Below are 56,803 nucleotides of genomic sequence, written 5' to 3'. Positions count from 1 at the left end.
GCCGCGAGGAATCGCAGGCGGGAACGCCTACAGCGAACAGGGCGGAAGTCAGTGCTCCGCGCCGTGCAGCGGGAAGCCGGCGATGCCGCGCCAGGCCAGTGAGGTCAGCAGCTGCACGGCCTGGTCGCGGGGGACCGGGCTGCTGCTGGCGAGCCAGTAGCGGGCGACGACCTGCGACACGCCGCCGAGGCCGACGGCCAGCAGCATGGACTGGTCCCGGGAGAGCCCGGTGTCCTCGGCGATGACGTCGCTGATGGCCTCGGCGCACTGGAGGGAGACCTTCTCGACCCGGTCGCGTACGGCGGGCTCGTTGGTGAGGTCGGACTCGAAGACCAGCCGGAAGGCGCCGCCCTCGTCCTCGACGTAGGCGAAGTAGGCGTCCATCGTGGCGTAGACGCGCAGCTTGTTGTCGGTGGTCGAGGCGAGCGCGGTCCGCACGGACTCCAGCAGCGATTCGCAGTGCTGGTCCAGCAGGGCCAGGTACAGGTCGAGCTTTCCGGGGAAGTGCTGGTAGAGCACGGGTTTGCTGACGCCGGCGCGCTCCGCGATGTCATCCATCGCGGCGGCGTGGTAACCCTGGGCGACGAAGACTTCCTGGGCCGCGCCCAGCAGCTGGTTCCTGCGGGCTCGGCGCGGAAGCCGCGTGCCACGCGGGCGCGCTGCCTCTGTCTGCTCGATGGCTGTCACGCCGCCTCCCAAAGTGTTTCGTTCAGTGCATGCGGTGGCCATCGTACTTTTCAGTAGCCGTACCGTGCGCAGTGCGAACGCACATTCTCACTGGCTGGTACTTCAGCGGTAGTCGTCCTCGTCCAGCTCCACGACGCGGGCCTGCTCGGCGGCGTCCGCCGGGTCGGCGTCGAGGGGGCGCTCGGTGATCGGGACGTCCCGGTGCTGGAGCAGGTCGATGTGCTGTTCGACCGCGTCGGCCTCAGGGGCCTCCAGGTCAAGCTCGGTGTCGGCTTCGTCGGCCTCGTGGGCCTCACTGTCAAAGGCGTTCTCGAATGTCTCGATGTCATCGGACACGGCTCGTCCTCTCATTGCCTTTCCTACCTGCGAGCGTAGGAGAGAGTGCCCGGCGGTGCAGAGTGGCAACCAAAGGCTGTGAGGGCGAACACGCGATCGCACGCGTGATCGTCTCGTAATATTGCGCGCATGTCGTCGACGGAGTCCCCTGAAGCCGTACTCGCCGCCGTGCCCGTGCCGCCCTCCGGACCCAGAGCGGGGCAGGGCGAGGCGGTGCGCGAGGTGAAGCTGCCCGGTCTGACGCTGACCGTGCGTTCGCGGCCGGCCTCAGGACCGGACGGACTGGCGCCCGCGCTGTTCGTGCACGGCCTGGGCGGTTCGTCGACGAACTGGTCGGCGCTCATGAGCCGCCTCGACGACCGGTTGGCCTGCGAGGCGCTGGACCTGCCCGGCTTCGGCTACTCGCCGCCGCCGGACGACGGGAACTACTCCTTCGCCGGGCACGCGCGGGCGGTCGTACGGCTCCTGGAGGCCGGCGGGCGCGGGCCTGTGCACCTGTTCGGCAATTCGCTGGGCGGGGCGGTGGCCACCAAGGTGGCGGCGGCCCGGCCCGATCTCGTACGTACGCTGACGCTGGTCTCGCCGGCGCTGCCGGAGCTGCCCCCGCAGCGCAGCGCCCTGCCGACCGGGCTGCTCGGGGTGCCGGGTATCCCCGCCCTGCTGATCCGGGCGACGAAGGACTGGGCGCCGGAGCGGCGCACCCGGGAGCTGCTGGCGCTGTGTTACGGGGAGCCGGACCGGGTCAGTGACGACGCCTTCACCGAGCACGCGTCGGAGTACGAGCGGCGGGTCGAGCTGCCGTACTTCTGGGACGCGCTGTCCCGCTCGGCGCGCGGGGTCCTGGACGCCTACACGCTGGGCGGCCAGCACTCGCTGTGGCGGCAGGCGGAGCGGGTGCTGGCCCCGACGCTGCTGGTCTACGGCGGCCGGGACAAGCTGGTGTCCTTCCGGATGGCGAGGCGGGCCGGGCGGACGTTCCGGGACTCGCGGCTGCTGGCCCTGCCGAACAGCGGGCATGTGGCGATGATGGAGCACCCTGATCTGGTGGCGCGGGCCGTGCGCGAGCTTCTGGACGAGACTGACGGGAGCCGGAAGTAGCCGATGGGCAGGCACAGCGCACCGGGCGGCCGCGAGGGCCGCAGCGACGACATACCCGGCATACCCGGCGTTCCGCCGTCGGCCCCCGCCGATCCCGGCTCGGGCCGGCGGCGCCGCATCGCCGGGTGGCGGCAGGCTCCGCCGCAGGCCCCTGGCCGTGGCCCGGGCCCGGCTCCCGCCCCGGCGCGGGGCCCTCGCCCCGAGTGGGCCTACGCGCACCCCGAGCACCGGGAGCACGCGGCCTGGGGTGACGCGGAGTCGTGGGACACCGGCTCCGGGCCGGCGGTGCGCGGTCTGCGGGCGCCCGAGCTGCCTGACCCGGAGGTGGCCGAGCTACTGGGCAGCCCCGAGGCCGCCGGCCTGGCCTTCGGTGCGCCCCCTGCGCCGAGGCTGCCGCAGCAGCGGAGGGCGGCCGCACGGGTCCCGGGGCCTCGCAAGGAGTTCGTCGAGGCCTTCGAGACCCCGCACACCGCGCCGCAGGAGACCGCCCCGGACAGCGAGGAACCCCCGAAGGGCGGCGGCAAGGGCCGCACCTTCGGCGGCGCGGCGGCGGCCGCCGTGGTGACGGTGCTGGCCGTGGTCGTCGCCGGGCAGCTGGCCGGGGGCGGCAAGGAGAGCAGCGCGGCCGGGTCGTCCTCGAAGGCGAGCCGCGGCGCCGACGGCTCGGCCTCGCGGTCCGATGTGCGGTCCACGCCGTCCACCTCGCCGTCGGCCTCTGCCTCGGCCGTAACGCTGACGTACCACCAGGCCATGGTGCAGACGTATCCCCTCAATCCGGGCCTCACCCTCTCCGGGAAGTTCCACACGATCGGGGGACACCAGAAGGCGCCCGGCAAGGGCCAGGTGTACAAGGTGCGGGTCGACGTGGAGCAGGGTCTGGCGCTGGACGGCGCGGTCTTCGCCGACGCGGTCTTCAAGACGCTCAATGACGACCGTAGTTGGGGCCACGGCGGTACGAAGACCTTCGAGCGGGTGTCAACGGGCCACGCGGACATCGTCGTTACGCTGGCGAGCCCGGGGACCACGGCGAAGTGGTGCGCGAAATCCGGTCTGGACACCTCGGCTGAGAACGTGTCATGTGACTCGGCGTCGACTCCCCGCACGATGATCAACGCCTACCGGTGGGCGCAGGGGTCCGAGACCTACGGCCCGGACAAGATCTACATGTACCGCCAGATGGTGATCAACCACGAGGTCGGCCACCGGCTCGGCCACCGCCACGAGTTGTGTCCGAAGAACGGGGCACTGGCGCCGGTGATGATGCAGCAGACGAAGTTCCTGACCCTGGACGGGGTGACCTGCAGGCCGAATCCGTGGCCGTATCCGAAGGGGTGACACGGATCACCCCGTTGATCGTATGCTGATCCGGTTTTGACATCGGACAGGTGCGTCGTCCAATCTTTTGCGCATGTCCGACAACCACGCCACCCGGTACGTCAGCCTTGAGCTGGCGCTCATCGGCGTGACCGGGCACACCGTGGCCGACATTCTCTGTCGCTGACCCGCATCGCTGGACGTGTAGAGGCACCCTGCCTCCGCTTCCGGCGGCCCTTCCCTCCGCGGGTGTGAATCCTTTCGGCTTGCCCACCCGCGGAATCCTTCGTCCGCCCATTCCGTCATGCCGCGATTCGCAGCCGCGAAAGGTTTCTCCCGATGCGTCATCTGTCCGTCTCACCACGCCGCGCCGCAGCGGCAGCCGCCGTGCTGGCCCTCGCCGGAGGGGCCGCCGCATGCGGCCCGAAGGACAGCAGCGCCTCCTCCGGCGGCAAGCCCGAGAAGGGCGGCACGCTCACCGTCCTCAACCAGACGGCGCAGCAGGACTTCGACCCCGCCCGGCTCTACACCTCCGGCGGCGGCAACGTCCCGTCCCTGGTCTTCCGTACGCTGACCACCCGCAACCGCGAGAGCGGCGCCGCCGGCTCCAAGGTCGTCCCCGACCTCGCCACCAACACCGGTGAGCCCAGCAAGAACGCCACCGTCTGGACGTACCACCTCAAGGAAGGCCTGAAGTACGAGGACGGCACCACGATCACCTCGGCCGACATCAAGTACGGCATCGAGCGGTCCTTCGCCGCCGAGCTGTCCGGCGGAGCCCCGTACCTGCGCGACTGGCTGATCGGCGGCAAGACCTACCAGGGTCCGTACAAGGACAAGGGCGGCCTCGACTCCATCGAGACCCCTGATGCGAAGACCATCGTCTTCCACCTCGACAAGCCCGAGGGCGAGTTCCCCTTCCTGGCCACCCAGACCTCCTTCGCGCCGGTCCCCAAGGCCAAGGACACCGGCACGAACTACGAGAACCACCCGATCTCGTCGGGCCCGTACAAGGTCCTGAAGAACGAGAACGACGGCGAGCGGCTGACCCTCGTACGCAACACGTACTGGTCCGCCAAGACCGACTCCGAGCGCAAGGCCTACCCGGACAAGATCGACGTCCAGTCCGGTCTCGACGCCACCGTCATCAACCAGCGGCTGTCGACCAGCTCCGGCAACGACGCCGCCGCCGTCACCACCGACACCAACCTCGGCGCCGCCGAGCTCGCCAAGATCACCGGCGACAAGTCGCTGGCGAGCCGGGTCGGCACCGGCCACTTCGGCGAGACGTACTACCTGGCCTTCAACCCGAAGGTGAAGCCCTTCGACAACATCAAGGTGCGCGAGGCCGTCTCCTACGCCATCAACCGCACCACCGTGGTCAACGCCCTCGGCGGCTCCTCGCTCGCCGAGCCCGCCACCACCTTCCTGCCCGACCAGGCCAGCTACGGCTACACCGCCTACGACGCCTTCCCGGCGGGCAAGACCGGCAACGCCGCCAAGGCCAAGCAGCTGCTGAAGGAGGCCGGTTACGCCAACGGCCTCACCATCACCCTCACCCACGACACCACCAAGGGCGAGGAGCGCGGCCCGGAGGTCGCCACCGCCGTGCAGGAAGCGCTGAAGGCGGCCGGCATCACCGTCAAGCTCGACGGCCTGGAGTCGGACGCGTACGGCGAGAAGGTGCACAGCACCACCAAGGAGCCCGGCCTCTTCCTCAGCCGCTGGGGCGCCGACTGGCCGTCCGGCGGTCCGTTCCTCGCGCCGATCTACGACGGCCGGCAGATCGTCACGGACGGCTGGAACTTCAACCACGCCTTCCTCGACGACGCGGCCGTCAACAAGGAGATCGACGCGATCAACAAGCTGACCGACCTCAACGCCGCCGCCAAGCGCTGGGGCGCCCTCGACAAGAAGATCGGCGAGCAGGCGCTCAGCGTTCCGCTGGTGCACCCGGTCTACAAGCGGCTGGTCGGCAAGGACGTCAAGAACGTCGTCATCAGCGACTGGACCGGCGTTCTCGACGTCTCGCAGGTCGCGGTCAAGTGACCACCGACGTACTCACGGCTCCCGCGGTCGCGACCGCGCCCGGGGCCCGGCAGTTCTGGCGGCGGCTGCGCGCTCAGCGTGCGGCCGCCGCCGGCGCGGCCGTCATCGCGCTGCTGGTGATCGCGGCCGTCGCGGCGCCCCTGCTCGCCGCGATCGAGGGCCAGGACACCACCACGTACCACCCCGAGCTGGTCAACTCCGCCGCCGGCGGCGTCCCGCTCGGCTCCTTCGGCGGCGTCAGCGCCCAGCACTGGCTCGGCATCGAACCCGGCACCGGCCGCGACCTGTTCGCCCGGCTCGTCTACGGCGCCCGGGTCTCGCTCGGCGTCGCCATCGCCTCCACGCTGGTGCAGGTCGTCCTCGGCGTCGGCATCGGCCTCGCCGCCGGGCTCGGCAACCGCTTCCTCGACAACCTGCTCAGCCGCAACACCGACGTCATGCTCGCCCTGCCCTCCCTGGTCTTCTCCATCGCGCTGCTCGCCGTCGTGCCCGACGGCTTCCCGCGCCCGGTGCTGCTGGTCCTGGTCATCGGCCTGCTCGGCTGGGGTGGCACCTCCCGCATCGTGCGCGCCCAGGTGCTCACCCTGAAGTCGCTCGACTACGTCGCCGCCGCGCGGCTCGGCGGCTCCGGCACCTGGCGGATCGCCCGCCGGGAGCTGTTGCCCTCGCTCGCCGCGCCGGTGGTGACGTACGCGGCCGTGCTGCTGCCGCTCAACATCAACTCCGAGGCCGGGCTGTCCTTCCTCGGCATCGGCGTCAAGCCGCCCACCCCCTCCTGGGGCCAGATGCTCTCCTCGGCCACCACCTGGTACGAGGCGGACCCGGCGTACGTCCTGCTGCCGGCCGGCTTCCTGCTGGTCACCGTCCTCGCCTTCACGCTGCTCGGCGAGGGGATCCGGACCGCCCTCGACCCGCGGGCCGCGTCCCGGCTGCGGGTCGGCACCGGCCGCAAGCGTGAGGAGGCCGCCGTATGACCCGCTTCCTGCTGCGCCGGGCCGGCAGCGCCGTACTGGTGCTGCTCGTCCTGTCCGTCGTCCTGTACGCCGTCTTCTACATCGCCCCCGGCGACCCCGCGCAACTCGCCTGCGGCCCCAAGTGCGGCACCGTCCAGCTCCACCAGGTGCGGCAGAACCTGGGCCTCGGCGACCCGCTGTGGGCGCAGTACGGGCACTTCCTCCAGGGCATCCTCACCGGCCGCGACTACAGCACCGGCACGGGGACCGAGCACTGCGGCGCGCCCTGCCTGGGCCTTTCGTACCAGAGCGGCGACCAGGTCACCGCGATCCTCGGCCAGAAGCTGCCCGCCACGGCGTCGCTGGCGCTCGGCGCGATGGTGCTGTGGCTGATCATGGGCATCGGCAGCGGGCTCCTCTCGGCCGTGCGGCGCGGCCGGCTCACCGAACGGCTCCTCACAGGCTTCACCCTCGTCGGCACGGCCACCCCGGTCTTCATCACCGGCATCCTGCTGCTGATGCTCTTCTGCTCGGTCCTGCAGTGGCTGCCGTACCCGTCGTACGTCCCCTTCACCGACGACCCGCAGCAGTGGGCCTGGAACCTGGTGCTGCCCTGGTTCGCGCTGGCCTTCCTCGAGTCGGCCAAGTACGCCCGGCTGACCCGCAGTTCGGTGCTCGAGACGCTGGCCGAGGACCATGTGCGTACGTTCCGCGCCTACGGCGTCAGCGAGCGCGCGATCGTCTGGCGGCACGCCCTGCGCGGCGCGCTCCCGCCGGTGATCGCGCTGTCCGCCATGGACTTCGGCACGATGTTCGGCGGCGCCGTGCTCACCGAGACCCTCTTCGGCATCCCCGGTATCGGGCAGAAGCTGGTCACCGCGGTCCGCACGGAGGACCTGCCGGTGGTGCTCGGGGTGACGCTCGCCATGGGCTTCTTCGTTGTCCTCGCCAACGCCGTCGCGGACGTGCTGTACGCGGTGGCCGACCGACGGGTGGTTCTGGCATGAGCTCGTCCTGGGATTCGCCTTCGGAATCGGGTTCGTCCCCGTCGTTGGTCGAGGTCACCGACCTCAGCGTCGAGTTCCCGACCGGCGGTTCCGCCGTACCGGCCGTGGACGGCCTGAGCTTCACGCTGGAGGCCGGCGGCGCCCTCGGCCTCGTCGGGGAGTCCGGCAGCGGCAAGAGCGCCACCGCCTTCGCGCTGCTCGGGCTGCACCGGGGGACCGGCGCCCGGATCGGCGGCTCCGTCCGGGTCGACGGCACCGACGTGCTCGCGGCGCAGGACGCGGAGCTGCGGCGGCTGCGGGGCGGGCGGGCCGCGATGGTCTTCCAGGACCCGCTGTCCTCCCTCGACCCGTACTACGCGATCGGCGACCAGATCGCCGAGGTGTACCGCGTTCATGAGGGGGGCTCGCGCCGGGCCGCGCGCGAGCGGGCGGTCGCCGTCCTCGACCGCGTCGGCATCCCGGACGCCGCCCGGCGTGCCCGTTCCCGGCCGCACGAGTTCAGCGGCGGCATGCGGCAGCGGGCACTGATCGCCATGGCGCTGGCCTGCGAGCCCAGGCTGCTCATCGCCGACGAGCCGACGACGGCTCTCGACGTCACGGTGCAGGCCCAGATCCTCGACCTGCTGCACGAACTGCGGGCCGAGACCGGCATGGGGCTGCTGCTCGTCACCCACGACCTGGGGGTGGTGGCGGGGAGCGTCGACGACGTGCTGGTGATGAAGGACGGCCGGGCCGTCGAGCGCGGTCCCGTCGCGGATGTGCTGGGCGCTCCGCGTGAGCCGTACAGCCGTGCGCTGGTGGCGGCGGTGCCGCGGGTGGAAGTGGTGCGGGAGGCTGCGCCTGAGCCGTCGCATGGTGACGTGCTGCTCGAAGCGGTCGATCTGCGGCGCGAGTTCGGCAAGCGCGGTGGCAAGGTCGCGGCGGTGGACGGTGTTTCGCTCACCGTACGGCGGGGCGAGACGCTCGGCGTCGTCGGCGAGAGCGGCAGCGGCAAGACGACCCTGGGCCGCATGCTCGTCGGGCTGCTGGAACCCACGGGCGGCGAGCTGCGCTACGGGATCGCGCGGCGTGAGCTGCAGATGGTCTTCCAGGATCCGGTGTCCTCCCTCAACCCCCGCCGCAGCATCGGCGAGTCCATCGCCGACCCGCTGCGGGCCGCGCGTGAGCTGGACAACCGCGCGGTCGTGGGTCGGGTACGGGAGCTGCTGGAGCGGGTCGGTCTCGACCCGGACTGGTACGACCGCTATCCGCACGAGTTCTCCGGCGGCCAGCGCCAACGGGTCGGCATCGCCCGCGCCCTGGCTCCCGGGCCGCAGCTCATCGTCTGCGACGAGCCTGTCTCGGCGCTGGACGTCACCACCCAGGCCCAGGTGGTCGACCTGCTCGGTGAGCTTCAGCGGGATCTTGGGCTGGCGCTCGTGTTCATCGCCCATGACCTTGCGGTCGTACGGCAGGTCAGCGATCGGGTGCTGGTCATGCGGGGCGGCTCCGTGGTGGAGTCCGGGCCGGCCGACCGCGTTTACGACGCGCCGCAACACCCTTATACGAAGGGGCTGTTGGCTGCCGTTCCGGTGCTTGATCCTGCGGAGGCGGCTGCGCGGAGGGTGGAGCGGCGGGCCCTTGTCACTGCGTGAAGGCACGGTTCGCGGCACTCGGATCGGCGGCTTGCGGTCGGTGGCCTCTACTCTCGGTGGGCCCCGGGCCAGAATTGCCCGGGGGCCATCGAGATGACGGGAGTCCACGTGCGGCGACGCGCATTCATCCTTGGCGGGGCCGTGGCCACAGCCGCTGTGGCGGCCGGAGGCCTCGGGATGGCGACGGAGATGTTGCCGGGCAGTGTGGCGGTGCGCCGCAGGATCGGGTGGACGGGGCCTGACGGGGTCGTGCCCGACGTGCCCGCCGGGCGGATCACGCGGCGGAAGGTGACGTCGAAGGCCCGGGGAGCCACCGTGAACGTCGTGACGATCGCTCCGTACGGAGTGTCGGACGCCGCGGCGCGCACGTTGCCGGTGTGCGTGATGCTGCACGGCAGGGGGTCGTCCGCGAACGGGTTCGTGGGGCTGGGTATGCCGCAGTTCCTGACGCAGGCGGTCCGGGACGGCGTCCCGCCGTTCGTGCTCGCGGCGGTCGACGGGGGCCAGGCCTCGTACTGGTACGGGGCGCCGCAGCGGATGCTGCAGGAGGAACTGCCGGGCTGGGTGGGGGCGGAGCCGAGGGCGGTGCTCGGGATATCCATGGGCGGCTTCGGGGCGCTGCTGTACGCGCGGGAGCGGGCGGGGCTGGACGCGGTGGCGCTGCTGAGCCCCGCGCTGTTCCGGACGTGGGCGGATGCCAGGACCGTGGGGCCGTTCGCGGACGAGGGGGAGTGGGCGGCCAACGAGCCGCTGCGCCATATCGCCCAACTGCAGGTTCCGGGGCGGGACATAGGCCTGTGGTGCGGCCGGGAGGACCCGTTCCAGGACTCGGCCCGCGCGCTCGCGGCCAGGGTCCTGCCCGCCTATGAGTCCTTCGGGCACGGCGGACACGACATGGGTTACTGGCGCCGGGTCGCGCCCGACGCGCTCCGGTTCGTGGGCACGAGGGTCGCCGTCAACGCGTAACGCCTCCGAAGGTTACGGGCGTTCATCCGTTCCGGTGGCGCGGCGGACAACCGTCCATCGCGCCACCGTCCCCCCGGCATACCGTCAACGCGCCGAGTCGAGGACGGAGAAGGGGGGCGCACATGCGCATCGCATTACTCACAGAGGGTGGTCACCCGTACGCGCGAGGTGAGGGCGGCGCGTGGTGCGACCGGCTCGTACGCGGGCTCACGGGCCATGAGTTCGAGGTGTACGCGCTGGCCCGCAGCGAACGGGCCGAGGCGGCGGGCCGCTACACCACGCCGCACAACGCCAGGCGCGTACGGACCCTGCCGCTGTACGGGCTGCTACCCGAGGACGCGGCCACGCCGGTGCGCGCCCGGCGCCGCCGGTCGCTCGTTCTCGCCCAGTTCCGCGATCTGGCGGGGGTGTTGGCGGAGTGCGGAGTGGAGGCCGGGGCCCTGGCGGACCGTTTCGCCACCGCGCTGTACGGCCTCGCCGAACTCGCCCGGGAGGACGGCGGGCTGCCGGCCCTGCTGCGCTCCGAGCACGCACTGCGCGCGCTCGAGGACGCCTGTCGCGCGCCCCGCGTACGGCCGCTGATCGGCGGGGCCGGGGTCCACGACCTGCTCACGGCCGCCGATCTGCTGGAGCGGGCGCTGCGGCCGCTGTCCGCGCGCTGGTACGAGCCGAACGGTGACACGCTCGCGGCCGTCGACCTGTGTCACGCCGTCTCTGCGGGCTCGGCGGTCCTTCCCGGGCTGCTGGCCAAACGGTTCTTCGGCACGCCGCTGCTGGTCACCGAGTACGGCGTCGGGCTGCGCGAGACGCTGCTCGCCCACCGCGCCGCCGGGCTCTCCGCCCCCGTACGCGCCCTGCTCACCGCCTTCCACCGCCTGCTGGCCGGCGAGGCCTACCGCGAGGCGGCCCTCGTCACGCCGGGCAACACCCACGCGCGCCGCTGGCAGGAGCGCTGCGGTGCCGACCGGGCCCGGATCCGTACCGTCCACCCCGGCTACCCGGGGCTGGAGGCGCTGCCCGCCCCGCCCGAGGCCGATGCGGCCGACCCGACGCTGGTCTGGGTCGGCCGGATCGACCCGGCCAAGGACCTGATCGCCCTGCTGCACGCCTTCGCGGCCGTACGGCGGCAACTCCCCGGCGCGCGGCTGCGCGTCATCCACGGCACGGCCGGCGGGCCCGCCTCGGCCGGCTACCTCGCCCACTGCCGCGGCCTCGCCGCCCAGCTCTTCCCGGACGAGGCCGCGAACGCGGTCAGCGTCGGCGAGAACCCCGTCACCTTCGAGCCGCTCGGCGCCCCGGGCGCTGCCGGGCTCGGTGAGGCGTACGCCGCCGGTGACGTGGTCGTCCTCTCCAGCATCGTGGAGGGCTTCCCCGTCACGCTGGTCGAGGCGATGGCCTGCGGCCGGGCGACCGTTTCGACGGACGTCGGTGCCGTACGCGAAGTCATCGGCGGTACGGGCCTCGTCGTACCGCCGCGCAACCCCCGCGCCCTCGCCGAGGCATGCGTCGCGCTCCTGCGGGACCCGGAGCGCCGTCACCGGCTGGGCGCGGCCGCCCGCGAGCGGGCCCTCGAGCTCTTCACCGTCGAGCAGAACCTGCGGGCCTTCCGCGAGACCTATCTCGACCTCGTCGCCCACCACGCCGCCGCCCCACCACCCGAGCGGGTCCCCTTCGCCCACCCCGCCGAGGCCCATGTCCCCGGCCGCTGGACCGCCCCCGCCTGGGCACTCCGCGAACCGGTCCTGGCCGGCCCCATCGCCCAGGAGGACCCCGCATGATCGAGTCGCAGGGGGCTTCCCCCACCCCGCCCCTTTGTGAGTTGCCGGGGCCGGTCGGGTGGCGTACGCCACGTGGCCGGGTTGTGCCCACGCTCCCCCAACCGGAGGCGTCCGCTGCCGACCCGGCACGGGCGACCGTCACGCCCGTCGGCGGCGAGCCGTGGCCCGCGGAGGCGCCCAGCGCACCGGAGCCCACCAAGGGCAACCGCCGGCGCGGTCCCGCGGACCCCGTGCGCGGGCTGATGCACCGGCATGCGGCGTTGTGCGCGAACGCCGTGGATCCGCTGGAGATCGCGGCGGGGCTGGAGGCGCAGGGCGTGACGGACCGGGTGGCGGGAGGGTTCCGGCACCGGGACGTGTTCGGGCTGGCGGAGGAGCTGTACGCGAGGGTGCCCCGGGGTGCGGTGACGGCTGAGGCCGAGCCGCCGGCGGGGCCGGTGCAGGGGCCGCGGATCGCCCTGCATCTGCTGCCCGGAGCGATCTGCGCGGCCGGGGCGGTGCTGGGGCGGGCGTGGGGGCCGGCGGTGGTGGTGATCGCGGTGCCGTTGACGCTGGCCGCGATGCTGGCGATCCTGCGGGCCGGCCCGCTGCGGGCGCCGGGGCGGCTGGCGGCGGGCGGGGCGCTGTGGACGTGCTGGCTGCTGGGCTTCGCGGTGTACGGGGAGAGGACGCTCGACGCGCTGTCGCCCGGCGGGGGCTTCGCCGGGGGGTTGTTCACCCCGGGCAACACGGCGGCGCTGACCGCCATAACGCTCGCGCCGGCGCCCGCCGCATGGTGCGCGCACCGCTTCGCGGCGAGGGCGCGGGCGCATCTCGGGCCGAGCCGGGGCCTGGAGGAGTTCGCCGGGGCCGTAAGACCGCTGCTGGCGGGCACGCTCGGGCTGTTTCTGCTGGCGCAGCTGGCCCTGCTGGGCGCCGCGTTCACCGCCGCCGGGGTGCGGGTCACCCCGGCGGCGCTCGCCGGACCCGCCGCGCTGAGCCTGCTGCTCTTCACCGCTCGCCTGCTGACCGTCCACGGCTTCCCGGACGTGGCGGTCGCCGCCACCGGGACCGCCTGCGCCATCGAGGCGCTCGCGCTGGTCGCGGCCTTTGTCCACCGGCTGCCCGTCGGCCCGGCCGCCATACCGGCCGTCGCCTGCGGCGGCGCCGCGCTCGCCCTGGCCGCGTACGCGCTCGGCGTGCTCTCCCGGGCCTCGGCCCACAACCCGACACACGACCTGGAGCAATGAACGATGAGAGTCCTCCTGCTGGGCGCCGACGGATTCCTCGGGCGCCATGTGGCAGAACGGCTGCTCGCCGACCCCGCCGTGCAGTTGACCACCCTCGGGCGCAGCGATGACGCGGACGTACGGTTCGACCTGTCCACCGGCAGCCCCGGCGCCCTGGCGCGCTTCATGGACGCCGTCCACCCGGGCGTCGTCGTCAACTGCTCCGGGGCGATCCGGGGCGGTGCCCGCGAGCTGACCCGGCACAACATCATCGCCGTGGCCACGGTCTGCGAGGCCCTGCGCCGCAGCGGCACCGGCGCGCGCCTGGTCCAGCTGGGCTGCGGCGCGGAGTACGGCCCGTCGCCCGCCGGGTCGTCCACCGCGGAGGACGCGGTGCCGCGTCCCGGCGGACCGTACGGGGTGAGCAAGCTCGCCGCCACCGAACTCGTCCTCGGCTCCGGCCTGGACGCGGTAGTGCTCCGGATCTTCACCCCGGTGGGGCCCGGAACACCGACCGGCTCCCCGCTGGGCCGGCTCGCGGAGGCGCTGCGCCGCGCGATGCAGAGCGCGGACGGCGAACTGAAACTCGCCGGCCTCGGCGTCCAGCGCGACTTCATCGACGTACGGGATGTGGCGCGGGCCGTCCACGCCGCCTCGCTGTCCGCCGCGCAGGGCGTGGTGAACATCGGCGCCGGCCGGGCCGTACGTATGAGAGAGGTGGCGGCCGCACTGGCGCACGTCGCGGGCTACCAGGGCATGGTGCACGAGCTGGACGACCCGCCCATCGCCTACCCGGACGGCTGCGGGGCCTGGCAGCAGGCCGACGTACGCACCGCGCGCGACCGCCTCGGCTGGCGGCCCAGGATCGCCCTGGAGGAGTCGCTCGCCGACGTCTGGATGGAGGCGGCATGCCGCGTCTGACCCCGACGGGACTGCGCAGCCGGACCGGCCGCAGCGATCGGCTCGGCTTCGGAGTACCCGCGTACGCCCACCCGCTGATGGCCCCGGCCGAGTGGGCCGAGCTGGCCCGCCCGGGCACTCCGCTGCACTGGGTGGCGCTCAACGTCTCCCGGGGCCCGGGCACCCGGCCCGACCCGCTGTATTCGGAAGCCGTCGGCCGGCTCCGCGAGGCCGCCGTCCCCGTGATCGGCGTCCTGGACACCCGGCACGGCGACCGGCCCTTCGCCCAGCTGGTCTCCGACGCCCACCACTATCTGGACTGGTACGGCGTCGACGGCTTCTACCTCGAACGGGCCCCGACCGACCGCGAAGGCGTCTCCGACTGCCGCCGGGTCACCACGACGCTGCGCGCCCTGCTCGGCGCCGATGACGGCGGCGACGGGCACATCGTCCTGGGCCACGGCTCCCACCCCTACCCCGGCTACGCCGAGGTGGCAGACCAGCTGGTCACCTTCTGCGGCCCCTGGACGGACTACCGCTGGTCCGAGGCCCCGCAGTGGACCGCCGGCTATCCGCCGGAGCGGTTCTGCCACCTCGTCCACGGTGTGCCGGCCCCGCACCTGGACAACGCGATGCGCATCGCCCGCTGGCAGGGCGCGGCCACCGTCTTCTTCACCGACCGTACGGACCACGCGGCTTGGGAGGGCCTGCCGGGCTACTGGGGGGAGGTGTCCGGGCTCCTGCGCCGTCAGCCCTCCGACGACTGAGGCCCAGCATGTGACCTGGATCTGTCTCGCGCCTCGGGACGACGGTCTTGGAATGAAGACGGGCGTGGCAGTGTTGCGGAGAAGGACAACCGTAATGACTTACCGACCAGCTGCATTGTTGAGGTCTCTGTGTCGCTGCCACCCCTGGTCGAGCCGGCCGCCGAGCTCACCGTCGACGAGGTCCGCAGGTACTCCCGCCACCTGATCATTCCCGACGTGGGCATGGACGGGCAGAAGCGGCTGAAGAACGCCAAGGTGCTGTGTGTCGGCGCCGGCGGCCTCGGCTCGCCGGCCCTGATGTACCTGGCCGCAGCCGGTGTCGGCACCCTCGGCATCGTGGAGTTCGACGAGGTCGACGAGTCGAACCTGCAGCGGCAGATCATCCACAGCCAGGCCGACATCGGCCGCTCCAAGGCCGAGTCCGCCCGTGACTCCGTCCTCGGCATCAACCCGTACGTGAACGTCGTCCTTCACCAGGAGCGGCTCGAAGCCGACAACGTGATGGAGATCTTCGCCCAGTACGACCTGATCGTCGACGGCACGGACAACTTCGCGACCCGCTACCTGGTCAACGACGCCGCCGTGCTGCTGGGCAAGCCGTACGTCTGGGGCTCCATCTACCGCTTCGACGGTCAGGCCTCGGTCTTCTGGTCCGAGCACGGCCCCTGCTACCGCTGCCTCTACCCCGAGCCCCCGCCGCCCGGCATGGTCCCGAGCTGCGCCGAGGGCGGCGTCCTCGGCGTGCTCTGCGCGTCCATCGGCTCCATCCAGGTCACCGAGGCCATCAAGCTCCTCGCGGGCATCGGCGACCCGTTGGTCGGCCGCCTGATGATCTACGACGCCCTGGAGATGACCTACCGCCAGGTCAAGGTCCGCAAGGACCCCGACTGCGCGGTCTGCGGTCCGAACGCGACCGTCACCGAGCTGATCGACTACGAGGCCTTCTGCGGCGTCGTCAGCGAGGAGGCCCAGCAGGCCGCCGCCGGGTCGACGATCACTCCCGCGCAGCTCAAGGAGTGGATCGACAACGACGAGAAGATCGAGATCATCGACGTCCGCGAGCCGAACGAGTACGAGATCGTCTCCATCCCGGGCGCCAAGCTGATCCCGAAGAACGAGTTCCTGATGGGCAACGCCCTCCAGGACCTCCCGCAGGACCGCAGGATCGTCCTGCACTGCAAGACGGGCGTCCGCAGCGCGGAAGTCCTGGCCGTCCTGAAGTCCGCGGGCTTCGCCGACGCCGTCCACGTCGGCGGCGGCGTGATCGGCTGGGTCAACACGGTCGAGCCGCACAAGCCGGTCTACTAGACCCGTCGTTCCTCCGAAGGGCCCCGGTCGCACGCCGACCGGGGCCCTTCGTGTGCTCCGGAACCTCTGGGCGGGCCAGGCCGGTTGGCCCGGAAACGGCCTAGCCGACGGCGTCCTCGATCACGTCCGGCTTGTTGGTGATGATGCCGTCGACCCCCATCGCGGTGAGCGTCGCGGCCTCCCCGGCGTCGTCCACCGTCCAGGCGTTGACCTGCATCGGCGCCCCGTGCGGGCCGCGCTGCCGGTGCACGGCGTCGACGTACGACCAGGTCAGGGTCTTCTCGTCCGGGTTGATCTGGTCGGCGAAGGCCGCGTACGAGCGGAGGTCGGCGGTGTCCGGATTGCCGAGGAACCCGGTGTGGACGCCGGGGCTCAGGCGGTGCGTGGTCCGCAGGGCGGCGGCGCTGAAGCTCTGGATGACCAGCCTGCGCGTCACATGGGCCTGGTCGAGCCAGCCCTCCTTGCGGAGCAGGGTGAGGGTCTGCGACTCGACGCCGGGGTAGAGCTGCGGCTGCTTCAGCTCCAGCAGAACGCCCTGTCCGGTGCGGTCGAGCTGCTCCACGTACTGCCGGAGGGTGGGGATGCGCTCGCCGACGTACTTCCGGCTGAACCACCCTCCCGCGTCAAGGCGCTTGATCTCCTTGAGCGTGAAGTCCTTGACCCGCCACGGCGAGCGCTTCGGGTAGAGCTTCTCGACGTTGGTCGTCCTGGCGAGCGTCGCGTCGTGGATGACGACCAGCTGCCCGTCCTTCGTGCGCTGCACGTCGTTCTCGACCCAACCGATGCCCAGCCGATGCGCGTTGCGGATCGCGGCGAGCGTGTTCTCGGGCGCGTACGCGGCTCCCGCCCGGTGGGCGTACACCGTCGGGCTGCCGACGGCGGCGTCGGCGGGGCCCGTCGGGATGATGAGGCCCGCCACTACCAGCAGTGCGCCCGTCGCGGTCCCGGTGGTGCGGATGCGGTCCATGCGGGTGACTCCTCGCGTCTGCCGACTTCCCTACGTGATCGAAGCGTCGCAGAGGGCAGTGGTCGCAGCTCGTTTATCTAGGCCGACACGGTGATGCGTCCGTTCGGCGTACCTGGCGTGCACATTGTGTGACGAGAGGTAACTCTATGAAACGAAATGCTCGCGCTCACAGAGCGAAATGCTCGCGCTCACCAAAGGGAGACACCCATGCGCATCCGTCGTCTGCTCGCCACCGGTGCTATCAGCGCCGCGGCTATCACGGCGATCGTCGGTTCCGCGGCGCCCGCGATGGCCCACGACGGCGACCACGGCCGTCCGTGCCACCACGGCCAGGACCACCGGTCCGACTGGGGTCACGACAACTGGAACGACGACTGGAACCAGCACGGCCGCGACGATCATGACGGCCGTGACTGGGACGACAACGATGGCCACGGCTGGCGTGACGGCCACGACGGCTTCGGTCTCGGGCTGTTCCGCGTAATCGGCGGATTCCGTCACGACCACGACCACGGCAACTGGAACAACGACCACGACGGCTGGAACAACGACGACCACGACGGTTGGAACAACGACGACCACGACGGTTGGAACAACGGCCACGACGGTTGGAACAACGACCACGACCACGGCCGCGACTGCGACCACAACCACGACCACGACCACGACAACGACCACGACCACGGCAACCACTGGAACCACTGACGGCTGTCGTTGAGCCGCTTTCGCGGTGGAAGGGCGCCCGGCGTTCGGCGTGAGCCGCGCCGGGCGCCCTACTCCGTGCGCTTGGCCCGGCTCGGCTGCACCCGCAGTGGTTCGCCCGGCATCTTCGGGTGGTCCGGCGGGTACGGCATGTCGCCCAGGCCGTGCTCCCGCTCGTCGCGCGCGGCAAGCTCCAGCACGGCGTCCAGGCGGCACACGCTTCCCGGGTCGTCCATGCCGGCGTGGACGTCGCCGACCTCGGCGAAGCGCCCAGGCATCGTTGCGAGGTCGAAGTCCTCGGGGCGGGCGTCCGGCACCTCGTTCCAGCGCAGCGGGGCGGAGACGGGGGCCTGCGGCCTGGGGCGGATCGAATAGGCGCAGGCGATGGTGCGGTCGCGGGCCGTCTGGTTGTAGTCGACGAAGATCTTCTCGCCCCGCTCCTCCTTCCACCACTTGCTGGTCACCTGCTGCGGCATCCGCCGCTCCAGCTCGCGCGCGATCGCGATGGCCGCGCGCCGCACCTGGGTGAAGTTCCAGTCCGGCGAGATCGGTACGAAGACGTGCAGGCCCCGCCCGCCGGAGGTCTTCGGCCAGCCGCGCAGCCCCAGCTCCTCCAGCAGGCCGTGCAGCTCGTGCGCGGCCCGTACGGCGTCGGCGTAGTCCGTCCCCGGCTGCGGATCGAGGTCGATGCGCAACTCGTCCGGATGCTCCAGGTCGTCGCGGCGCACCGGCCAGGGGTGGAAGGTCAGGCACCCCAGGTTCGCGCCCCAGACGACGGCCGCCGGCTCGGTCGGGCACATCTCGTCCGCGTACCGCCCGCTGGGAAAGCGGATCCGGCCGGTCGGGATCCAGTCGGGGAGGTTCTTCGGGGCCCGCTTCTGGAAGAACGATTCGCCGGTCACCCCGTCCGGGTACCGCTCCAGCGTCGTCGGACGGTCGCGGAGCGCCCGCAGGATGCCGTCCCCGACGGCGATGTAGTACTGGGCGATGTCCAGCTTGGTGAAGCCGCGCTCGGGAAAGTACACCTTGCCCGGATTCGACAGCCTCACCGTCCGGTCGCCGACGGTCAGTTCCACGGCTTCACCCATGCGGCCCACGGTAGGTCCGACGGGCGCGCCGCGCCTCCTGGGCGCACAATCGGGCTCATGGACCTGCCGGTGATGCCCCCCGTCAAGCCGATGCTGGCCAAGTCGGCGGCGAAGATCCCACCGGGGATGCTCTACGAGGGCAAGTGGGACGGCTTCCGGGCGATCGTGTTCCGCGACGGGGACGAGGTGGAGATCGGCAGCCGTACGGGCAAGCCGCTGACCCGCTACTTCCCCGAGGTCGTGGAGGCCGTACGGGCGGAACTTCCGCCGAGAGCGGTGGTGGACGGCGAGATCGTCATCGCCACGGGCACGCGACTGGACTTCGACGCGCTGCTGGAGCGGATCCACCCGGCCGACTCCCGGGTGCGGATGCTGGCGGAACGTACGCCGGCCTCCTTCGTCGCCTTCGACCTGCTGGCACTGGGCGACTCGTCCCTGATGGCCGACCCCCTGACCTGGCGGCGCCAGGCGCTGGTCGACGCACTGGGCACGGCGCGGCCACCCGTGCACGTCGCGCCGGCGACCACCGACATCGAGCTGGCCCGGCAGTGGTTCGAGCAGTTCGAGGGCGCGGGCCTGGACGGCGTCGTCGCCAAGCGGCTGGACATCGGCTACCGGCCGGACGAGCGCGTCATGATCAAGGTCAAGCACGAGCGCACCGCCGACTGCGTCCTCGCCGGATACCGCCTCCACAAGAGCGGCCCCGTCGTCGGCTCCCTGCTGCTCGGCCTGTACGACGCCGGGGGCCGCCTGCAGCACGTCGGCGTCTGCGCGTCCTTCCCGATGGCCCGGCGCGCGGCCCTGGTGGAAGAGCTGGAGCCGCTGCGTATGCCCTCGGCCGCAGGCCATCCCTGGGCCGAATGGGCGGAAGCCGACGCCGCCGCCACCGGCCGCATGCCCGGCGCCCAGAGCCGCTGGAGCGCCGGCAAGGACCTCTCCTGGGTGCCGCTGCGGCCCGAGCGGGTCGTCGAGGTCGCCTACGACCACATGCAGGGCGACCGCTTCCGCCACACCGTCCAGTTCCGCCGCTGGCGGGACGACCGCGACCCCTCCAGCTGCACCTACGCCCAGCTCGAGGAGCCGGTCAACTTCGACCTCGCGGACGTCCTCACCTGACGTGGCTGAAGGCGCCCACCGTGCTGGAGTCGCCCGCGCTGTCACTCGACAGGGTGATTTGCCTCACCCCCGAATCGGCACCCACAGCTCGATCCGGTCCCGCCGCCGATAGAACTCGACCAGCGGCCGAACCTCATCGACCTGCGCCATCGCCCGCAGCTCGGCCATCCCGTCGGCGATGTGCCCGTAGATCAGGGTCGGGACGGTCGTCCTGCCTGACCGGGGTGCAGACCGTGTAGGTGTTCTGGTCCTCGTTGATCTGCGCGTACATCTTGCGTCCGCGCAGTCCGACCAGCCGCTCGAACGATGGCCAAAGCGGCGCGCTCACTCCACCACGTGCCGGCCTTCCGGGCGGGCGCTGCACGAGGCCTGGAAGGCGCAGTGGGTGCAGTGCTGGCCGGCCGAGGGGGTGAAGCGTTCGTCCAGGACGCGGCCGGCCGCGTCGGCGAGGAGGTCGCCGACCCATTCGCCGTTGAGGGGGTCCTGGGACTGGACGGTGGGGAGGGTGGTGCCGCCGTCGCGTTGGGGGGCGCCGATGCGGAGTTGGACGAGTTCGGCGCCGCCGGGGGTGGGGCGGGTGTCGGCGAAGAGGGAGTCGACGGCGCCTTCGCGGACGGCGAGTTGGTAGACGGCGAGCTGGGGGTGCCGGGCGACCTCGGCGGCGGTGGGCTTGGCGCGGCCGGTCTTGAAGTCGACGACGTAGGCGCGCCCTTCGGCGTCGGTCTCGACGCGGTCCATGCTGCCGCGGATGTGGACCGCGACGTCGCCCGTCTCCAGGGTGACGTCGAAGGGGTGCTCCGACGCGAGCGGTGTCCGGCCGCCACGCTCCATCACATGCCAGCGCAGGAACCGCTCCAGGGCGGCCCGCGCGTTCTCCTTCTCCTGCTGGGACTTCCAGGGGGCGTCGAATACCAGGCCGTCCCACACCGAGTCCAGACGCTCCATCAGTACGTCGAGATCGGCGGCCGTCCGCCCCGACGCGACCTCGTCCGCGAGCACATGGACCACGTTCCCGAACCCCTGGGCCGCCGTGGACGGCGGCTCGGCCTTGGCCTCCCGCCCCAGGAACCACTGCAGGGCGCAGGTGTTGGCGAGCTGGTCCAGGGCGCTGCCCGACAGGGCGACTGGCCGGTCGCGGTCGCGCAGCGGCACCGCCGAGCGGGTCGGCTCGTACAGGCCCCACCAGCGGTCGGGGTGGGCGGCGGGGACGAGCGGGTGGCCGCCGTCCTCAAGGGCGGCGAGCCGGGCCAGCCGCTGGGCGGCGGCGTCCCGCAGGGCGGGGGACGCGGCCGGGTCGACGGTGGTGGCGCGCAGTTCGGCGACGAGGGCGGCGACGGACAGCGGCCGCCGGGGCCGTTGGGTGACGTCGACCGGCTCGACGCCCAGCTCGGTCAGGAAACGCGAGGGCTGGTCGCCGTCGTCGGCGGAGGCCTTGACCGCCGTGACGACAAGCCGCTCACGCGCCCGCGTCGCGGCCACGTAGAACAGCCGGCGCTCCTCCGCGAGCAACGCGCCCGCCGACAGCGGCTCGGCGAGCCCGTCCCGCCCGATCCGGTCGGCCTCCAACAGGGAACCCCGGCGGCGCAGATCGGGCCACAGCCCGTCCTGTACGCCCGCGACCACGACGAGCCGCCACTCCAGGCCCTTCGACCGGTGCGCGGTCATCAGCCGTACGGCGTCCGGCCGCACCGCCCGCCGGGTCAGCACGTCGGCGGCGATGTCCTGGGCGTCCAGCTCCTCGAGGAAGTTGAGGGCGCCGCGGCCGCCCGTACGCTCCTCCGCCCGCGAGGCCGTCTCGAACAGCGCGCACACGGCGTCCAGGTCCCGGTCCGCGTTGCGCCCGGCCGCCCCGCCCCGGGTGGCGGAGCGCTCCAGCCGGCTCGGCCAGGGGGTGCCGTCCCACAGCGCCCAGAGGGCCGCCTCGGCGGTGCCGCCGGCCGCCAGCAGCTCGCGGGCCGTGCGCAGCAGCGTCCCCAGCCGCTGCGCGCCGCGCGCGTACGCCGGGTCGTGGGCCACCAGCCGCTCCGGCTCGGCCAGCGCCTCGGCGATCAGCACGTCGGACGGCCGGGGCACGGCCTGCCCCGCCGCCCGCTCCTCGTCGCGCAGGGCCCGCCCCAGGCGGCGCAGGTCGGCGGCGTCCATCCCGCCCAGCGGTGAGCCGAGCAGCGTGAGCGCCTCCTCGACGGTCACCGCCGCGCCCGCCTCCCGCGCGCACACCCGCATGGCGAGCAGCAGCGGCGCCACCGCCGGCTCCTCCCGCAGCGGCAGGTCGTCGCCGTCCACCTCGACCGGTACGCCCGCCGAGGTGAGCGCCCGCCGCAGCCCGGGGATCGAGCGCGCCCCGGCCCGCAGCAGCACGGCCATGTCCCGCCACGGGACGCCGTCCTCCAGATGCGCGCGGCGCAACAGGTCGGCGATGCCGTCGAGTTCGGCGCCGGGGGAGGGATACGTACGTACCGACAGGGCACCCCCGTCCCGTACCGGAGAGAGCTCACGGTGGGCGCGGACGGCGGCGCTGGGAAGCCGGGTGAGCGGCATCCGGGCGGTCAGGAGGCGGGTGGCGGCCAGCAGCCGGGCGCCGGAGCGGCGGGAGACGGTGAGGACGCGGACGGGGGCGGGGCGGCCGTCGCGGCAGGGGAAGGCGTCCGGGAAGTCGAGGATGCCGTTCACGTCGGAGCCGCGGAAGGCGTAGATGGACTGGTCGGGATCGCCGAAGGCGACGAGCGTGCGGCCGCCGCCCGCGAGCGCCCGGAGCAGCCGGACCTGGGCCGGGTCGGTGTCCTGGTACTCGTCGACGAAGACCGCCTCGTACCGTCCGGCCAGCAGGCCCGCGACCTCGTCCCCCTCGGCGAGCAGCACCGCGCGGTGCACCAGCTCGGCGTAGTCCACCAGGCCCTGCAGATCCAGGACGTCCAGATACTCGGCGAGGAAGTCCGCCGCCGCCGCCCAGTCGGGCCGGCCCGCCCGCGCCGCGAAGGCGGCCAGCGCCTCAGGACCCAGCCCCAGCTCACGGCTGCGGGCCAGCACCGCCCGCACCTCGTCGGCGAAGCCACGCGTGGTGAGCGCGGCCCGCAGGTCGTCGGGCCAGCGGACCTCGGCGCGCCCCTCGCGCTCCAGCTCGGCCTGCCCGGCCAGCAGCTCCCGTACGAAGAGGTCCTGCTCGGGTCCTGACATCAGGCGCAGCGGGTCGGCGAACAGCTCGGGGTGCTGGTGGGCCCGGACCAGGGCATAGCAGAAGGAGTGGAAGGTGGTGGCGGTCGGCACCACGGCGGCAGCGGCGCCGGCACCGCCCATCCGGGCCGCCATCCGGTCCCGCAGCTCGATGGCTGCCTTGCGGCTGAAGGTGATGACGAGGATGCGCTCCGGATCGGTGCCGCGCCGGACCCGCTCGGCGACCGCCTCGACGAGCGTCGTGGTCTTGCCGGTGCCGGGGCCGGCCAGGACGAGCAGCGGACCGCCGGAGTGCTCAACCACCGCGCGCTGGGATGCGTCCAGGACAGGGGGCGCCACCGGTGCGGGGGCGGTCCGTAGCAGCCGGTAGCCGCCGGCCGGCGCACGTGTCCCCCGGGCCGTCTGCCGAGTGGAGGAGGTGGTCACGTGTTTCGCCGGTTCTGTGGGTACTCGTACGTTACGGCTGTGCGGCCGGTTGCCGACGGTACTCCGTACGGACGGCCCACCGCATGGACCGGGTCAGGATGGCGGAAGCTGGATGGTGTGAGGGTCGCCCGGTCGTCAGTCCCCGTCCCAGCGGGCCCGCCGCATGTCGAGGCGCGGTATGTGCCCCTCGGCGGCGCGCGAGGCCTCACGCATCGGCGTACCCTCCTCCCGGTAGTGGCCCAGGGCCTCCAGCTCATGGCCCGGCAGGATGCCGCCGTCGGCCCGCACCACGCGCCACCACGGCACCGCCCCGCCGTACAGCGCCATGACCCGGCCGACCTGCCGGGGCCCGCCGGCCCCGAGCCATTCGGCCACATCCCCGTACGTCATCACCTTGCCGGCCGGGATCCGCTCGGTGACGGCGAGCACCCGCTCGGCATACTCCGGCACTTCCGGCAGTTCGTCCTCGCTCACCCCTCACATCCTGCCGCAGCCCACCGACAACGGGCGTCCGAACCGGCGCGTGCGATGGGGCACGAAACCACCAATTGCCCCCTCGTGCGCCCACGCGCGTACGGCTCGTGCCACCATCTTCCGGGCGGTGACTGTGATACGAGATCAAAAAGCGACATCCGGTGAGCACGACGCGGCGGCGAACGAAGCCACCCGCGCGCTCCCGCCTGTCCAGGCGTCCGCGGGGGACGGCCCCGTGAGCGGCGACCACGACTCCGCGCCGGAGAGCGGCACGGGCGGCACCGACCCCGAGCCGGCCGAGCCGCCGCAGGCCGCCACCGGCGACGCCCGGCCCGGCGAGGACGGCGAGCCCGAAGCGCCCCCGGCCGAAGACCCCGCCGGGAAGGCGGCAGCGTGCCCGGAGGAGCCGGTGGGCACCCCGCGCCCCGACCCCGTAGCCCGCGACGAGCCGCTGCTGGCCGCCCGCGTGCACCGGCCGGTCGACCTGATGCGGTTCCTGCTCGGGATGCTGGGCATCGCCGTGGTGCTCGGCATCGCGGGCTTCGCGCACGCCACGACGTCCGGCGTCGAGCAGGACATCGCGGACGGCGCGACGCACGCCCCGCAGGCGCTGATCGCGTTCGCCGGATTCACGGCGAGCATCGCGGTGCTGATCGTGCCGGTGGCCTTCGCGATCGAGCGGCTGATCAAGCGGGACGGCCTGCGGATCGCGGACGGCGTCCTCGCGGCCGTCCTCGCCCACGGCGTCTCGCTCGCCACCGACCTCTGGGTCTCCGACGCCGCCCCCGCCGCCATCCGCGACGCGCTCACCCGGGACGCGCCGAGCGGCGGCATCACCGACCCCGTGCACGGCTACCTCGCGCCGGTCATCGCCTACATGACGGCCGTCGGCATGGCCCGCCGGCCGCGCTGGCGGGTGGGGCTGTGGTGCGTCCTGGTCCTGGACGCCTTCGCCGTCCTGGTCGGCGGCTACACGACACCCTTCTCGATCATCACGACCGTACTGATCGGCTGGACGGTCGCGTACGGAACGCTCTACGCGGTCGGTTCGCCGAACGTCCGCCCCACCGGCCAGAACCTCCTCGCCGGCCTGCGCCGCGTCGGCTTCGCACCGCTGACCGCCGTCCGCACCGAGGAGGAGTTCCCCGAGTCGCCCGACTCCGAGCGCGGCCGCCGCTACCTGGTCACCCTCGAGAGCGGTCCGCCGCTCGACGTGACGGTGGTCGACCGCGAGCAGCAGGCGCACGGCTTCTTCTACCGCGTATGGCGCCGCCTGGCGCTGCGCGGCATCACCCAGCGGCGCAGCCTGCAGTCGCTGCGCCAGGCCCTGGAGCAGGAGGCGCTGCTCGCGTACGCGGCCATCGCCGCAGGCGCCAACGCCCCCAAGCTGATCGCCACCTCCGAGCTCGGCCCGGACGCGGTGATGCTGGTCTACGAGCACATCGGCGGCCACCCGTTCGACGCCCTGCCGGACGACGCGGTCAGCGACAACCTGCTGCTCGGCGCCTGGGAACAAGTGCGGGCCCTGCAGTCGCGGCGGATCGCACACCGCAGGCTGATCGGCGAATCGCTCCTGGTGGATCGTTCCGGCAAGGTCTTCCTGACCGACCTGCGGGGCGGTGAGATCGCCGCCGGCGACATCGTCCTGCGGATGGACATCGCCCAGCTGCTGGCCACGCTGGCACTGCGCGTCGGCCCCGAGCGCGCGGTCGCCTCGGGCGTGGCCGTACTCGGCCCGGACATCGTCGCGGACTCGCTGCCGCTGCTCCAGCCGATCGCCCTGAGCCGTACGACCCGGGCCATGCTCAAACAGCTCGCCCGCGAGCGGGCTCAGCGCGAGCGCGAGGCGGTGCTCGCCGCGACCAAGGCCGGTAAGGCGGCCACGGAGGACGCGGAGACACCGGACGCCGCCAAGGACGGAAAGGACGAGAAGGCCGAGAAACGGGCCGAACGCAAGGCGATCGAAGCGGCGCTGGAGGAGGCCCGCGAGGAGGACCTGCTCTCCCGGATCCGTCAGGAGATGCTGCTGATCCGCCCACAGGCCCCGGTCGAGCCGGTCCGCCTGGAGCGCATCAAACCGCGCACGCTGATCACCTTCATCGCCGGCGCCATCGCCGTCTACTACCTGCTGTCCCAGATCAGCCGCGTTCCCCTCACCGACGCCATCGCCGAGGCCAAGTGGGGCTGGGCGGCCATCGCGCTGCTCGCCTCCGCGCTCAGCTATGTGGCCGCCGCCTGCTCGCTCGCCGGCTTCGTGCCCGAGCGGCTCTCGCTGGTCAAGACGGTGATGGCACAGGTCGCCGGGTCGTTCGTGAAGCTCGTCGCCCCGGCGGCGGTCGGCGGCGTCGCGCTCAACACCCGCTATCTGCAGAAGGCCGGCGTACGTCCCGGGCTCGCGGTCGCCAGTGTCGGCGCCTCGCAGCTGGTCTCGCTCGGCTCGCACATCAGCCTGCTGCTGGTCTTCGGCTACATCACCGGCACCGAGAAGACCCCGTCGCTGTCGCCGTCCCGGACCGTCATGGCCGGGCTGCTGACGGCCGGTGTCCTGGTGCTGGTCGTCACCGCGATCCCGGCGCTGCGCCACTTCGTGTCGACGCGGGTGCGGTCGCTGTTCGCGGGCGTCATCCCGCGCATGCTGGACGTCCTCCAGCGCCCGGCCAAGATCGTCACCGGCGTCGGTGGCACCCTGGCCCTCACCTTCGTCAACGTCATCTGCCTCGACGCGTGCGTACGCGCCTTCGGCGGTCACCTCAGCTACGCCAGCGTGGCCGTGGTCTACCTCACCGCCAACGCGGTCGGCTCCGCCGTGCCCACCCCCGGCGGCGTCGGCGCGATCGAGGCCGCGACCACCGCCGCGCTCGTGCTGGCCGGGCTGGGCAACGACGTCGCGACGCCGGCGGTGCTGCTCTTCCGGCTGCTGACCTTCTGGCTGCCGGTGCTGCCGGGATGGCTGTCCTTCACCCACCTCACACGCAAGGGCGAACTGTAGCTTCCGTACCTTTCGTGCCACCGGTGTCGGACCCGCCCGATAGCCTCACACGCGTGGCACCACGCATCACCGACCCCGAGCAGCTCAAGGAGCTGCTCGGCATCCCCTTCACCCCGGAGCAGCTGGCCTGCGTCACCGCACCGCTCGCCCCGCAGGTGATCGTGGCCGGAGCCGGCTCCGGGAAGACGACGGTGATGGCGGCCCGGGTCGTCTGGCTGGTCGGCACCGGGCAGGTCGCGCCGGACCGCGTACTCGGGCTGACGTTCACCAACAAGGCGGCCGGCGAGCTGGCGGAGCGCGTACGCAGGGCACTGCTCAAGGCCGGCGTCACCGACCCCGACCCGGCCGACCTTGCCCCTGCCGAGCACCCGCCGGGGGAGCCGCAGATCTCCACCTATCACGCCTTCGCGGGACAGCTGCTGAAGGAGCACGGCCTGCGGATCGGGCTGGAGCCCACCTCCCGCCTGCTCGCCGACGCCACCCGCTACCAGCTCGCCGCCCGCGTGCTGAAAGCCGCCCCCGGACCCTTCCCCGCCCTCACCAAGGGCATCTCGACGCTGGTCAGCGACCTGCTCGCGCTGGAGGGCGAGCTCGCCGAGCACCTGGTGCCGCTGGACCGGCTGCGTACGTACGACGAGGAGCTGGCCGGCCGCCTGGGGACCATCGACCCCTCCAAGCGCGGCTTCGCCTGGGCCAAGGACGTGCAGACCGCGATACGCGCCCGGCTGGACCTCGCCGGGCTGGCGGCCGCGTACCGGGAGCAGAAGCGCCGCCGCGACCTGCTGGACTTCGGCGACCAGATCGCCCTGTCGGCGACCCTCGCCGGGACCAGGCCCGAGGTCGGGGGGATGCTGCGCGAGCAGTACGGGGTCGTGCTGCTGGACGAGTACCAGGACACCTCGGTCGCGCAGCGGCTGCTGCTGGCCGGGCTCTTCGGCGGCGGGACCGGCCACCCGGTGACGGCCGTGGGCGACCCGTGCCAGGCGATCTACGGCTGGCGGGGCGCCTCCGTGGCCAACCTCGACGACTTCCCGGCGCACTTTCCCGAGGCGGACGGCGGCCCGGCCGCCCGCTTCTCGCTGTCCGAGAACCGGCGCAGCGGCGGCCGGCTGCTCGACCTGGCCAACGGGCTCGCGGCCGAGCTGCGTGAGCGCCACGAGGGCGTCGAGGCACTGGGGGCCGCCCCGGGGGCGGAGCAGGACGGCCTGGTGCGGTGCGCGCTGCTGCCCACGCAAGGCGACGAGGTGGCCTGGCTCACCGACTCGATCGCCCATCTCGTACGGACCGGGACCGAGCCCGGCGAGATCGCGGTGCTGTGCCGTACGACCTCCCACTTCGCCGACATCCACGCTGCGCTGGTCGAGCGGGACGTGCCGGTCGAGGTCGTCGGCCTGTCCGGGCTGCTGCACCTCCCCGAGGTCGCCGACCTGGTCGCCGTCTGCGAGGTGCTGCACGACCCGACGGCCAACGCCGCCCTCGTACGGCTGCTCACCGGGCCGCGCTGGCGCATCGGCGCGCGGGACCTGGCGCTGCTGGGGCGGCGGGCGAGGCTGCTCGTGCCGGGCCGGGGAGACCCAGGGGAGGCAGCGGACCGGCTCGCGGCGGCCGTGGAGGGCATCGACCCGGCAGAGGTGATCTCGCTTGCCGACGCCCTGGAGACCTTCGTCGAGGCCGACCCGGGGGACAAGCTGCCTTTCTCCCCCGAGGCCCGGGTCCGCTTCGCCCGCCTCGCCACGGAGATACGGGACCTGCGGCGGGCGCTTGCCGATCCGCTCATGGACGTACTGCACCGGGTGCTGGCCGTCACCGGGCTCGAGGTCGAGCTGTCCGCGTCCCCGCACGCGCTGGCCGCCCGGCGCCGCGAGACACTCAACGCCTTCCTCGACATCGCCGCCGGCTTCGCCTCCCTGGACGGCGACGCCACGCTGCTCGCCTTCCTGGGCTTCCTGCGCACGGCCGCGCAGTACGAGAAGGGCCTCGACAGCTCCCTGCCCGGCGGCGAGAACACGGTGAAGGTGCTCACCGCCCACAAGTCCAAGGGCCTGGAATGGGACGTCGTCGCCGTCCCCGGCCTCGTACGCAAGGGCTTCCCGAGCGAACGCGGGCGCGAGCTGTGGACCACCAACGCCAAGGTGCTGCCGCACGAGCTGCGGGGCGACGCCGCCACCCTGCCGGACGTGGCGGAGTGGTCCAGGGCCGGTCTGGACGGCTTCCGCGAGGCCATGGCCGAGCACAACCGCGTCGAGGAACTGCGGCTCGGCTACGTCACCTTCACCCGCCCCCGGTCACTGCTCCTCGGCTCCGGACACTGGTGGGGGCCCACCCAGAAGAAGCCCTTCGGGCCGTCCGCCTTCCTCGACGCCCTGCGCGAGCACTGCGAAGCAGGTCACGGCGAGATCGAGCACTGGGCCGAGCCCCCGGCCGAGGACGACCAGAACCCGTCGCTGGCCGCTGGGCTCGAGCAGGCGTGGCCGCTGCCGCTGGATCCCGTCGCCCTGGAATGGCGGCGCACGGCCGCCAAGACGGTGCTCAGCTTCCTGGACTCCCCGGCGTCGGAACCCGCGCATGCCTACGCCGAGGACCCGGACTGGCCCCCGCCGCCGGAGGACGACGAGGAAGCGTTGCCGCCGGACGACGCGGCGGAGTGGGACGACTGGTACGCGGACGTCCCGGCACCGCGGGCGCCCGAGCCGGAGCCCGAGCCGGCACATGCCCTCGTGCCCGAGGAAGCGCGGCTCGTCGCCTCCTGGGACCGCGACCTCGACGCCCTCGCCGGTGAGCTGCGCCGCGCCCGCGCGACCGTACGCGACGTCCCCGTACCGCCCACCCTCACCGCCTCCCAGCTCATGCGCCTCGCCGCCGACCCCGACGGCTTCGCCCGCGAACTGGCCCGCCCCATGCCCCGCCCCCCGCAGCCCGCCGCCCGCCGCGGCACCCGCTTCCACGCCTGGGTCGAATCCCGCTTCGAAGAGCTGCCCCTCCTGACCCCCGAAGAGCTCCCCGGCATCGAAGGCGACGACGAAATCGCCGACGAGCGCGACCTCACCGCCCTCAAAGACGCCTTCCTCCGCACCCCCTACGCCGACCGCACCCCCTACCGCGTCGAAGTCCCCTTCCAGCTCTCCCTCGCCGGCCGCGTCATCCGCGGCCGCATCGACGCCGTCTACCGCACCGGCGACCCCGACTCCTACACCTACGAAATCATCGACTGGAAAACCAACCGCGCCCCCTCCGCCGACCCCCTCCAACTCGCCATCTACCGCCTCGCCTGGGCCGAACACCACCACCTCCCCCTCGACCGCGTCTCCGCCGCCTTCCTCTACGTCCGCACCGGCGAAATCATCCGCCCCGCCGACCTCCCGGACCGGCCGGCACTGGAGCGCCTGCTGCTCGGCGGCGGTTGATCCCCCACCCCCCGCGGCGCCTGCCCAGCCGTGGGCACCCCCGGGCCGGATAGGCTCGGCCGTATGAGCACGACCCCGGACAGCGCCGTCCGTACGTACATCGAGGCCCACAAGGCCGCATTTCTCGACGACTTGGCCGACTGGCTGCGCATCCCGTCCGTCTCGGCCGACCCGGACCGCTCCGCCGACGTACGCCGCAGCGCCGAGTGGCTGGCGGCCGCGCTCACGCGCACTGGCTTTCCGGTCACCGAGATCTGGGACACACTCCCGGCTTCGCCGGGGGGAGCCCCAGGCGCCCCCGCCGTCTACGCGGAGTGGCCTTCCGGGGACCCGGACGCACCCACCGTCCTCGTCTACGGGCACCACGACGTGCAGCCCGCAGACCGGGCGGACGGCTGGGACACGGACCCCTTCGAGCCGGTCGTCCGGGACGGCCGGCTCTACGCGCGCGGCGCCGCCGACGACAAGGGCCAGGTCTTCTTCCACGCGCTCGGCGTCCGCGCCCACCTCGCCGCGACCGGCCGTACGGCCCCCGCGGTCAACCTCAAGCTGCTGATCGAGGGCGAGGAGGAGTCCGGCTCGCCGAACTTCCCGGCCCTCGTCAAGGCCCGCGCCGACCGCCTCGCCTGCGACGCGGTGATCGTCTCCGACACCGGTATGTGGTCCGAGGACACCCCGACCGTCTGCACCGGCATGCGCGGCCTGGCCGACTGCCAGATCGATCTGTACGGCCCGGACCAGGACATCCACTCCGGGTCGTTCGGCGGCGCGGTCCCCAACCCCGCCGCCGAGGCGGCCCGGCTGGTCGCGGGGCTGCACGACGCCGACCAGCGCGTCGCGATCCCCGGGTTCTACGACGGCGTCGTCGAGCTGACGGACCAGGAGCGCGAGCTGTTCGCGGAGTTGCCGTTCGACGAGGCGCGGTGGCTGCGTACCGCCAAGTCGTACGCGGCGAGCGGCGAGGCCGGCCACACCACCCTGGAGCGGATCTGGGCCCGCCCGACGGCCGAGGTGAACGGGATCGGCGGCGGCTACCAGGGCCCGGGCGGCAAGACGATCGTGCCGGCGTCCGCGCAGCTGAAGCTGAGCTTCCGGCTGGTGGCCGGGCAGGACACGGACCGGATCCAGCGGCTGGTCAGGGACTGGGTGGCCGACCGCCTCCCGGCGGGCATCCGGCACGAGATCACCTTCTGGGGCGCGACCCGCCCGTGCCTGACGCCGCTGGACCACCCGGCGCTGCAGTCCGTGGTGCGGGCGATGGGCCGGGCCTTCGGGACCGGGATCAGATTCACCCGTGAGGGTGGTTCGGGTCCCGCGGCCGACCTTCAGGACGTATTGGACGTACCCGTGCTGTTCCTGGGAATTTCGGTGCCGTCCGACGGTTGGCACTCGGTGAACGAGAAGGTCGAACTCGGCCTCCTCCTCAAGGGCGTGGAGACCTCCGCTTACCTGTGGAGCGACCTCGCCGAGACTCGTACGACGGGGAGTTGGTAGCAGACGTGAGCGGGACCAAGGGGATGAACGAGGTGAACGGGACGAACGAGGCCGGACTCGGACTGGACCCGACCGGCCGGCCACTGGCGCTCGCCCATGCGGGCCTGGACCGTGCCGCCCATCACCGCCTCGACGAGGCGTGGCTGGCGGCCGCCTGGAGCCATCCCACCACTCGCGTCTTCGTGGTCTCCGGCGGCCAGGTGCTGGTCGAGGACACCGACGACGGCGGCACACGGCTGGTCATGACGCCGTCCTTCGACGCGCCGCCGACCGAGGCCCACCGCTACTTCCTGGGTATCGACGAGGACGGCGTGCGCTACTTCGCACTCCAGAAGGACACCCTCCCCGGCCGCATCGACGCCGACGAGCGCCCGGCCGGCCTCCGCGAGGTCGGCGGACTCCTGCCGCCCCTGGAGGCCTCGCTCATGGTGCACGCCGTGGCCCTGGAGAACTGGCAGCGCATGCACCGCTTCTGCTCCCGCTGCGGCGAACGCACCGTCATCGCCGCCGCCGGCCACATCCGCCGCTGCCCCGCCTGCGGCGCCGAGCACTACCCGCGTACCGACCCGGCGGTCATCATGCTCGTCACGGACGCCGAGGACCGCGCCCTGCTGGGCCGCCAGGTGCACTGGCCGGAGGGCCGGTTCTCGACCCTCGCGGGCTTTGTCGAGCCGGGCGAGTCCATCGAGCAGGCCGTCGTCCGCGAGGTCGCGGAGGAGGCGGGCGTGACGATCGGCTCGGTCTCGTACGTGGCCAGCCAGCCCTGGCCCTTCCCGTCCAGCCTGATGCTCGGCTTCATGGCCCGCGCGACGTCCTCGGACATCGAGGTCGACGGCGACGAGATCCACGAGGCCCGCTGGTTCTCCCGCGACGACTACCGCAAGGCCATAGAGGCCGGCGACGTGCTCGCCCCGTACGGCATCTCCATCGCGGCGCGGCTCATCGAGCTCTGGTACGGCGAGCCGCTGCCGAGCGCCTGACGGCGCCCGGCGCAGCGGCCGGAAGCTATACGCCGAGCTTCTGCTTGACCTGGGCGAGGGAGGGGTTCGGCAGTGCGGACCCGTCCGGGAAGAGCACGGTCGGGACCAGCTGGTTGCCGTTGTTCACCTGCTCCACGAACTTCGCCGACTCCGGGTCCTGCTCGATGTTGATCTCCTTGTACGCGATGCCCTCGCGCTCCATCTGGCTCTTCAGCCGGCGGCAGTATCCGCACCACGTCGTGCTGTACATCGTCACAGTGCCCGGCATCGGCGTTCGCTCCTCGGAATCGGTCATAAGGCCACTCGGCCAATCGATCCGGAGAACGCTAACCCGGGGCCGCCGCATTCCTCGCAATCCCCGGCGGTGCGACAATCGCACCTCAGCTGTGGATAACTTTCCCGGCAGTCCCGCCGGACCTGGGAGCATGACAGGGTGACCGCACCAACCCACACCCCACTCTTCCCGGAGTTCCCGGACGTCCCCGACTCCGCGGACGCCGTGCTCGAAGGGCTCGACCCGGAGCAGCGCGCCGTCGCGACGGCACTGCGCGGCCCCGTCTGCGTGCTGGCCGGCGCCGGCACCGGCAAGACCCGGGCGATCACACACCGGATCGCGTACGGGGTGCGGGCGGGGATACTCCAGCCCAGCAGTGTGCTGGCGGTCACCTTCACGGCCCGGGCGGCCGGCGAGATGCGCGGACGGCTGCGCCAGCTCGGCGCGGGCGGGGTGCAGGCCCGCACCTTCCACTCCGCTGCCCTGCGCCAGCTCCAGTACTTCTGGCCGCGCGCGATCGGCGGCGACATGCCCCGCCTGGCCGAGCGCAAGGTCCAGCTCGTCGCCGAGGCCGGTGCCCGCTGCCGGATCCGGCTGGATCGCAACGAGCTGCGTGATGTCACCGGCGAGATCGAGTGGTGCAAGGTCACCCAGACCGTCCCGGAGGACTACGCGGCGGCCGCCGCGAAGGCGGGACGTGAAGTGCCCCGCGACCCGGCCGAGATCGCGAAGATCTACACGACGTACGAGCAGCTCAAGCGCGACCGCGGGGTCATCGACTTCGAGGACGTGCTGCTGCTCACGGTCGGCGTGCTCCAAGACCGCGCGGATGTCGCCGACACCATCCGTTCGCAGTACCAGCACTTCGTCGTCGACGAGTACCAGGACGTCAGCCCCCTCCAGCAGCGGCTGCTCGACCTGTGGCTCGGCAACCGGGACAGCATCTGCGTGGTCGGCGACGCCTCCCAGACCATCTACTCCTTCACCGGCGCCACGCCGGACTACCTGCTCGGTTTCCGTACGAAGCACCCGGGCGCGACCGTGGTGAAGCTGGTCCGCGACTACCGCTCGACCCCCCAGGTCGTGCACCTCGCCAACGGGCTCCTCGGGCAGGCGCGTGGCCAGGCCGCCCAGCACCGGCTGGAGCTCGTCTCGCAGCGCGAGACCGGCCCGGAGCCGACCTACACCGAGTACGCCGACGAGCCCGCCGAGGCGGAGGGCACCGCGCGCCGGATCAGGCAGCTGATCGACAGCGGGGTGCGGGCCGGCGAGATCGCGGTGCTCTACCGCATCAACGCCCAGTCCGAGGTCTACGAGCAGGCACTGGCCGACGCCGGGGTGCCCTACCAACTGCGGGGCGCCGAACGGTTCTTCGAGCGGCCCGAGGTCCGGGAGGCGGGGCTGCTGCTGCGCGGCGCGGCGCGGGCGGGCGGCTCGTCCGACCCCGGCCTCGACGACGCCGGGGTGCCGGAGCAGGTCCGGGCGGTGCTCGGCTCGCGCGGCTGGTCCGCGGAGCCGCCGGCCGGGTCGGGCGCGGTGCGGGACCGCTGGGAGTCGCTGGCGGCCCTCGTACGGCTGTCGGAGGACTTCACCCGGGTGCGGCCGGAGGCCAAGCTCGGCGACTTCGTGGCCGAGCTGGACGAGCGGGCGGCCGCCCAGCACGCCCCGAGCGTCGACGGCGTCACGCTGGCCTCGCTGCACTCCGCCAAGGGCCTCGAGTGGGACGCGGTGTTCCTGGTCGGCCTCACCGAGGGCACCATGCCGATCACCTACGCCAAGACCGACGAGCAGGTCGAGGAGGAGCGCCGGCTGCTCTATGTCGGCGTCACCCGGGCCCGGTTCCACCTCTCGCTGTCCTGGGCGCTGTCGCGCTCTCCCGGCGGGCGCGGCGGCCGACGGCCCTCACGCTTCCTGGACGGCCTGCGGCCGGGCTCGGCGGGCCGGGGAGCCGCGGGCAAGCCCGTGGCCGCCAGAGGCGGCGTGGAGCGCGTTCCGGCCGCCCGCAAGAAGCGTGGCCCGGTCTACTGCCGGGTGTGCGGGCGCACCCTGTCCGACGCGGGCGAGATCAAGCTGATGCGGTGTGAGGACTGCCCGTCAGATCTCGACGAGGCCCTGTACGAGCGGCTGCGCGACTGGCGGATGGCGCAGGCGAAGACGATCGGCCAGCCGGCCTACTGCGTCTTCACCGACAAGACCCTGCTCGCGATCGCCGAGGTGAGGCCGGCACAGCCGTCCGAACTGGCTGTTATCGCCGGGGTCGGGGCTCGCAAACTGGACAAGTACGGCGCCGATGTCCTCGCCCTGTGCGCCGGTGAAGAACTTGTTGCGGACGAGGCGGAAAAATAGTTTGCGCCCGGCGCGGAGAGCCCCATAGCCTTTCGATCGTGGTCGCCGCGGCTCTTCCAAGAGCAGCGCAAACCATGATGTACTGAGCACGCACCACCAGCCCTACGAGACGCCGAAGGAGGCGAGCCAAGTGATCACCATCATCGAGAACACCCTCAAAATGACCGATCGCCCGGTCGTCGCCGCCTGCCCGCTCGGTGGCTCGCTCCGTGGCAGCGGTGTGTCCGGTCGCCTTTCCGCTCCCTCCCTGCTGGCTGCCGCCGGCGTCGTTTCCATCCGGGAGCGCAGCGAGCGACCGACTCAGGCACCTGCGGTAACAGCAGTGGCGGCACAGGCCCAGGCCTATGCCTTTGCGGCGATGACCAATGGTGCCGGAAACAACGGAAACCAGAAGACGCAGCACCACCCGAAGTGGGCCTCCCGCGGGCTCGAACCCTGGAGTGATCCGGTCTGATCCACGATCAGACCGGCACCTTCCAGGGCCGCGGAATCCCAGACCGGGATCCGCGGCCCTTCTGTTTTTCCTCCACAGCCGAACAACAGATGAGGAACGAACCGACCGTGCACTCCACCCCGCCTGCACCGTCCGTCCCCGACCCGCAGCTCCCGCCCGACACCCCGGAGGCTCCCTTGCTGCCCCTTTCCGAGCTCGACGACGAGATCGAGCGCCTCGGCGTACCCGTCCCGTGCCGGACGTTCGACCCGGAGGTCTTCTTCGCGGAGTCCCCGGCCGATGTCGAGTACGCCAAGTCGCTGTGCCAGACCTGTCCGGTCCGCGAGGCCTGCCTGGCAGGCGCCAAGGACCGCCGCGAGCCCTGGGGCGTCTGGGGCGGCGAGCTGTTCGTCCAGGGCGTGGTGGTGCCGCGGAAGCGGCCGCGTGGCCGTCCGCGCAAGAACGCGGTCATGGCATGACCCGCCCGGCTCTCGGAACGATCGACCATCCCCTCACGCACGACCCGAAGAAGCAGGACCCGATGAATCCCTCCCTCACCGACATCCCCACCCCGGCGTCCGACGCGATGACCTCGCGTCAGAACAGGAACCTCGAAATGCAACTCATGCCAGAAGCTCTGGCCCGTGCCCATATGCAACAGCGCCTGTACGAGGCCGAGCATGAACGCAGGGCCAACCGACTGCTCAGCGCCCGGCGCCTCCAGCGTCGCGCCGAGCGTGCCTCGCTCCGCGCCCGCCGTGCCCTGGCCCTCGCCGTCATGCAGTAAGAGCGGTAAGGACCGGTAACAAGCAGTAACAAAGCGTTAACGACACAGAATCGCGGGACCGGTCGAAATCGGCCGGTCCCGCGTTATTGTCACGAAGTGGACCAGAAGACTCAGGAAGACCGGGTCGGTACGGACCGACGCACGACCACCACCTGCGCCCGTTGCGGGCTGGTTCAGGACGGCTCACCACCGCTCACCTGGACCTGCTCCGTGGAGAACGGCAGCCGCGTCTACTTCTGCGACGACTGCGCGCGCACCCATCTCCGCAGCATCGAGGGCCGCATCGACTCCGCCTGGTGGTAACCGGCCGTAGCCGGCACCGCTCAGGCCGACTCCCCCCTGGCCTTCGGCACGGGGGACCCCAGCCCGCTCTGCTCCGCGAAGCCGGGCAACCACTCCAGCAGCTCGTCCCGCAGCCGCACCGTCGCCGACAGCTGGCACAGCACGCCGACGGTGCTCAGCGTCACGCGGTGGATCAGCAGATACGACGGCGGCAGGTTCAGCTGCTTGCCCAACTGGTGGGCCGGCGAGCGCGGATCCGCGATCCGCGCCGCCTGCGCCCGCATCCAGCCACGCCCGAAGGGGAACTCGTCGAGCCCCGCCGGCTCGATGATCGGCCGCAGATAGTCCAGTACGGCATCCGGGTCGAGCTCGATCGTCGGCTTGACGAACCCCTCCTGACGCAGCATGGCGTGCACAGCCTCGGCGTCGCCCTCCAGCGCCAGCCGCAGCGCGGTGCCGATCGGCAGCGGTAGCCCGTCCGGCAGCCGGTCGACGGTGCCGAAGTCCAGGACGCCCAGCCGCCAGCCCTCCGGCGGACCGTCGTCGACCAGCAGCCGGAAGTTGCCCGGGTGCGGGTCGGCGTGCAGCAGCCCGGTGCGGGCCGGGCCGGCGAAGAGGAAGTGCGCGAGGAGCTGCCCGGCCCGGTCGCGCAACTCCTGGCTGCCGCCGGAGATCACCTCGGACAGCGGGACCCCGTCCATCCACTCGGTGATCAGCACCTGGTCGGTACGGTGCACCACCTCGGGCACCATCACATCCGGGTCGCCGGCGAACTCGACCGCGTGCACATGCTGGGCCTGCGCCTCGAGCTCGTAGTCCAGCTCCTCGGAGATCCGGTCGCGCAGCTCGGCGATCAGCGGCTTGATGTCCATGCCGGGGATCAGCGGCCCGAACAGCCGGGCCACCCGGCCCAGTTGGTTCAGATCCGACAGCAGGGCGTCCCCGGCCCCCGGGTACTGGACCTTGACCGCGACCTCCCGCCCGTCGTGCCATACCGCGCGGTGCACCTGCCCGATCGAGGCCGCCGCGGCGGGCTTGTCCTCGAACTCGGAGAAGAGGGATCTCCAGTCCGCGCCCAGCCGCTCCTCCAGCACCCCGTGCACCGTGCGGGCCGGCATCGGCGGGGCGGCATCCTGGAGCTTGGTGAGTGCGGCCCGGTAGGGACCCGCGACCTCCTCGGGCAGCGCCGCCTCGAAGACCGACAGGGCCTGGCCGAACTTCATGGCCCCGCCCTTGAGCTCACCCAGGACCTTGAAGAGCTGCTCGGCGGTGCGCTGCTGGAGCTCGGTCGCGACCTCCTCGGCCGGACGCCCGCCGAGCCGCTTGCCGAGTCCCAGGGTCGCCCGCCCGGCGAACCCCAGAGGCAGCGCCGCCAACTTGGCCGTACGGGTCATCGCTTTGCGCGGAAGATCAGACATGCGCCCCCTCTTTCCGGTCGGTCACGACGTCATTGTCCCCCGCCCCTCATGAACCGAGTCACGCAGATGCCCCTCGCGATTCCGCTCGTGGCGCGGTCGGTGCCTGGGAGAAGGCGGCATTGAGCAGGCGAGCGGAGCCGCAGGCGCATCTTTTGTCCCCCGACACCGGCCGTGTCGCCATCGTCATTCGAGCCAGCCCGACCTCCACCCGGGCCCCCGCACTGGCCGGCTCGCCGCCGTCCAGAAAGGCCAGGGCGTGGGCGGCCGCCAGCCCCGCCACCATGGTCGCCAGCGCGATGTCGCAGGCCGGGACCCCGGCGCCGCGCCGCGACCGGAGCTGGGCGAGCACCCGGGGCCACGCGGGGTCGGCGTCGGCGCGTCCCAGGGCCAGGCAGCCCGCGCAGGCCGTGCGGCCCGGCACCACCAGTGGGCCGACCACGCCGGTGCCCTCCATCACCCCCGTATAGAGGTGCGGAATCGCGGCCGCGAGCAACGGGCCGGCCTCGCCCGGGTCGGGCGCGTAGGCGTCCAGGCCGTCGCGCGGCGCGAGCACGACCAGCCCCAGCCGGGCGACGGGGGCGGGCTCGGGACCGACGCGCGGCCCTCGCCGCCCGGGCCCGGCCGCGCGGGGATCCGGCGCCGCCCGCCGGACGGCTCCGCGTGCCGCCGCGTCCCGGCGGTCGCCGATGTGCTCGGCGGGAATGCCGCAGGGCGAGGTGTCCCAGGGCTCGACCCGGCCGCTGTCGCGGACCTCGACCCGGCCGACGCCGGCCGACGAGAGCAGCGCCGCCACCGCGCCCCCGACCCGCCCGGCGCCCACGACCCGCACCCGGGCAGCTCGGCGTTCCCGTATCCGCCCGGCGGCGCCGCCCGGCCCCGGGTGGATCAGCGACAGCGCCGCCAGGTCCGGCCGCAGCCGGTCGAGGGCAGCTGTGCGGTGCCGTATCGACGCGGCCAGTTCGGCGTGGGCGGTCGCGTCGTCCAGCACGCCGCCCCGGGCGAGCAGCCCGAGCAGCCGCCGGGTCTGCGGCGGTTCGATGCCGAGAGCCTCGGCCTCCCGGGCCAGCGGGCCGAGGCCACGTGTGCCGTCGAGCAGGTCGAGGAAGCCGGCCGCGGCTCCGTCCACCGCGTCCAGCACCACCGCGTGGGCCGGATCCACCCCGAATTGCACGCATTGGCGATTTCGCCAGCTCCGGCGCATGGCGGTCTTGAGCATGGGACGCATGGCGCCACCCCCGTGGTCTGTTCGTGCGACGCATCCAGAATGCCCGAGGAGCCCGACATGGCCGGAAAGTTATCCACAGGTTGTGGGTGGCGATCATTCAATATGCGCGCAGTGCCGACGGAATCCACAGCCAACCGGCCGGGGGACAGGACCGACGGGTCCCCGGACAGGTAACGTCGAGGCGTGTCCGCCGAACCGGCTCACAGCCTTTCCAGCCAGCATCCACTCGCGTCCCGCGCCAACGCGGTCGAAGTACGCCGCAGCGCCCGCCGCCGCCGCACGGTCTCGGCCTATCGCGAGGGTGACCGCACCATCGTCCTCATCCCTGCGCGGATGTCCGCCGCCGAGGAGAAACGCTGGGTGGTGCTCATGCTCGACAAGCTCGCCGCCCAGGAGAGCCGGCGCATGCTCGGCGACGAGGAGTTGGCCGCCCGGGCGGAGCAGCTGTCGGCCCAGTACCTCGGCGGCCGCGCGGCACCGGACACCGTGCGCTGGGTGACCAACCAGAATTCACGATGGGGCTCCTGCACCCCGGCCGAGGGCAGCATCCGCCTTTCGCACCGGCTGCAAGGCATGCCGGAGTACGTCATCGACTACGTACTCCTCCATGAATTGGCACACCTTCTGGTTCCCGGACACGGGCCGCGTTTCTGGGAGCTGCTCGACGACTATCCGCGCACCGAGCGGGCCCGGGGCTATCTGGAGGGCGTCGTCGCGGCGGGCCGGCTGCCGCATCTGCCGGCCACCCGGGAGGACCGCGAGGAAAGCCCGGCTGAATAGCCGCTGTCAGGGTCAGCCGTTAGCCTGTCGCAACGCACCACAGCATGTACGTACGGATGGGGGGGACGGTCGTTCGCATGGCCAGGGAATTCCAACGCGGCCACAAGGCCAGGATCAGCGATCTGACGGCGGGAACGGATCTGTACATCGGTGTGCAGATCAGCGCTCCCGGGCTCTCGTTCGACATCAGCTGCTTCGGGCTCGACGCCGATGAACAGCTCTCGGACGACCGGTACTTCATCTTCTTCAACCAGCCCAAGTCGCCGGAGGAGTCGATCCAGCTGCTGGGCCCGCAGGCCGGTGACACCGAATCCTTCCGGGTGACACTGGACAAGATCCCGCCACAGATCCAGAAGCTGTCCTTCACCGCGACCATCGACGGAAACGGCGTCATGTCGCAGGTCGGTCCCGGCTACCTCCGGATTGTCGCCGGCGGTGAGGAAGTGGCCCGCTACGCCTTTACCGGCGCCGAGTTCACCACCGAGCGCGCGGTGATGCTCGCCGACGTCTACCTCAAGGACGTATGGCGCTTCGCGGCCGTGGGACAGGGCTTCGACGGCGGTCTGGACGCCCTGCTCAAGAACTTCGGCGGCGAGGTCGCCGAAGAGGAGCCCGCCCCGGCCCCGGCTGCCATCCCGCCCGCCCCGGCTTTCGGGGCGCCCGTCGGCCCGCCGCCGCCCGCCCCGGCATTCGGCGCCCCCGCCGCGCCGCCCATGGCCCCGCCCGCCGCCCCGCCCATCCACGCGGCGCCCACCATGGTCGCGCCGCTCGCCGCCCCGCCCGGCCAGTACCCGCCCGCCGCGCCCCCCTTCGGCCAGGTCCCGCCGCCGCAGCCGCCGCCGGGCGTCCCGGGCCCTCCCGGCCCCCCGGGCCAGCAGCCCTACCCCCAGCCGCAGTTCGGGCAGCAGCCCTACGGACAGCCGCAGTTCGGTCAGGTCCCGCCGCAGGGAGCCGGTGTCCCGGCGGCCCCCGCGGGCGCGGGGCTGAGCGCCGCCATGGAGAAGTACCGCGAGGCGCCCACCGGCCAGCGCTGGACGCAGCAGAACGGGAAGCTGATCCGCGTCGACCTCTCCCAGGCCGGCGGCCAGCCCGTGCTCGCCAAGCAGGGCAGCATGGTGGTCTACCAGGGCAAGGTCGAATTCGGCTACAAGGGCGCCGGTTTCACCGGCCGGATCGTCGGCAACGCCACCGGCCAGGAGATGCAGCTGATGCGCTGCACCGGTCGCGGCCAGGTCTTCTTCGCCGACAACTCCGCCAACCTGCACCCGATCGAGCTCCAGGGCGACGCCATCTGCGTCTCCGCCGAGAACGTCCTCGCGTTCGACGAGTCGCTCCAGCACGAGGTGCGCCGCATCGAGGGCCACGGCATCCCCGGCGGCGCGCTCTTCACCATGCTCTTCCAGGGCACCGGCACCGTCATCGTCAAGACCCACGGCACCCCGGTCGTGCTGCCGGTCACCCCGACCACGTACGCGGACAGCAACGCGATCGTGGCCTGGTCGGCCGCCTCGCAGGTGATCCTCTCCAGCCAGGTGCGGCTGCGTCGCAACGCCTACCCGGGCCACAGCGGCGAGACCGTGAACCTCCAGTTCCGCGGCGCCCCCGGCAACTTCATCATCGTCCAGCCCTACGAGGTGTGAGACCCGCCATGGACCAGACCCTGATCGCGGGCTTCGCGCCGACCCCGGTGACCGCCCGGATGGAAACCCACGGCGGCCGGATGCTCAAGGTCGCCATGCAGACCGGCCAGGACCTCTACGCGCGCACCGGCTCCATGGTGGCGTACGAGGGCTTCGTCCAGTACGAGCCGAATCCGCCCGCCGTCCGCCAGATGGCCTCGCAGTGGCTCACCGGCGAGGGCGCCCCCGTCATGAAGTGCACCGGCGACGGCCTGCTCTACCTCGCCGACTACGGCGCCGACGTGGTGCCCGTCTACCTCAACAACGAGTCCCTGTCGGTCAACGGCACCAATCTGCTCGCCTTCGACGCCCATCTGCAGTGGGGCGTCGAGCGGGTCAAGGGCCTGGCGAAGTTCGCCGGACAGGGCCTGTTCAACGTCGGGATCTCCGGCACCGGCTGGGTCGCCATCACCTCGCGCGGCACGCCGATGGTCGTCGACTGCGGGCGGGGCGAGGACGAGACATATGTCGACCCGGACGCGCTGGTGGCCTGGTCGTCCGGGCTCAAAACCAAGTCCAAGCGCAGCTTCAAGGCCTCGTCCCTGATCGGGCGCGGCAGCGGCGAGGCATTCCAGATCGGCTTCTCCGGCCAGGGATTCGTGGTCGTACAGCCCAGCGAAGACAGCACCGACCGCCTCCGAGTCCGGGGCTGAGGGGGAGCGACACATCATGCAGAGCCCGCTTTTCGCCTACACCGAAGTCCAGTCCGAGGACCACTACACGCTCCAGAACGACCAGCTCCTCAGGGTCAGGCTCGACGGCAACACCGACTGCCTCGCCCGCAAGGGCGCGATGGTCGCCTACCAGGGCCTCATCGAGTTCGACGGCGAATACCGCACGCAGGGCCAGCGCAACGCCCGCGCCCGCACCGGCGAAGGCCTCGACCTCATGCGCTGCTCGGGGCAGGGCACCGTCTACCTCGCCAACCTCGCCCAGCACATCCACGTCGTGGACGTCGACCACGAGGGCCTGACGGTCGACGCGGCGTACGTTCTGGCGCTCGACTCGGCGCTGCACTGGGAAGTCATCGCCGTCGACAGCCAGTTCGGGGTCTCCGGCACCGGCGCGTACAACCTCAACATCTCGGGCCACGGCAAGGTCGCGCTGATGACCTCCGGGAAGCCGCTGCTGCTACCCGTGACGCCGGACAAGTACGTCTCGGCCGACGCCGACGCCGTGGTGGCCTGGTCCACGTCGCTGCGGGTGCAGATGCAGGCGCAGACGTCGTCCTCCGCGGTCTGGCGCCGCCGGGGCACCACCGGGGAGGGCTGGGAGCTGAGCTTCCTGGGGCAGGGCTACGCGCTGGTCCAGCCGAGCGAGCTGTTGCCGCCGCAGGGCGCGCACATCGGCCAGGGGCTCGCCGCGCAGTACGGCTTCGGCCAGCAGGGCGCGCACGGGCAGAACCAGGGCAACATCTTCTCGAACTGACCGAACCGACTCGGACTGACTCGAACCGACTCGAACTGACTCGAAGCGAAGGGTGTGGGGGCGCTGCCCCCACCCCCCGTCCTCAACCGCCGTTGCTCAGACGTCCAGCAGAGCCCGCGTCCGGGTCAGCAAAGCCTCGACCGAGCCGTCGGCGACCTCGCCCACCTCGTCGTACGCGTACCAGTTGAGGTCCAGCGACTCCTCGCTGATCGCCTCGACCGCCCCCGGCGCGGCCAGCGCCGCGTACTGGACGTCCAGGTGCCACGCGCAGGGCGTCAGGTGCCGGTCCAGGTTGACCGGCTCGGGCCGGAGCAGGGTGAGCCCGGAGATGCCGGACTCCTCGGTGGCTTCGCGCAGGGCGGCATCGGCGAGGGTGGCGTCCTCGGGCTCGCAGTGGCCGCCCATCTGCAGCCACATCTTCATCTTGCGGTGCAGGGTCAGCAGGACGCGCTCCCCGACCGGGTCGATGACGATGGCGCTCGCCGTGATGTGCCCGTCGCGACAGGGCTTCCATATGCCGTCGGGGTGCTCGGCGAGATGGTCGAGGTAGTCCAGCCGGAGCCGCTCCTGGCTGTCGTCGGGCGCGTCCCAGTCCTTCAGGACGCGCACCGCGTCCGCGTACAGCTCGTTCACTTCTCCGTGTCGCCCTTGTCCTCGTCCTCGCCGCGCGCGGCGTCCCCGAGCATCTTGTCGAGCTCGGAGAAATCGATGGCCTCGCGGTGCACGAAGCCGTCCGGGTCGTCCAGGTCCTGGGCCGTCGGCAGCATGTCGGGGTGGGCCCAGAGCCCGTCCCGCCCGTCGACGCCGCGTGCGTCGGTCAGCGAGGCCCACAGGCGGGACGCGTCGCGGAGGCGGCGGGGGCGCAGCTCGAGGCCGATGAGGGTGGCGAAGGTCTGCTCGGCGGGGCCACCGGTCGCGCGGCGCCGGCGGAGCGTCTCGCGCAGGGCGCCGGCCGACGGCAGGTGCGGGGCGGCGGCGGCATGGACGACGGCGTCGACCCAGCCCTCGACCAGGGCCAGCGCGGTCTCCAGGCGGGCCAGTGCGGCCTTCTGCTCAGGGGTGTCCTCGGGCTGGAACATGCCCTGCTGAAGGGCGTCCTGCAGAGCCTCGGGGTTGGTCGGGTCGAGCTGGCCGACCGCGTCCTCGAGCTTGGCGGTGTCGACCTTGATGCCGCGCGCATAGCCCTCGACGGCGCCGAAGAGGTGCGCCCGCAGCCACGGCACATGGGCGAAGAGCCGCTGGTGGGCGGCCTCGCGCAGCGCCAGGTAGAGCCGTACCTCCTCCTGCGGGACGCCGAGGCCCTTGCCGAAGGCGGCGACGTTGGCGGGCAGCAGGGCCGCCTTGCCGGCCGGGCCGAGCGGCAGGCCGACGTCCGTGGAGCCGACGACCTCGCCGGCGAGGGTGCCGAGCGCCTGGCCGATCTGCGTACCGAACATCGCGCCGCCCATGGAGCGCATCATGCCGAGCAGCGGGCCGGCCATGGCCTGCATCTCCTCGGGCAGTACGTCGCCCATGGCGGCGCCCACGCGCTCCGCGACCGGGTCGACCAGGTCCTTCCACACCGGCAGGGTCGCCTCGACCCACTCCGCGCGGCTCCAGGCCACCGCCGAACCGGCCCCCGAGGGCAGCGAGGTCGCGCCGTCCAGCCACAGGTCGGCCAGCCGCACGGCCTCCTGCACCCAGGCGCGGTCGGCGGGGCCGACGCTGGCGTCCTTGGTGCCGTCCGGCGTGCCCTGGGAGACCGTCTGGCGGGCGATGTCCTTGGCCATGTCCCAGTTCACCGGGCCGCCCTCGTACGAGAGCATCTGGCCGAGCTGCTGGAAGGCGGCGCCGAGGTCGTTGGGGTTGAGGGATCCGAACATCGCGGCGAAGGGGTTGTCCCCGGCACCGCCCGCGCCGAAGCCGAACGGATTCCCGGGGCCGACCGGACCCTGCGAGCCGTCGCCGGAACCGCTCGGCTTCTTGCCGTTGTCCCCGTCCTCGGGCTCCTCCGGGGGGAGGCCGAATCCGAATGGATTGTCGCTCACGGGTTTCCTCGGCTCTGTGTGTTGTGGGCTGTACCTCCAGCCTAGACACCCGTCAGGCAGGATGGCTGCGTACTGAATGTGCGCACCTCGCACCAGAAACAACCGTGGGAGACACCCGGTGAGTTCCCCAGAATCGTCCGTTCGCCCAGAGCGGAGCAGCTCCAGGGCGGCGTCAGGGCCGGTCGTCGCCGTTACCGGCGCGGCCTCCGGCGTCGGCCGGCTGCTCGCCGTGCGGCTTGTCGAGTCCGGCCAGGTCAAGAAGGTCGTGGCGATCGACGAGCGGCGCGGCGACGTGCCGGGCGCCACCTGGCGCGTCCTGGACGTACGCGACCCGGTGATCGCCGAGCGGCTGCGGGGCGTCGACGTCGTCGTCCACCTCGGACTCGACCTCGACCTGGAGTCCGACCCCAAGGCGCGTACCGCCTTCAACGTCCGGGGCACCCAGACCGTGCTCACCGCCGCCGCGGCGGCCGGGGTGCGGCGGGTCGTGCTCTGCACGTCCGCCATGGTCTACGGGGCCGAGCCCGACAACGACATCCCGCTCGCGGAGGACGCCCCGCTGCGCGCCACGGCGGAGGCCAGCTTCGTCGGGGACCTGCTGGAGATCGAGCGCCTCGGCAAGCGCGCGCCCCGCGCCCACCCCGGGCTGAACGTGACGATTCTGCGGCCCGCCGTCCTGGTCGGCGGTACGGACACAGCCCTGACCCGGTACTTCGAGTCGCCCAGGCTGCTGGTGGTGGCCGGCAGCCGGCCCTGCTGGCAGTTCTGCCATGTCGACGACCTGGTCACGGCGCTGGAGTACGCCGTGCTGGAGAAGGTCGACGGCGAGATGGCCGTCGGCTGTGACGGCTGGCTCGAACAGGAGGAGGTCGAGGAGCTCAGCGGAATCCGCCGCATGGAGCTGCCCCCGGCCATCGCTCTGGGCGCCGCCTCCCGGCTGCACCGGCTCGGGCTCACCCCGTCCCCGGCGGGCGACCTGACCTACACCATGCACCCCTGGGTCGTCAGCGGCAGCCGGCTCCACGAGGCCGGCTGGCGCCCGCACTGGACGAACGAGGAGGTCCTCGCCGAGCTCCTGGAAGAGGTCACCGGCCGCAATTCCGTCGTCGGCCGCCGCCTCGGCCGCAAGGACGCCGCGACCCTCGGCGCCGCCGGTGCGACCGTCGCCCTCGTCGGCACGGCCGCGATGGTGCGGCGGGCGCGCAAGCGGCGCGGGTTGTAGGCGCGGGTTGTAGGAGACGGGTGTAGGAGACGGGTGTAGGAGCGGGGTGTAACCGACCCCTCCCCGGAAGGGGGTTTCCGCATCGCGGGCGGTGCGGCAGCATGGGGCGTATGGAAGAGACGATCCGCCTGCTGGCCATACGCGACACCGACCTGTCCGTGGACGAGGTCTTCAGGGCTGTCGGGGACGACGCCGCCGGCGGGACCGCGCTGTTCGTCGGGACGGTTCGGGACCACGACGGCGGGTCGGGGGCCGAGGTGACGGGCCTGAGCTATTCGGCGCATCCCTCGGCTGAGGTGGAGCTGCGCCGGGTCGCGGAGAAGGTGGCTGCGGACTTCCCGGTGCGGGCGCTGGCGGCCGTACACCGTGTGGGTGATCTCCGTGTGGGTGATCTTGCGGTGGTCGTGGCGGTGTCCTGCCCGCACCGCGCGGAGGCGTTCGCCGCCTGCCGCCGACTGATCGACGACCTCAAGCGCGAAGTACCGATCTGGAAGCACCAGCGCTTCGTGGACGGCGCCGAGGAATGGGTCGGTGCCTGCGCGCACTAGGCTGCGCGCACCGGCCGTGCGCCGACGACGCGCTGACCACGCTCCGGCCACCCGCCCCGCCTGTTCACCTGCGGTTGCGTAACTTCCGACCCGCCGCGAACGTTAAGGCATCGGGTGGTTAATCTGCTCATACGTTCATGATCGGTGCGTGGGGTCGGGAGGCCGTAATGGCAGCGCTCGCATGGTTGCTCATTCCGGTGGTTGCCGCGATCGCGGCGGCAGTCTGGGGCGGTTGGGCGGCTCGTACGCGCACCACCGGCGACGGCGCGTCGCTGGCGGACTACGAACGCTTCCGCGAGGCCATGCGCAAGTCCGACGCCGGATCACGCTGAGGGCCCGTGGGGCGACTGTCGGACCCGTCCCGTACTGTCGTTCCATGCCACGCCGCACTGCGACGCTGCTCGCCTCGACCCTGACGCTGATAGCACTGCTCTGTGCGGCGCTGTTGCTGCCGGTGCCGTTCTCGGAGATGTCTCCGGGCCCGACCGTGAACACCCTGGGGGAGCACGGCGGGGAGCCGGTGCTGCAGATCTCGGGGCGGAAGACGTATCCGACGACCGGGCACCTCAACATGACGACGGTGCGGGTGACGAGCGCCGACTTCTCCATGAATCTGGTCGAGGTGGTCAGCGGCTGGCTGTCGCGCGACCAGAAGGTCGTCGAGCACGACACGCTCTACCCCAGCGGTCAGACGGCCCAGCAGGCCGACCAGGAGAACGCCGAGGAGTTCACCCAGTCCCAGGACAGCGCCAAGGTCGCGGCGCTGAAGGAGCTGGGCATCCCGGTGGGCTCGCGGGTGATCGTGTCGGCGGTGGTGAAGGGCGGCGCGGCCGAGGGCGTCCTGCACGCGGGTGATGTGATCAAGGCGGTGGACGGCACGCCGGTCAAGGCGGCCGCCGATGTCGCCGGGCTGGTCACCAAGCACCAGCCGGGCGAGAAGGTCGTCTTCACGGTCGTCCCGGAGAAGAACGCGGGTAAGAAGAACGCGGCGACCCAGGATCTGGCGATCACGACCAAGAAGTCGACCGACGGCGGCAAGGCGCGGGCGGTCGTCGGCATCCAGGCCGGGGTCGAGCACACCTTCCCGTTCAAGATCGACATCAAGCTCGCGGACGTGGGCGGCCCCAGTGCGGGCCTGATGTTCGCCCTCGGCATCGTGGACAAGCTGACCCCGAACGACCTCACCGGCGGCAAGTTCGTGGCCGGCACCGGCACGATCGACGACACCGGCAAGGTCGGCGCGATCGGCGGCATAGACATGAAGACGATCGGCGCCCGCGACAAGGGCGCCCAGTACTTCCTGACTCCGTCGGACAACTGCGCGGAGGCGGCCAAGGACACGCCGTCCGGGCTGCGCCTGGTCAAGGTCAAGACCATCGACGACGCGATGGCCGCCCTCAAGAAGATACGCACCGGGGACACGGCAGGCCTGCCCAGCTGTACTGCTTCCTGAGGGCTGCCGAAGAGGAGCCGGAGGCGAGTGGTCAGGCCTCGAAGGTCGCTGCCAGCGCGTCCGCGAGGCCGGGGACGAGGTCGGCGCCGGTGAGGACCTCGGTCGGTGAGTCCTTTTCGCGGAGGCGTACGGCGGACTCGCGCGCGCCGTCGCGGAGCACCGCCACGGTCATGCGGACCTCCTGGCGCTCGGGGTGGGCGGCGACCCACTTGGCCAGTGCCGCGTCGTCCAGGCCCTCGGGGATGGACTGTTCCGCGGTGGGCGGAAGCATCAGCCGCTCGACGGTCATCGCGCAGCCGGCGATGACCTCGGGCCAGGCGATGGTCGCGAGGAACTCGTCGAGGGGGGTGCCGGCCGGCAGTTCGTCCTGCTCGATCGGGGTCAGGGCACCGGCGTTCGCCTCGCCGAGGCCGAGCTGGTCGGCGAGACCGGGCTCCTGGGTGCGCAGCTGAGCGGTGTCGACGAGGGCGAAGAGCCGGGCGGGCTGGTCCCAGCCAAGGCCGGAGGCGTAGTCGTCGATCTCGAGTACGGCACGGGTGAGCGGGGTGGCGGCGAGTGGTGCACCGTCGGACGCAATGTTGGACATGGTCAATATCCTGCCTCTTCTGTGACCAAATGCGGGAACCGAGTAAAGCCTGAGTAAGTTGCACCAGTGGGCGTCGGACCAGGCGCCCGCCGTATTGCCCTGAAACGCCCTAACCGATACTTCGAGGTGCGCACCTTGGTATTCCAGATGCCGGACCGCGGCGGAGGTCCGCCGGGGCCGCGGATGAGAGTGGGCCGGCCGTCCCGACGTACCCGGACGCTGCTCATGACGGTGGGCGTACTGGCCGTGCTGGCCATCGCCTTTGTCATGTTCGCCGGCTTCTGGACCGACTGGCTGTGGTATCGCTCGGTCCACTACTCCTCGGTCTTCACGACGACGCTGTGGACCAAGATCGGGCTGTTCTTCGTCTTCGGGCTGCTGATGGCCGCCGCCATCGGCATCAACATCTACCTCGCCCACCGCCTCCGGCCGCCGCTGAGCGCGATGTCCGTGGAGCAGCAGAGCCTCGACCGCTACCGGATGGGCATCGCCCCCTACAAGAAGTGGTCGCTGCTCGCCATCTGCTCCCTGGTCGGCCTGATCGCGGGCGCCTCGGCGTCCAGCCAGTGGCGGACCTGGCTGTTGTGGGTCAACGCCACGCAGTTCGGCACCAAGGACCCGCAGTTCCACATGGACGTCGCGTTCTACGCGTTCGATCTGCCGTGGTACCGCTTCCTGTTGAGCTTCGGCTTCGCCGCCGTCGTGCTCTCGCTGTTCGCCGCCGCGCTGGTGCACTACCTGTACGGCGGGCTGCGGATCACCTCGCCGGGTGGCAGGGCGACGGCGGCCGCGACCGGCCATCTGTCGGTCCTGCTGGGCCTGTTCGTATCGCTCAAGGCGGTGGCGTACTGGCTCGACCGGTACTCGCTGGCGGTGAAGGCGGGCAACCTCAAGTCCAGCAACTGGACCGGCCTTCGCTATGTGGACGCCAACGCCTATCTGCCGGCCAAGACGATCCTCTTCGCCATCGCGATCATCTGCGCGCTGCTGTTCTTCGCGACGCTGTGGCGGCGCACCTGGTCGCTGCCGCTGATCGGCTTCGGCCTGATGGTGCTGTCGGCGATCCTGATCGGCGGGCTCTACCCGGCCATCGTGCAGAAGTTCCAGGTGCAGCCGAACGAGGCCGCCAAGGAGACTCCGTACATCCAGAAGAACATCGATGCCACCCGCAAGGCGTACGGCATCGACAACACCAAGGTGACGGAGTACTCCGGCACGAGCGCCAGCGCGAAGCAGACTCTGCGGGACGACGCCGACACCACCGCCTCGGTCCGGCTGCTCGACCCGAACGTGGTGTCGCCGACCTTCCAGCAGCTGCAGCAGACCAAGAGCTACTACGCCTTCCCGTCCACGCTGGACGTCGACCGCTACACGGTCGCCGGCAAGGAGCAGGACACCGTGGTGGGGCTGCGCGAGCTGAACGTCAAGGGCATCCCGCAGCAGAACTGGATCAACGACCACTTCAAGTACACCCACGGCTATGGCGTGGTGGCGGCCAAGGGCACCTCGGTCAAGAGCAACGGCTCCCCGGACTTCACCGAGTCGGATCTGCCGGCCAAGGGCGAACTGGGCGACTACGAGCAGCGGATCTACTACGGCGAGCAGACCAAGCAGTACTCGATCGTCGGTGACTCCTCCACCAAGGAGATCGACTACACCGACGACAACGGCGAGAAGTCCTACACCTACACGGGCAACAGCGGTGTCGGGCTGAAGAATCCGGTCACCCGGGCCGCGTACGCCGTCGCCTTCGGCGAGCCGCAGATCTTCTACTCGGGCGCCATCGGCAGCGACTCCAAGATCCTCTACAACCGCACCCCCAAGGAGCGGGTCGAGGCGGTCGCGCCCTGGCTGACCATCGACGGCGATGTCTACCCGGCGGTGGTCAAGGGCCGCATCGTGTGGATCGTCGACGCCTACACGACGAGCAACGGCTATCCGTACTCCTCGCGTACGACGCTCGGTGACACCACCGCCGACTCGCTGACCAACGGCCAGCGTGCGGTGCTCGCCCAGCAGAACCAGGTCAACTACATCCGCAACTCGGTCAAGGCCACCGTGGACGCGTACACCGGCAAGGTGACCCTCTATCAGTGGGACAAGGCCGATCCGGTGCTGAAGACCTGGATGAAGGCGTTCCCGGGCACGGTGCAGCCGAAGAGCGCGATCAGCAGCGAGCTGATGGCCCATCTGCGCTACCCGCAGGACCTGTTCAAGGTGCAGCGCCAGCTGCTGACGAAGTACCACGTCACCCAGGCGTCCACCTTCTACAGCGGCAGCGAGGTGTGGCAGGTCCCGGACGACCCGGCCGCCAAGACCGGCAAGTCCGTGCCGCCGTACTACCTCAGCCTGAAGATGCCGGGCCAGAGCAGCGAGGCCTTCTCGCTGACCACCACCTTCGCGCCCAACAAGCGTGACAACCTGGGCGCCTTCATGGCGGTCGACGCCGACGCGACCAGTTCGGACTACGGCGCGATCAGACTGCTCAAACTGCCGTCGAACACCACGGTGTCCGGTCCACAGCAGGTGCAGAGCCTGTTCAACTCCGATCCTGATGTCGCGGAGAAGATCAGACTCCTGAAGGGCGGCGACTCGACCGTCGAGTACGGCAACCTGCTCACCGTCCCACTCGACGGCGGACTGCTCTATGTCGAACCGGTCTATGTGCGCGGCGCGGGCACCAACTACCCGCTGCTGAAGAAGGTCCTGGTGCACTACGGGGACAGCACCGCCTTCGAGGACACCCTCGACCAGGCCCTCGACAAGGTCTTCGGCGTCAACGGCGGTACGAGTACGAGCCCACCGGCCGGCACGACGACGCCACCGGCCAACTCCACCGTCGCCCAGGCCCTGAACGACGCCCAGAAGGCGTACGACGCCGGGCAGAAGGCGCTGAAGGCCGGCGACTGGCAGGCGTACGGGGTGGCGCAGAAGGACCTGGCGGACGCGCTGAAACGGGCGAAGGACGCCGAGAACCAAGCGCAGAAAAAGGGCTGAGCAGGCACACCTCGCGTCGTGGTACGGTTAGGACACAACGGCGCGGGGTGGAGCAGCTCGGTAGCTCGCTGGGCTCATAACCCAGAGGTCGCAGGTTCAAATCCTGTCCCCGCTACTGCACGAAAGGGTCCGGAGTCAACTGACTCCGGACCCTTTCACTTGTACGGGGGAAGCACGAGGGAAGTACGCGGTAAGCGAGCGGCGTGAGGTTTCGCCTGGCATCATGTCGGGAAGTCGACAAAGCGCTGTAGTGACCCTTTGGGTTGCGGCATACCAGGTGTACTGCGGGTACGGATGGTGCGACGATGGACCTTATGGGGGATGGTGCAAGGCTGCTGAATACTCGTCAGACCCATGACCAGGGGCCGGCGAGCGGGACCGTGATGCCCACGCTCGCGCCGACGGTCGCCGAACTGCTGCCTGGGCCGCGCCCGGCCGACGCAGCGTACACCGCCGCGCCCCCCGCTCCGTACACCGCCGCCGACGAGGACCGCCTCGTCGAGTCCGAACTCCCGGACGAGGAAAGCCTGGAGGCCCGCGAGGAGGCCGAGCTGGAGGCCCGCCACCGCCGGGCCGCCGACCACGGCGACCCCGTCGCCATGAGCATCCTGGGCACCATGCTGCTGCGCCGGGGCGACCTCGAAGGGGCCGAGCCCTACCTGCGCAGCGCCACCGCGAACGGCGACCGTGCCGCGGCCAACAACCTCGGCCTGCTGCTGCACCAGCGGGGTTACGCCGACGAGGCCGCCGCCTGGTGGCGGATCGCCGCCGTGGCCGGCTCCGCCGCGGCCGCGCACGCGCTGGGCCGTTACTTCCGCGAGCGCGGCGACGAGCCCGGTGCCGAGTACTGGCTGCGCCAGGCCGCCGAGTCCGGCCATGTGCTGGGCGCGTACGCGCTGGCCGACCTGCTGGACCACCGGCGCGACGTCGGCGCCGAGCGCTGGTTCCGCGCCGCAGCCGAGCACGGGCACCGCGAGGCCTCGTACCGCCTGGCCCGGATCTGCGCCGCCCGCGGTGAGGACCTGGAGGCCGAGCAGTGGTACCGGCAGGCGGCCGCCCGGCGGCACCGCCGTGCCGCGCTGCGACTCGGCACGATCCTGGAGGAGCGCGGCGACATCCAGGAGGCGACCCGCTGGTACCTCACCGCCGCCCGCGACGGCGAGCCCCGTGCCGCCTGCGCGCTGGGCTTCCTGCTGCGCGACGCCGGTGACATCGACGGCGCCGCGACCTGGTGGCGCCGCGCCGCCCAGGCCGGCGACGGCAATGCCGCCAACGCGCTCGGCGCGCTGCACGCCCAGGAGGGCGAGACGCAGACCGCCGAGCGCTGGTACCGCGTCGCCCTCGACGCCGGTGACATCAACGGCGCTTTCAACCTCGGCCTGCTCTGCGCCGGCCAGGGCCGCACCGCGCAGGCCGAGCAGTGGTACCGCAAGGCGGCGTACGCGGGCCACCGCGAGGCCGCCAACGCGCTTGCCGTCCTGCTGCTGCAGCGCGGCGACGCGGCGGGCGCCGAGCCGTGGTTCTCCAAGGCGGCCGAGGCGGGCAGCGTCGACGCGGCCTTCAACCTCGGCATCCTGCATGCCAGCCGCGAGGACCAGGCCACGGCGCGGCGCTGGTACGAGCGGGCGGCCTCGGCGGGGCACAGCGAGGCCGCGCTGCAGGTCGCCATCGCCCTGGAGCGCGACGGCGACTCCCACGCCGCCGAGCGGCACCTGCGCTGCGCGGCGGGCGGCGGCAGCCCCGAGGGTGCCTTCCGCCTCGGCGCGCTCCTGGACCGGGGCGGCAGCCCCGAGGAGGCCGAGGAGTGGTACCGGCGCGCCGCCGGCCAGGGGCACCGCCGGGCCCAGGTGCGGCTCGGCATGTGTGCCGCCAAGCGCGGTGACGTCGTCGACGCCGCCCACTGGTACCGCGAGGCAGCCGAGGCCGGCAGCAGTAACGGTGCCTTCAACCTCGGCCTGCTCCTCGCCCGCGAGGGCGCCGAGCCCGAGGCGGCCCTGTGGTGGACCCGCGCCGCCGACGCCGGCCACGGCCGCGCGGCCCTGCGGCTCGCCCTGCTGGCCGCACGGCACGGCCAGCTCGCCGACGCCCAGGCCTGGTGCGCCCGGGCCGCCCAGTGCCGCCCTGCGGAGGTCGCGGAGCGTGCGGCGCGGCTCGCGGACGCGCTGCGGCAGGAGCTGTCCGCGTAGGGCTCCGCTGGAGCTCGGGAAGGGATTTGCGCTGCTCAGCGGGGTTGGGTTAGAGTAAAGACACAACGACGCGGGGTGGAGCAGCTCGGTAGCTCGCTGGGCTCATAACCCAGAGGTCGCAGGTTCAAATCCTGTCCCCGCTACTGCGAAGAAGGCCCGGAACTCAGGTTCCGGGCCTTCTTGTCGTTCAGGGGAGCCAGGGACGCGCCCTGATTACCGGTACCGGCGGAGCTAGCGGCAGTTCGGGCAGAGCCCCCGGTAGGTGACCTCGACGTCGGCGATGACGAAGCCGAAGCGCTCGCCGTCGGGCAGGTCGAGCATGGGGTTGCCGGCCGGGTGGACGTCACGGATGGTGCCGCAGTTCGAGCACACGAGGTGCTGGTGCGGGTGGTGGGCGTTGGGGTCGTACCGCTTGGCACGGCCGTCCGTGGCCACCTCCATGACCTCACCGAGGGTGACCAGCTCGCCGAGGGTGTTGTATACGGTCGCCCGGGAGATCTCGGGCAGTCGGGCCGCGGCGCGCGCGTGGACCTCGTCGGCGGTCAGGTGGACATGGTCGCCGTCGAGGACCTCGGCCACGACGCGTCGCTGCGCGGTCATACGCCAGCCGCGTCCACGCAGTCGTTCCAGCAGGTCGCTCATTGTCGGATTCACCTATCAGTGGGGTGGGTCCAGCTTACAGTGCTTGTCCGGAAAGTGAATCGGTACGGCTTTGACATGCTTCTTGACTTAGACTCTGTCTATTGTAGGATCGGTTCCGGCGACAGCCAAGGGACAGGACTTATCCAGGGAGATGCACGTGACGGTTCAGGAGACGGGCCCGCTGACCACCGAGTCGGGAGCCCCGGTCGCGGACAACCAGAACAGCGAGACCGCGGGCCTCGGCGGGCCGGTCCTCATCCAGGACCAGAGCCTTCTGGAGAAGCTCGCGCACTTCAACCGCGAGCGGATCCCGGAGCGGATCGTGCACGCCCGTGGCGCCGGTGCGTACGGGACCTTCACGCTGACGCGGGACGTCAGTCAGTGGACCCGGGCGAAGTTCCTGTCCGAGGTCGGCAAGCAGACCGAGACGTTCCTGCGCTTCTCCACCGTCGCGGGCAACCTCGGCTCGGCGGACGCGGTGCGCGACCCGCGCGGCTTCGCGCTGAAGTTCTACACCGAAGAGGGCAACTACGACCTCGTCGGCAACAACACCCCGGTGTTCTTCATCAAGGACGCCATCAAGTTCCCCGACTTCATCCACACCCAGAAGCGCGACCCGTACACCGGCTCGCAGGAGGCGGACAACGTCTGGGACTTCTGGGGTCTGTCGCCCGAGTCGACGCACCAGGTGACCTGGCTGTTCGGTGACCGCGGTATCCCCGCGTCCCTGCGCCACATGAACGGGTACGGCTCGCACACGTACCAGTGGAACAACGAGGCCGGCGAGGTCTTCTGGGTCAAGTACCACTTCAAGACCGACCAGGGCATCAGGAACCTGACCTCGGAGGAGGCCGCCGTCCTGGCGGGCGCCGACCCGGACAGCCACCAGCGTGACCTGCGCGAGGCGATCGAGCGCGGCGAGTTCCCGTCCTGGACGGTGCAGGTGCAGATCATGCCGGCGGCCGAAGCGGCGACCTACCGCTTCAACCCGTTCGACCTCACCAAGGTGTGGCCGCACGAGGACTACCCGCCGATCGAGATCGGCAAGCTCGAGCTCAACCGCAACCCGCAGAACATCTTCGCCGAGGTCGAGCAGTCGATCTTCTCGCCGGCCCACTTCGTGCCCGGCATCGGCCCGTCCCCCGACAAGATGCTGCAGGGCCGCCTGTTCGCCTACGGCGACGCCCACCGCTACCGCGTCGGCATCAACGCCGACCACCTGCCGGTGAACCGTCCGCACGCCACCGAGGCCCGCACCAACAGCCGCGACGGCTACGCGTACGACGGCCGGCACGGCGGCGCCAAGAACTACGAGCCGAACAGCTTCAACACCATCAAGGAGACGGGCCGCCCGCTGTGGCAGCCGGCCCCCGTCACCGGCGGCACCGGCAACCACGAGGCCCCCTCGCACGCCGAGGACAACGACTTCGTCCAGGCCGGCAACCTCTACCGGCTCTTCTCCGAGGAGGAGAAGGAGCGCCTGATCGCCAACCTCGCCGGCTTCATCGCCAAGGTGTCGCGTGACGACATCGCCGAGCGTGCGATCAACAACTTCCGCCAGGCGGACCCCGACTACGGCAAGCGGCTCGAAGCCGCGGTCCAGGCCCTTCGCGGCTGATCGGCCGCTTGCCGTAACAGACCCGGCCGGGGGGCCGGGCGGGCCGGGGCCGGGCC

General features: G+C 71.8%; 48 protein-coding genes and 2 tRNA genes. 37 read left to right on the top strand and 13 right to left on the bottom strand.

Features of this window, described 5'->3' with window-relative positions:
- Positions 1-48: 48 nt before the first annotated feature.
- Together ACFXJ5_RS00250 and ACFXJ5_RS00245 are read right to left on the bottom strand one after the other, a co-directional pair.
- Entirely contained in the window at positions 49-687 is a 639-nt protein-coding gene (locus ACFXJ5_RS00250; RefSeq protein ID WP_127359768.1) for a TetR/AcrR family transcriptional regulator, read from the bottom strand.
- A gap of 102 nt (positions 688-789) precedes the next feature.
- Complete coding sequence (locus ACFXJ5_RS00245; RefSeq protein WP_384624675.1) at positions 790-1,023, bottom strand: hypothetical protein; 234 nt, start codon at positions 1,021-1,023, stop codon at positions 790-792.
- Positions 1,024-1,152: 129 nt separating this feature from the next.
- Between ACFXJ5_RS00245 and ACFXJ5_RS00240 the strand changes: the two genes are divergently transcribed.
- The 13 genes from ACFXJ5_RS00240 (at position 1,153) to moeZ (ending at position 16,005) form a co-directional block, all read left to right on the top strand.
- A complete protein-coding gene (locus ACFXJ5_RS00240) occupies positions 1,153-2,121 on the top strand; it encodes an alpha/beta fold hydrolase (RefSeq protein WP_384624672.1) in 969 nt (322 codons plus the stop codon).
- A gap of 3 nt (positions 2,122-2,124) precedes the next feature.
- On the top strand, positions 2,125-3,456 hold the full coding sequence (locus tag ACFXJ5_RS00235; RefSeq protein WP_384624670.1) for a DUF3152 domain-containing protein: 1,332 nt from the start codon (positions 2,125-2,127) through the stop codon (positions 3,454-3,456).
- A gap of 73 nt (positions 3,457-3,529) precedes the next feature.
- Positions 3,530-3,622, top strand: coding sequence for an Ms4533A family Cys-rich leader peptide (locus ACFXJ5_RS00230; protein WP_384624668.1), 93 nt, complete (start codon positions 3,530-3,532; stop codon positions 3,620-3,622).
- A 152-nt stretch (positions 3,623-3,774) separates the two neighbouring features.
- On the top strand, positions 3,775-5,484 hold the full coding sequence (locus ACFXJ5_RS00225; protein WP_384624665.1) for an ABC transporter substrate-binding protein: 1,710 nt from the start codon (positions 3,775-3,777) through the stop codon (positions 5,482-5,484).
- Positions 5,481-6,458, top strand: coding sequence for an ABC transporter permease (locus tag ACFXJ5_RS00220; protein WP_384624662.1), 978 nt, complete (start codon positions 5,481-5,483; stop codon positions 6,456-6,458). The genes ACFXJ5_RS00225 and ACFXJ5_RS00220 overlap by 4 nt, the downstream gene beginning before the upstream one ends.
- Complete coding sequence (locus ACFXJ5_RS00215; RefSeq protein ID WP_384624660.1) at positions 6,455-7,444, top strand: ABC transporter permease; 990 nt, start codon at positions 6,455-6,457, stop codon at positions 7,442-7,444. Before ACFXJ5_RS00220 ends, ACFXJ5_RS00215 begins: the two co-directional genes overlap by 4 nt.
- Entirely contained in the window at positions 7,441-9,078 is a 1,638-nt protein-coding gene (locus ACFXJ5_RS00210) for an ABC transporter ATP-binding protein (RefSeq protein WP_384624657.1), read from the top strand. Before ACFXJ5_RS00215 ends, ACFXJ5_RS00210 begins: the two co-directional genes overlap by 4 nt.
- A 141-nt stretch (positions 9,079-9,219) precedes the next feature.
- Positions 9,220-10,044, top strand: a complete 825-nt coding sequence (locus tag ACFXJ5_RS00205; RefSeq protein ID WP_384624654.1) for an alpha/beta hydrolase — start codon at positions 9,220-9,222, stop codon at positions 10,042-10,044.
- A gap of 122 nt (positions 10,045-10,166) precedes the next feature.
- On the top strand, positions 10,167-11,822 hold the full coding sequence (locus ACFXJ5_RS00200; RefSeq protein WP_384624651.1) for a DUF3492 domain-containing protein: 1,656 nt from the start codon (positions 10,167-10,169) through the stop codon (positions 11,820-11,822).
- Between the two features lie 83 nt (positions 11,823-11,905).
- A complete protein-coding gene (locus ACFXJ5_RS00195) occupies positions 11,906-13,051 on the top strand; it encodes a hypothetical protein (protein ID WP_384624649.1) in 1,146 nt (381 codons plus the stop codon).
- Between the two features lie 3 nt (positions 13,052-13,054).
- Entirely contained in the window at positions 13,055-13,951 is an 897-nt protein-coding gene (locus tag ACFXJ5_RS00190) for an NAD-dependent epimerase/dehydratase family protein (RefSeq protein WP_384624646.1), read from the top strand.
- Positions 13,939-14,697, top strand: coding sequence for a spherulation-specific family 4 protein (locus ACFXJ5_RS00185; RefSeq protein ID WP_384624643.1), 759 nt, complete (start codon positions 13,939-13,941; stop codon positions 14,695-14,697). Before ACFXJ5_RS00190 ends, ACFXJ5_RS00185 begins: the two co-directional genes overlap by 13 nt.
- 129 nt (positions 14,698-14,826) lie before the next feature.
- Positions 14,827-16,005, top strand: coding sequence for an adenylyltransferase/sulfurtransferase MoeZ (moeZ, locus tag ACFXJ5_RS00180; RefSeq protein WP_127359760.1), 1,179 nt, complete (start codon positions 14,827-14,829; stop codon positions 16,003-16,005).
- A gap of 100 nt (positions 16,006-16,105) precedes the next feature.
- On the opposite strand, the gene ACFXJ5_RS00175 is transcribed toward moeZ, so the two are convergent.
- Entirely contained in the window at positions 16,106-16,972 is an 867-nt protein-coding gene (locus ACFXJ5_RS00175; protein ID WP_384624640.1) for a glycerophosphodiester phosphodiesterase, read from the bottom strand.
- Positions 16,973-17,179: 207 nt separating this feature from the next.
- On the opposite strand from ACFXJ5_RS00175, the gene ACFXJ5_RS00170 reads away from it, so the two are divergent.
- Complete coding sequence (locus tag ACFXJ5_RS00170) at positions 17,180-17,677, top strand: hypothetical protein (RefSeq protein WP_384624637.1); 498 nt, start codon at positions 17,180-17,182, stop codon at positions 17,675-17,677.
- 68 nt (positions 17,678-17,745) lie between these two features.
- On the opposite strand, the gene ligD is transcribed toward ACFXJ5_RS00170, so the two are convergent.
- Complete coding sequence (gene ligD, locus ACFXJ5_RS00165; RefSeq protein WP_384624634.1) at positions 17,746-18,762, bottom strand: non-homologous end-joining DNA ligase; 1,017 nt, start codon at positions 18,760-18,762, stop codon at positions 17,746-17,748.
- A gap of 57 nt (positions 18,763-18,819) precedes the next feature.
- On the opposite strand from ligD, the gene ACFXJ5_RS00160 reads away from it, so the two are divergent.
- Positions 18,820-19,878, top strand: coding sequence for an ATP-dependent DNA ligase (locus tag ACFXJ5_RS00160; protein WP_384624631.1), 1,059 nt, complete (start codon positions 18,820-18,822; stop codon positions 19,876-19,878).
- A gap of 324 nt (positions 19,879-20,202) precedes the next feature.
- On the opposite strand, the gene ACFXJ5_RS00155 is transcribed toward ACFXJ5_RS00160, so the two are convergent.
- Entirely contained in the window at positions 20,203-23,475 is a 3,273-nt protein-coding gene (locus tag ACFXJ5_RS00155; protein ID WP_384624627.1) for an ATP-dependent helicase, read from the bottom strand.
- A 135-nt stretch (positions 23,476-23,610) separates the two neighbouring features.
- On the bottom strand, positions 23,611-23,949 hold the full coding sequence (locus tag ACFXJ5_RS00150; protein ID WP_384624624.1) for an MGMT family protein: 339 nt from the start codon (positions 23,947-23,949) through the stop codon (positions 23,611-23,613).
- Between the two features lie 235 nt (positions 23,950-24,184).
- Between ACFXJ5_RS00150 and ACFXJ5_RS00145 the strand changes: the two genes are divergently transcribed.
- From ACFXJ5_RS00145 to nudC, 4 genes are all read left to right on the top strand, one after another.
- Positions 24,185-26,938 carry a flippase-like domain-containing protein gene (locus tag ACFXJ5_RS00145; protein ID WP_384624621.1) on the top strand — a complete coding sequence of 918 codons (2,754 nt, stop codon included), beginning with the start codon at positions 24,185-24,187 and terminating at the stop codon, positions 26,936-26,938.
- 53 nt (positions 26,939-26,991) lie between these two features.
- On the top strand, positions 26,992-30,342 hold the full coding sequence (locus ACFXJ5_RS00140; protein ID WP_384624618.1) for a UvrD-helicase domain-containing protein: 3,351 nt from the start codon (positions 26,992-26,994) through the stop codon (positions 30,340-30,342).
- A gap of 63 nt (positions 30,343-30,405) precedes the next feature.
- Positions 30,406-31,836, top strand: a complete 1,431-nt coding sequence (locus tag ACFXJ5_RS00135) for a dipeptidase (protein WP_384624615.1) — start codon at positions 30,406-30,408, stop codon at positions 31,834-31,836.
- A 23-nt stretch (positions 31,837-31,859) separates the two neighbouring features.
- On the top strand, positions 31,860-32,816 hold the full coding sequence (nudC, locus tag ACFXJ5_RS00130) for an NAD(+) diphosphatase (RefSeq protein WP_384626476.1): 957 nt from the start codon (positions 31,860-31,862) through the stop codon (positions 32,814-32,816).
- Between the two features lie 25 nt (positions 32,817-32,841).
- Here the strand turns inward: nudC and ACFXJ5_RS00125 are convergent, their stop codons facing one another.
- Positions 32,842-33,084 carry a mycoredoxin gene (locus ACFXJ5_RS00125; protein WP_127359751.1) on the bottom strand — a complete coding sequence of 81 codons (243 nt, stop codon included), beginning with the start codon at positions 33,082-33,084 and terminating at the stop codon, positions 32,842-32,844.
- A 165-nt stretch (positions 33,085-33,249) separates the two neighbouring features.
- Between ACFXJ5_RS00125 and ACFXJ5_RS00120 the strand changes: the two genes are divergently transcribed.
- The 5 genes from ACFXJ5_RS00120 to ACFXJ5_RS00100 all read left to right on the top strand — a co-directional run bounded on the left by ACFXJ5_RS00120 (position 33,250) and on the right by ACFXJ5_RS00100 (position 36,959).
- Complete coding sequence (locus tag ACFXJ5_RS00120) at positions 33,250-35,436, top strand: ATP-dependent DNA helicase UvrD2 (protein ID WP_384624611.1); 2,187 nt, start codon at positions 33,250-33,252, stop codon at positions 35,434-35,436.
- Between the two features lie 130 nt (positions 35,437-35,566).
- On the top strand, positions 35,567-35,890 hold the full coding sequence (locus ACFXJ5_RS00115; protein WP_384624608.1) for a hypothetical protein: 324 nt from the start codon (positions 35,567-35,569) through the stop codon (positions 35,888-35,890).
- 89 nt (positions 35,891-35,979) lie between these two features.
- Positions 35,980-36,348, top strand: a complete 369-nt coding sequence (locus ACFXJ5_RS00110) for a WhiB family transcriptional regulator (RefSeq protein ID WP_384624605.1) — start codon at positions 35,980-35,982, stop codon at positions 36,346-36,348.
- Positions 36,345-36,656 carry a hypothetical protein gene (locus ACFXJ5_RS00105; RefSeq protein WP_384624602.1) on the top strand — a complete coding sequence of 104 codons (312 nt, stop codon included), beginning with the start codon at positions 36,345-36,347 and terminating at the stop codon, positions 36,654-36,656. Before ACFXJ5_RS00110 ends, ACFXJ5_RS00105 begins: the two co-directional genes overlap by 4 nt.
- 96 nt (positions 36,657-36,752) lie before the next feature.
- On the top strand, positions 36,753-36,959 hold the full coding sequence (locus tag ACFXJ5_RS00100) for a hypothetical protein (protein WP_384624599.1): 207 nt from the start codon (positions 36,753-36,755) through the stop codon (positions 36,957-36,959).
- Between the two features lie 20 nt (positions 36,960-36,979).
- On the opposite strand, the gene ACFXJ5_RS00095 is transcribed toward ACFXJ5_RS00100, so the two are convergent.
- Entirely contained in the window at positions 36,980-38,356 is a 1,377-nt protein-coding gene (locus ACFXJ5_RS00095; RefSeq protein ID WP_384624596.1) for an ABC1 kinase family protein, read from the bottom strand.
- A 58-nt stretch (positions 38,357-38,414) separates the two neighbouring features.
- A complete protein-coding gene (locus ACFXJ5_RS00090; RefSeq protein ID WP_459253975.1) occupies positions 38,415-39,527 on the bottom strand; it encodes a TOMM precursor leader peptide-binding protein in 1,113 nt (370 codons plus the stop codon).
- Positions 39,528-39,764: 237 nt separating this feature from the next.
- Between ACFXJ5_RS00090 and ACFXJ5_RS00085 the strand changes: the two genes are divergently transcribed.
- The 4 genes from ACFXJ5_RS00085 to ACFXJ5_RS00070 all read left to right on the top strand — a co-directional run bounded on the left by ACFXJ5_RS00085 (position 39,765) and on the right by ACFXJ5_RS00070 (position 43,468).
- Positions 39,765-40,361: a M48 family metallopeptidase gene (locus ACFXJ5_RS00085; RefSeq protein ID WP_384624591.1), complete on the top strand. Its 597-nt coding sequence runs from the start codon at positions 39,765-39,767 to the stop codon at positions 40,359-40,361.
- Between the two features lie 77 nt (positions 40,362-40,438).
- Positions 40,439-42,001 (top strand): TerD family protein, encoded by a 1,563-nt coding sequence (locus tag ACFXJ5_RS00080; RefSeq protein ID WP_384624588.1) that lies wholly within the window; start codon positions 40,439-40,441, stop codon positions 41,999-42,001.
- 8 nt (positions 42,002-42,009) lie between these two features.
- Positions 42,010-42,693 carry an AIM24 family protein gene (locus ACFXJ5_RS00075; protein ID WP_384624585.1) on the top strand — a complete coding sequence of 228 codons (684 nt, stop codon included), beginning with the start codon at positions 42,010-42,012 and terminating at the stop codon, positions 42,691-42,693.
- Positions 42,694-42,709: 16 nt separating this feature from the next.
- A complete protein-coding gene (locus ACFXJ5_RS00070; protein WP_384624582.1) occupies positions 42,710-43,468 on the top strand; it encodes an AIM24 family protein in 759 nt (252 codons plus the stop codon).
- A 96-nt stretch (positions 43,469-43,564) separates the two neighbouring features.
- On the opposite strand, the gene ACFXJ5_RS00065 is transcribed toward ACFXJ5_RS00070, so the two are convergent.
- Positions 43,565-44,101: an NUDIX domain-containing protein gene (locus tag ACFXJ5_RS00065; protein WP_384624579.1), complete on the bottom strand. Its 537-nt coding sequence runs from the start codon at positions 44,099-44,101 to the stop codon at positions 43,565-43,567.
- Positions 44,098-45,495: a zinc-dependent metalloprotease gene (locus ACFXJ5_RS00060; RefSeq protein WP_384624576.1), complete on the bottom strand. Its 1,398-nt coding sequence runs from the start codon at positions 45,493-45,495 to the stop codon at positions 44,098-44,100. Before ACFXJ5_RS00060 ends, ACFXJ5_RS00065 begins: the two co-directional genes overlap by 4 nt.
- A gap of 118 nt (positions 45,496-45,613) precedes the next feature.
- Between ACFXJ5_RS00060 and ACFXJ5_RS00055 the strand changes: the two genes are divergently transcribed.
- The 4 genes from ACFXJ5_RS00055 to ACFXJ5_RS00040 all read left to right on the top strand — a co-directional run bounded on the left by ACFXJ5_RS00055 (position 45,614) and on the right by ACFXJ5_RS00040 (position 48,718).
- Positions 45,614-46,717 carry an SDR family oxidoreductase gene (locus tag ACFXJ5_RS00055; protein ID WP_384624573.1) on the top strand — a complete coding sequence of 368 codons (1,104 nt, stop codon included), beginning with the start codon at positions 45,614-45,616 and terminating at the stop codon, positions 46,715-46,717.
- 110 nt (positions 46,718-46,827) lie between these two features.
- Positions 46,828-47,265: a molybdenum cofactor biosynthesis protein MoaE gene (locus ACFXJ5_RS00050; RefSeq protein ID WP_384624571.1), complete on the top strand. Its 438-nt coding sequence runs from the start codon at positions 46,828-46,830 to the stop codon at positions 47,263-47,265.
- A gap of 167 nt (positions 47,266-47,432) precedes the next feature.
- Positions 47,433-47,597 carry a hypothetical protein gene (locus ACFXJ5_RS00045; protein WP_384624568.1) on the top strand — a complete coding sequence of 55 codons (165 nt, stop codon included), beginning with the start codon at positions 47,433-47,435 and terminating at the stop codon, positions 47,595-47,597.
- 44 nt (positions 47,598-47,641) lie between these two features.
- Positions 47,642-48,718: a PDZ domain-containing protein gene (locus tag ACFXJ5_RS00040; protein WP_384624565.1), complete on the top strand. Its 1,077-nt coding sequence runs from the start codon at positions 47,642-47,644 to the stop codon at positions 48,716-48,718.
- 31 nt (positions 48,719-48,749) lie between these two features.
- Here the strand turns inward: ACFXJ5_RS00040 and ACFXJ5_RS00035 are convergent, their stop codons facing one another.
- Positions 48,750-49,304, bottom strand: a complete 555-nt coding sequence (locus tag ACFXJ5_RS00035; protein ID WP_384624562.1) for a PPA1309 family protein — start codon at positions 49,302-49,304, stop codon at positions 48,750-48,752.
- Between the two features lie 147 nt (positions 49,305-49,451).
- On the opposite strand from ACFXJ5_RS00035, the gene ACFXJ5_RS00030 reads away from it, so the two are divergent.
- The 4 genes from ACFXJ5_RS00030 to ACFXJ5_RS00015 all read left to right on the top strand — a co-directional run bounded on the left by ACFXJ5_RS00030 (position 49,452) and on the right by ACFXJ5_RS00015 (position 54,630).
- Positions 49,452-52,301, top strand: coding sequence for a UPF0182 family protein (locus ACFXJ5_RS00030; protein WP_384626473.1), 2,850 nt, complete (start codon positions 49,452-49,454; stop codon positions 52,299-52,301).
- A 41-nt stretch (positions 52,302-52,342) separates the two neighbouring features.
- Positions 52,343-52,416: transfer RNA gene (locus ACFXJ5_RS00025), tRNA-Met, on the top strand.
- A 268-nt stretch (positions 52,417-52,684) separates the two neighbouring features.
- Positions 52,685-54,487: a tetratricopeptide repeat protein gene (locus tag ACFXJ5_RS00020; protein WP_384624559.1), complete on the top strand. Its 1,803-nt coding sequence runs from the start codon at positions 52,685-52,687 to the stop codon at positions 54,485-54,487.
- 69 nt (positions 54,488-54,556) lie between these two features.
- A tRNA-Met gene (locus tag ACFXJ5_RS00015) sits at positions 54,557-54,630 on the top strand.
- 88 nt (positions 54,631-54,718) lie between these two features.
- Here ACFXJ5_RS00015 and ACFXJ5_RS00010 read toward each other — a convergent pair.
- The gene (locus ACFXJ5_RS00010) at positions 54,719-55,129 is read right to left on the bottom strand and encodes a Fur family transcriptional regulator (RefSeq protein WP_384624556.1); all 411 of its coding nucleotides are present in this window, start codon (positions 55,127-55,129) and stop codon (positions 54,719-54,721) included.
- A gap of 151 nt (positions 55,130-55,280) precedes the next feature.
- Here ACFXJ5_RS00010 and ACFXJ5_RS00005 point away from each other — a divergent pair, with 151 nt between their 5' ends.
- Positions 55,281-56,747, top strand: a complete 1,467-nt coding sequence (locus tag ACFXJ5_RS00005) for a catalase (RefSeq protein WP_384624553.1) — start codon at positions 55,281-55,283, stop codon at positions 56,745-56,747.
- The last annotated feature ends 56 nt before the right edge of the window (positions 56,748-56,803 follow it).

The sequence above is a fragment of the Streptomyces sp. NPDC059373 genome (genome assembly GCF_042751495.1).
Lineage (GTDB): Bacteria > Actinomycetota > Actinomycetes > Streptomycetales > Streptomycetaceae > Actinacidiphila.
The sequence above is the reverse complement of the archived record's forward strand: the minus strand, read 5'-3'. Positions and strand labels throughout refer to the sequence as shown.

What these genes read in the sequence shown, in the direction of transcription:
- ACFXJ5_RS00170 (WP_384624637.1), top strand. Translation starts at nt 17,180, where the DNA reads ATGCGCATCCGTCGTCTGCTCGCCACCGGTGCTATCAGCGCCGCGGCT.
- ACFXJ5_RS00005 (WP_384624553.1), top strand. Translation starts at nt 55,281, where the DNA reads ATGCACGTGACGGTTCAGGAGACGGGCCCGCTGACCACCGAGTCGGGA.
- ACFXJ5_RS00030 (WP_384626473.1), top strand. Translation starts at nt 49,452, where the DNA reads ATGCCGGACCGCGGCGGAGGTCCGCCGGGGCCGCGGATGAGAGTGGGC.
- ligD (WP_384624634.1), bottom strand. Translation starts at nt 18,762, where the DNA reads ATGGGTGAAGCCGTGGAACTGACCGTCGGCGACCGGACGGTGAGGCTG.
- ACFXJ5_RS00215 (WP_384624660.1), top strand. Translation starts at nt 6,455, where the DNA reads ATGACCCGCTTCCTGCTGCGCCGGGCCGGCAGCGCCGTACTGGTGCTG.
- ACFXJ5_RS00070 (WP_384624582.1), top strand. Translation starts at nt 42,710, where the DNA reads ATGCAGAGCCCGCTTTTCGCCTACACCGAAGTCCAGTCCGAGGACCAC.
- ACFXJ5_RS00020 (WP_384624559.1), top strand. Translation starts at nt 52,685, where the DNA reads ATGCCCACGCTCGCGCCGACGGTCGCCGAACTGCTGCCTGGGCCGCGC.
- ACFXJ5_RS00185 (WP_384624643.1), top strand. Translation starts at nt 13,939, where the DNA reads ATGCCGCGTCTGACCCCGACGGGACTGCGCAGCCGGACCGGCCGCAGC.
- ACFXJ5_RS00105 (WP_384624602.1), top strand. Translation starts at nt 36,345, where the DNA reads ATGACCCGCCCGGCTCTCGGAACGATCGACCATCCCCTCACGCACGAC.
- ACFXJ5_RS00045 (WP_384624568.1), top strand. Translation starts at nt 47,433, where the DNA reads ATGGCAGCGCTCGCATGGTTGCTCATTCCGGTGGTTGCCGCGATCGCG.
- nudC (WP_384626476.1), top strand. Translation starts at nt 31,860, where the DNA reads ATGAACGAGGTGAACGGGACGAACGAGGCCGGACTCGGACTGGACCCG.
- ACFXJ5_RS00040 (WP_384624565.1), top strand. Translation starts at nt 47,642, where the DNA reads ATGCCACGCCGCACTGCGACGCTGCTCGCCTCGACCCTGACGCTGATA.
- ACFXJ5_RS00230 (WP_384624668.1), top strand. Translation starts at nt 3,530, where the DNA reads ATGTCCGACAACCACGCCACCCGGTACGTCAGCCTTGAGCTGGCGCTC.
- ACFXJ5_RS00225 (WP_384624665.1), top strand. Translation starts at nt 3,775, where the DNA reads ATGCGTCATCTGTCCGTCTCACCACGCCGCGCCGCAGCGGCAGCCGCC.
- ACFXJ5_RS00035 (WP_384624562.1), bottom strand. Translation starts at nt 49,304, where the DNA reads ATGTCCAACATTGCGTCCGACGGTGCACCACTCGCCGCCACCCCGCTC.
- ACFXJ5_RS00235 (WP_384624670.1), top strand. Translation starts at nt 2,125, where the DNA reads ATGGGCAGGCACAGCGCACCGGGCGGCCGCGAGGGCCGCAGCGACGAC.
- ACFXJ5_RS00110 (WP_384624605.1), top strand. Translation starts at nt 35,980, where the DNA reads ATGAGGAACGAACCGACCGTGCACTCCACCCCGCCTGCACCGTCCGTC.
- ACFXJ5_RS00010 (WP_384624556.1), bottom strand. Translation starts at nt 55,129, where the DNA reads ATGAGCGACCTGCTGGAACGACTGCGTGGACGCGGCTGGCGTATGACC.
- ACFXJ5_RS00210 (WP_384624657.1), top strand. Translation starts at nt 7,441, where the DNA reads ATGAGCTCGTCCTGGGATTCGCCTTCGGAATCGGGTTCGTCCCCGTCG.
- ACFXJ5_RS00175 (WP_384624640.1), bottom strand. Translation starts at nt 16,972, where the DNA reads ATGGACCGCATCCGCACCACCGGGACCGCGACGGGCGCACTGCTGGTA.
- ACFXJ5_RS00075 (WP_384624585.1), top strand. Translation starts at nt 42,010, where the DNA reads ATGGACCAGACCCTGATCGCGGGCTTCGCGCCGACCCCGGTGACCGCC.
- ACFXJ5_RS00050 (WP_384624571.1), top strand. Translation starts at nt 46,828, where the DNA reads ATGGAAGAGACGATCCGCCTGCTGGCCATACGCGACACCGACCTGTCC.
- ACFXJ5_RS00190 (WP_384624646.1), top strand. Translation starts at nt 13,055, where the DNA reads ATGAGAGTCCTCCTGCTGGGCGCCGACGGATTCCTCGGGCGCCATGTG.
- ACFXJ5_RS00080 (WP_384624588.1), top strand. Translation starts at nt 40,439, where the DNA reads ATGGCCAGGGAATTCCAACGCGGCCACAAGGCCAGGATCAGCGATCTG.
- ACFXJ5_RS00135 (WP_384624615.1), top strand. Translation starts at nt 30,406, where the DNA reads ATGAGCACGACCCCGGACAGCGCCGTCCGTACGTACATCGAGGCCCAC.
- ACFXJ5_RS00125 (WP_127359751.1), bottom strand. Translation starts at nt 33,084, where the DNA reads ATGCCGGGCACTGTGACGATGTACAGCACGACGTGGTGCGGATACTGC.
- ACFXJ5_RS00160 (WP_384624631.1), top strand. Translation starts at nt 18,820, where the DNA reads ATGGACCTGCCGGTGATGCCCCCCGTCAAGCCGATGCTGGCCAAGTCG.
- ACFXJ5_RS00200 (WP_384624651.1), top strand. Translation starts at nt 10,167, where the DNA reads ATGCGCATCGCATTACTCACAGAGGGTGGTCACCCGTACGCGCGAGGT.
- ACFXJ5_RS00240 (WP_384624672.1), top strand. Translation starts at nt 1,153, where the DNA reads ATGTCGTCGACGGAGTCCCCTGAAGCCGTACTCGCCGCCGTGCCCGTG.
- ACFXJ5_RS00095 (WP_384624596.1), bottom strand. Translation starts at nt 38,356, where the DNA reads ATGTCTGATCTTCCGCGCAAAGCGATGACCCGTACGGCCAAGTTGGCG.